We start from the raw sequence: 57,671 nt of genomic DNA, 5'->3' as shown, positions 1-57,671 counted from the left end.
AGAGGAGTTAAGACTCGACCATTTTACTTGTTAGGATAATGCCTTGACAAGGAAAAGTATTATTACTCCTATAATTTTATAGGAGGTTTTTTTATTTATGAAGTATGCTACTCAAATGGAAGCAGCAAAAAATGGATTTGTTACAGAAGAAATGAAAATTGTAGCAAAGAAGGAAAATGTCTCTTGTGAATACTTGCTAGAGAAGATGGCATGTGGTGAAATTGTAATTCCAAAAAACAAAAACCACAAATCAATTTCTCCTGAGGGTATTGGGACTGGGCTTAGGACTAAGATCAATGTTAACCTTGGAATTTCTAAGGACTTAAATGACATTGACATGGAAATGAAAAAGGTAGACATGGCACTATCTATGGGTGCAGAAGCCATAATGGATCTTTCAAACTATGGCAAGACTCAGGAGTTTAGAAAAAAGCTAATTGAAAAATCCACAGCCATGATAGGAACTGTTCCCATGTATGATGCAGTTGGATTCTTAGACAAGGGTCTTTCCTTTATTAAGGCAGAAGAATTTTTAGACGTAGTTAGAAATCATGCTGAAAATGGAGTTGACTTTGTTACAATTCACGCAGGGATAAATAGGGCCAATGCAGAAATCTTCATGAGAAATAGACGTGTTAATGAAATTGTATCTCGTGGTGGTTCTCTTCTCTTTGGTTGGATGAAGATGAATGATCAAGAGAATCCCTTTTATGAATACTATGATGAACTCTTGGATATCTGCCGTGAATATGACGTAACCCTTTCTCTAGGAGATTCATTAAGACCAGGTGGGATTCACGATGCAACTGACCCATCTCAAATAGCAGAACTTATTACACTTGGAGAACTTACAAAAAGAGCCTGGGAAAAAGATGTACAGGTAATAATTGAAGGGCCGGGTCACGTGCCAATTGGTGACATTGAGATGAATATAAAACTTCAAAAGAAGCTTTGTCACAAGGCTCCTTTCTATGTATTGGGACCTCTTGTTACAGATGTTGCACCAGGTTATGACCATATAACATCTGCAATTGGTGGTGCAATTGCAGCAGCTTATGGCGCAGATTTCCTTTGTTATGTAACACCTGCTGAACATTTAAGACTACCAGATGTCAATGATGTTCGTGAAGGTATTGTGGCTTGTAAGATTGCAGCTCATGCAGGGGACATTAATAAGTTAAAGGATGCAAGAGCTTGGGATCTTGAAATGAGTAAGAGACGACAAAAAATTGATTGGGAAGGCATGTTTGAGATTGCCCTTGATAAGGAAAAGCCAAGAGAGTACAGAAATTCATCAATGCCTGAAGAAGAAAATACATGTACAATGTGCGGATCAATGTGTTCTGCAAAGAATATGAACCTAATACTTGAAGGTAAAGATATAAAAATAGAATGCTAATGCAGGACTATTTATTCATAAGAGTTTCTTGCTAAATAAAAAATAATTTAATAAAAACAAATTAATGAAAGATAATTTAATTAGAAAATAAAAAATAAAAATAGAAATAGGGAGCTTGTTGACAGGCTGAGAGGAAATTGTTAATTTCGACCGTTACCTGATTTGGATAATGCCAACGTAGGGATATAAGGACTTTTGCTGCTCTGTCAACATTTCTCGGGAGGTTAATATGAAATCTAATACTAAGAAGTTGACTATGGCAGCTTTTTTTGTTGCCATTGCTGTTGTTTTTTCCTTTGTAAATATACCTGTGGGTCTTGCCAAATGCTATCCAATTCAACACATGGTTAATGTTTTATCAGCTGTCCTATTGGGACCACTTTACTCAGTGCTTGTTGCCTTTTGTACATCACTTATTAGGAATATGTCTGGAACAGGATCCTTAATGGCCTTTCCTGGTTCAATGATTGGGGCATTTTTTGCAGGAATTTTATTTTACAAGACAAAAAAACTTTCTCTTGCCTTTTTAGGGGAAGTAATTGGCACAGGTCTTATTGGTGCACTCTTAGCTTATCCTATTGCTAAGTTTGTGCTAGGAAAAGAAATGGCATTATTTGGAATGGTTATTCCTTTTTCTGTAAGTACCCTTGGCGGCTCAATAATTGCCATAATAATTATTTTAAGCATTAAAAACACAGAGCTTAACAAATATTTTAATTTATAAGGAAGTAGAAATGGAAATTAAAAAAATCCTCACTATAGCGGGATCTGACTCAAGTGGTGGTGCAGGCATACAGGCAGACTTAAAGACTATAAGTGCCTACAAGTATTATGGGATGAGTGCAATTACTGCAATAACAGCTCAAAACACTTTGGGGGTTCAAGATTCACTGCCTATTGATGAGGGAATGCTCAAGGCACAACTTGAATCTATTTGTGATGACATCCTTCCTGATGCTGTAAAAATTGGAATGATTGCAAGCCCGGGTCAGGTAGAAGTTATAGGGGAAGTAATTGATAGATATTTGAAGGATATTCCCATTGTCTTAGACCCAGTTATTACATCTACAAGTGGATTTACCCTTGTACCTGATGATACGGTTGAGAAGATGAGGGAAGTTCTTTTTGATAAAGTTAGCTTAATTACTCCAAATCTTATTGAAGCTGGGATTATTTTTGGGAAAGAAATTGAAAATCACGATGGTATGAAGGAAGCAGGCAAATTTTTATTTGAAAAATATGGGACAGCCTTCTTAATTAAGGGTGGACATCTTGAGGAGTCAAAAAATGACCTTCTCTGTGATGAGAATGGCATCTTTCTTATTGAAGGAAAAAATATTGAAAATAAAAATACACATGGAACTGGCTGCACTCTTTCCAGTGCAATAGCATGTGAGCTTAGCAAGGGAAAAAATCTCTTTGATGCAGTTAGGTCTGCAAAAAAATATTTAAGTGGAGCAATAGCCTTTGGCTTTGATATAGGAAAGGGCAGAGGTCCTCTCTATCATATGTACAACTTGAGTGATAAAGATGAAAATTAAATGCAATCTAAAAAAACTAAGGGACAAGGCTCCCTTGGTACATATTATTTCCAATGGGGTTACTAGGGGAAGGGTAGCTGACTTTGCCCTCTCTATAGGTGCAAGTCCAATGATGGCAGAATACTCAAAAGAAGTATCTGAAATTACAAAAAAATCTTCAGCTCTTGTTTTGAATATGGGAATGTTAAATGAAGATAAAATTGAGGCAATTAAACTTGCAGCAAAAACAGCAAAAGAAAATAATATCCCCACTGTCCTTGATCCCGTTGGAGTTGGATCTAGCAAGATAAGAAGAGATTTGGCAAAATATCTTCTAGATAATTTTAAATTTAACGTCATTAGGGGAAATTTTAATGAAATAAATTATTTATCTGGGGGCAAAGCCTCTGCTGGTATAGACTCAAGAGATAAAAATTTATCTGAAGAGGACTTTATAGAACTTGCACTAAAGGTGAATGAAAAAACTGGGGCAACACTTGTCGTAAGTGGCAAGTATGAAGTAATAGCTAACTCTCACATGCTTATATCTATACCAGGTGGTCACGATAGCTTGAGAAAAATAAGTGGGCTTGGGGATATGGAATCAGCAATGATAGGTTCACTTTTGGCTGCGCCCATGTCAAACCTAAAGGCTTGTGCTATTTCGGCAATATTTTTTAGGCAGCTTGCAAGAGAAGTCATAGTTGATGGAAGTATAAATTCTCAAGATATAATAAGTAAAATTCAAAGGCTTGAGGAAATAAGTGGAGATATTGAAGTTTTATCGCCAACTTATAAATTTGCGAGACCAAGCTTATATGGAATTTCTGATGGCAATGATTTGTTAAAAATAAAAAGTGCAACAAGAGCTGGTATGAAAATTTATCAGCTAAGGGATAAGGCATCAGACGAAGCCTTGCTTGGAGAAAAAATATTAAAGATAAAAAAAGAAATTCAAGAAACTTGTCTCTTCATCCTTAACGATAATTTAAAACTTGCCAAAGAATATGAAACGTCTCTTCACCTAGGACAAGATGATGAAGAAATTTATCTTGCAAGAAAAATTTTGGGCAGGGACCCAATAATTGGTGCTACAGCAAAAACCACTGAGCTTGCAATAGAGGCAGAAAATATGGGAGCATCTTATATTGGTTCTGGAGCTTTTTTTGAAACAGAAACCAAGAAAGATGCATCAATGATTAACTTGGAAATATACAAGGATATAAGAGATAGTATTTTAATACCAGCCTTCCCCATAGGTGGTATAAACAAGGACAACCTAGACTTATTTAAGGGAGTGGACATCCCTGGCCTTTGTATGTCTAGTGGAATTTTTTCTCTTGATGAGAATGAAGTAGAGAAAAATGTAAGGGAAATAATAAGTAAGTTGAATAGTTAAATGCATATATTAAAAAACATCTGTGAGATAAATTCTTACAGATGTTTTTCTTTGCAAAATTTTTATTTTAATTATTTCTTTCCGCTGTGTCCTTAATATTATTTACGCAAAGGGTGAGGGCAAGTAGGGCTTCAGTGTATTTTTCGTCATAAACACTTAGCTTGTAGGCATCAGCCAAGGAAATGAAGGTTTCTTCGATTTCTCCAATTACTTTCTCTCCTTTATAGATTTCAAAATTAAAAAAGGGAAATTGACCTTCCAAGCTCAGGGACTCGCCATCATAGTCTACCTGAATCCTCCTAACCAGAAAGCTAATTTTCGATTCAACTCTCATAAACTTGCCGTCAGAAAAATTAACATTAAACTTTTGGAGGAGGGAGAAGACTTCCTTTTCAATTTTTAAAATCTCATTTCCATCTATATCAGAAATTTTCACATCATAGCCAATGAGTGTAAAATCTTGGTCTACATAATAAACTTCTCTTACATCATCATCGAGGATGGGGTAGTGGTCTGTGATCTTAAAAAGATTTTCTTTAAAATAATAATTTTTCATGACTCCTCCTTTAGCAAAAGTTATATCTTAAGTTGATTTTATAAGTTTATGAAGTCAATTACAATAAAAAAACCCCACAGGGTCCTGCGGGGTTTAAATATTTTGATATTAGTCAAGATTTAGTGAATCAACAGCATTATCAATTAATTCATCCTTAACAAAGTAAGGAAGTGTAATGTGTCCGAATTCATTATCTTCGTTAAATTCTTTTGAAACTTCGATAGCGTGTTCGTTTCTAGCCCAGTTACGTCTAGCAACACCACTCATAACGTCCCAAGTAAGTGAAAGATCGATGATTTCATCAACCATTTCAGATCCGTCAAGAACTAGACCGAATCCACCGTTAATTGATTTACCAATACCAACTCCACCACCATTGTGAAGAGCAACTAGTGACATACCTCTAGCACAGTTTCCTGCGAAACATTGAGTAGCCATGTCAGCCATTACATTAGAGCCATCTTTAATGTTAGATGTTTCTCTAAATGGGGAGTCTGTACCAGATACGTCGTGGTGGTCACGTCCCATCATAACAGGACCGATTTTTCCTTCTCTAACAAGTTCGTTAAATTTATGAGCTATTGCAACTCTACCCTTAGCGTCTTGGTAAAGGATTCTAGCTTGAGTACCAACAACTAATTGGTTCTTATCAGCATCTCTAATCCAGATATAGTTATCCATATCTTGGTATCTTCTGTCTTTATCAATACATTCCATTGCAGCGTGGTCAGTTGCAATTAAGTCTTCGTGTTTACCACTTAGGCAAACCCATCTAAATGGTCCATATCCATAGTCAAATAGAAGTGGTCCCATGATGTCTTCTACATAAGAAGGCCAAATGAATCCGTCTTTGTCGTCTTTACCATTCTTAGAAACTTCTTTAACTCCAGCATCGTAGATAGCTTTTAAGAAAGAGTTACCATAGTCGAAGAAGTAAGTTCCCTTAGAAGTAAGGTTCTTAATAACGTCAAAGTGTTGTCTAAGAGTCTTGTCAGCAAGTTCGTGGAATTTCTTTTTATCAGTTCTTAATAATTCAGTTCTTTCTTCGAAAGTAATTCCTACTGGGCAGTATCCACCATCGTAAACGTTGTGGCAAGATGTTTGGTCAGAAAGTAGGTCAATATGAACATTGTTTTCGTCCATATAGTGAAGAAGATCAACGATATTACCGTGGAAGGCAATAGAAAGAGCTTCTTTCTTTTCAAGAGCGTCTTGAGCAAGTTTAACAGCTTCTTCAGGAGTTTCAGCAAGTTTCTTAATCCAGCCTTGTTCAAGTCTAGTTTCGATTCTTGAAATATCAACTTCAGCTATGATAGAAACAGCACCAGCGATATCTCCAGCCTTACCTTGAGCACCAGACATTCCACCAAGTCCAGATGAAACGAATAATTTACCTGCTAAGTTATCTTCATTTCCAAGACCAAGTTTTAATCTACCGGCATTAAGAATAGTGTTGTAAGTTCCGTGAACAATACCTTGTGGTCCAATGTACATCCAACCACCAGCAGTCATTTGTCCGTAGTTAGCAACGCCCATTTCTTCAGCAATTTCCCAATCGTCAAGATTGTCATAAAGACCAACCATTAGACCGTTAGTGATAATAACTCTTGGAGAATTTTTTCTTGATTTAAATAGTCCAAGTGGGTGACCAGATTCCATTACAAGAGTTTCATCGTCGTGCATGATTTCAAGATATTGTTTGATTAGGTTGTATTGCATCCAGTCGTGACAAACTGAACCAGTTTCTCCATAAGTTACAAGTTCATATGGATATAAAGCAACATCAAAATCTAAGTTATTGTCGATCATTACTTGGAAAGCTTTACCAGCTAAACAATTTCCCTTGTATTCGTCAATTGGCTTACCGTAAATTCTTCCTTCTGGTCTGAATCTGTATCCGTAGATTCTTCCTCTAGTAGTAAGTTCTTCTAAAAATTCAGGAATTAGTTCTTCGTGATATTCTTCTGGGATATATCTTAGAGCATTTCTAAGAGCAATCTTAGTTTGATCCTTTGAAAGTCTAAATCCTCTATCAGGAGCTCTTCTAATTCCTTGTTCAAAAGATTTTTTTTCTGGAAGGTTTGAAATTTCTACCTTCATAATCTTTTGAACTTCTGCGTTATGATTATTTATCACTTTTATCAACCTCCATTTATTAGTCATTATAAAATAAAAAAATTGAAAAGTAAATACAAAGGGAAATTAATTTCCCAAATTTTTAAAAATATCTCAAAAAAGTGATTAATTTTCTTAAATTGCCTTGAAAACTCAAGTGTCAAGGACATAATTCCCTAAAAAACCCAATTAATTTACCGTGATAAATTGAAGAAATGAATCGTTTTCAAATTTTATAGAAAGGAGTTTACAAGGACATGAAAAATTCTCTTCTATAATATCATCTATAATTGATACAAAAATTGATACAAAAAATTATGAACTTGTGAAGGATTGTAGATTGGCAAGGGATTATGAAGTCTAAAATATTTATAAACTTGCAAATAAATATAAACTTGTAAATAAATATAAACTTGTAAATCTTCATAAAGTCATGGTTTAATATTAATCTGTGACTTCTTATAGAGTCGCAGATAATTTTAAAGTCGCAAATACCTAGGAGTTAAAGAAGTCTATAAAGTCATAAAGATTTATAAAGTCATTACACTTGATGAGTTCCTAAGAAATAAAAATTAAAACTTAAAATAGTAAGAAAATATTTTTCTAAAAATATAATATTGAAATTTTTATCTATAAAATAATTAGAAAAAATACAAGTATAAAAGGCCAAAAATATTTTAAAAATCTAAATAAAAATATTTTCATATTTATTGGGTATATAATATGTGTTAAGATATTGACAGAAAAAAGGAGGAATTTATGAAAGCGGATAAAATATTAGTTAATCTTGAACAGGTTTTCTCACCAAGGGATATTGGTAGACCACTTAGGGGAGAAGAAATGAACCAAGCTGACATCTTAGAAAATGCTTACATTGCTATTAAGGATGGTAAGATTTTAGAAGTTGGCGAAGGTAATGGCTACGAAAAATTAAAAGATGACAAGACTGAAATAGTTGACCTTACAGGCAAGACTGCAACTCCAGGTCTTATTGATGCTCACACTCACCTTGTTTATGGTGGAAGTCGTGAAAATGAATTTGCCATGAAGCTTAATGGAATGGAATATCTTGAAATTCTTGAAGCTGGTGGAGGAATTCTTTCTACACTAAAGGCAACAGATGCAGCAAGCTTTGATGAACTTTATGATAAAACAAGAAACCTTCTTGAACATATGCTAGTTCATGGTGTAACTTCTGTTGAAGCAAAAAGTGGTTACGGAATCACTCTTGAAACAGAATTAAAGGAACTTGAAGTTCTTAAAAAATTAAATGAAGATTTCCCAACAGAACTTATCACAACATTTATGGCAGCTCACGTTATTCACGAAAAATATAAGGATAACCCAGACGAGTATGTTGACATCGTAATCGACATGATGCCAGAAGTTGCAAAGAGAAATCTTGCAGAATTCTGTGACGTATTCTGTGAAAAAGGAGTATTCACTGCAGAAGAATCTGAAAGAATTCTTGAAGCTGCAAAGAAACATGGCTTTAAATTAAGAATCCATTCAGATGAAATTGAAAATGTTGGTGGGGTAGATGTTGCTGCTAAGGTTGGAGCAGTTTCTGCAGAACACTTAATGGTAGTTGATGATGAGGAAATTGAAACACTTGCAAAGGCAAATGTAATTGGCAACCTTCTTCCAGGAACAACTTTCTCACTTATGCTAGACACTTATGCTCCAGCAAGAAGAATGCTTGATAAGGGAATGGCAATTACACTATGTACAGACTCTAACCCAGGATCATGTCCAACAGCAAACCTTCAATTCATCATGCAACTTGGTTGCCTAGAAATGAAACTTACACCAATTGAAGTTTATAATGCAGTAACTATTAACGCTGCTTACTCTGTTGACAGGGCAAAGACTATTGGATCCTTTGACAAGGGCAAGAGGGCAAACATTGCAATCTTTGATGCACACAACATTGATTACACACTTTACTTCTTCGCAACAAACCTATGTAAACAAGTTTATATTGATGGAGAATTAGTTGTTGAAGATAGAAAGCTTGTAAAATAATTAAGCAGGAAAACAATATAGGATTTTAAAATAAGGGAGCTTCGGCTCCTTTATTTTTTGCACAAAATAATGTTTATTTTTAAAAATAAAAAATACAATAGTTTATATTATAAAACATTATTCTGAATTTTGCATAAGAGAGAGGAAATAGAAAGATATGAGACCTCATAAAATCAAGTAAAATAGTAAAAGTTGGCAATGCTTACTTTAATAAATTAATAGAATATTTTGACTAAAGGATTGTATAATTTATCATAATAGAGAATTAGTTTATTGACAAAAGTACAATAATATGAGAAAATAAAGAAAACATTTTCAAAGGAGGAATAATATGTTATTATTTAACCCCGTAGTAGTATCGGTACTATTACTCGTAGTTTTATGTATGTTAAAGCTTAACGTACTACTTTCACTTTTAGTAGCAGGTGTTGTTGCAGGATTAACTGCAGGCATGCCACTATACGTATTTAACCCAGACTCTTGGCAAGCTAATACAGTTGGAAAGCTTCCAGGATTTGGAACTGAAGGCGATGCAATTATTGGAACAATCATTGGCGGTATGGGAACAATGGCAGAGACAGCTCTTGCTTATATCCTAATCGGTATGTTCGCATACTCAATTGGTAAATCAGGACTTATTACTATACTTGCTAAAAAGATTTCTAAGTTAGTAGGAAACAATAAATTTTATTTAATTTTCCTTATAGCATTTATATCAATCTTTTCACAAAACCTTTTACCAGTTCACATTTCCTTTATACCTATTCTAATTCCACCTCTACTAGGACTTATGAATAAGTTAAAGATTGACAGACGTGCAGTTGCATCAGCTCTTTGCTTTGGATTAAAGGCACCTTATATTTCAATTCCAGCAGGATTTGGACTTATTTTCCACAACATTATCGCATCAAACATGACAGATGCAGGTATGCCAACAACAGTTGCAGATACTCAAAAAGTAATGTGGATCGGTGGACTTTCAATGTTAATTGGTTTAATCTTTGTAGTATTTGTTCTTTACGGAAAAGACAGAGAATATGATGACGTTGAAATCCCAGGAGTTATTTCTCTTGATCAAGAAGTTCATATGACTGGACAAGCTTGGGGAGCATTAATTTCAGCTCTAGCAATGCTTATAGTTCAAATCATTACAACTAACCTTCCATTCTCAGCATTAATTGGAATTATCTTCCTACTAATTACTCGTTCAATTAAATGGAAGGAAATTGATGAAATGGTTAATGGTGGACTTGACCTAATGGCATTTATCGCATTCGTTATGTTAGTTGCAGGTGGCTATGCTAATGTTCTTAACACTTCAGGTGCAGTAGTTCACCTAGTTAATGACACAGCAGCTATGATGGAAGGCGCTTCACTTGTAGTATCAGCAATTGTTCTATTAGCAATTGGTCTTGTTATTACAATGGGTATCGGTACATCTTTCGGTACAATCCCAGTAGTAGCAGCAATCTACGTTCCACTAGCTCAACAATTAGGCTTCTCTAAATCAGCTATTATACTTTTAATTGGTATAGCAGCAGCTCTTGGAGATGCAGGATCACCAGCATCTGACTCAACAATGGGACCTACATCTGGTCTTAACGCTGACGGACAACACGATCACATAATGGATACTTGCGTACCTACATTTATCGCATTTGACGTATTCCTAGTAATCGGTGGTGTAATCGGATCAGTATTATTATCTTAATAGAATAATTTTAAATTTGACTTTAGTCATTAAGACAGGCACACTTAAGTGCCTGTTTTTTTATCTGTTATTAAATAAGTAATCCTAATTATGTCTTAGTTAAAAAAAAGTCTAAATGAAAACTTTATCCTTAAAAAGATTATACAAAACTATAGACAATCCATTAATCAATAAATAAAACATATAATACTTAAAATAGAATTAATAATAATGAAATTGTAAAACTCGAAAATACAATGATTTAATACTTTTAACTAAGAAGCTGTAAATCTTTAAAAATACTATCTTACATATATAAAGGCTAAGCTAAGTTTAATAAATTAGCATAAAAACAAGGAAAGTTATTGTATTAAATAAAATACAATAAAAAAATCTTTATAAATTATGGTTGACTTATACTTCGTGCAGGAGTAATATGAAGCTAGAAAACATTTGCAGCGATACAAAAATTTCATATACTGTATCGCAGACACACTAAATACTTTATAGCGTGCCTTACAATATGTTTTAAGGAGGTTATTTTATGAAGAACGACGGTCAAAAAACTGTTAGACTACCAAGTATTGTTGAAGCGTTCTTGCCAATCATTACAATGGTATGTTTGATGGTATATGTTTTCAACTTTTCTGATGGCGGTTACGACGCAGCTCACATGCCACTAGTAATTGCAATTTGTATTGCATGCATAGTAGGTGGAATTTGTGGACACAGTTTTTCTGACATGTTAGAAGGTATAATCGAAAGACTTACAGCTACTCTTGAAGCAATTTTAATTCTACTTACAGTAGGTCTATTAATATCATCTTTCATGATATCAGGAACTATTCCAGCAGTTATTTACTACGGTTTGAAATTACTTACACCACAATTATTCTTACCAGTAGGTTGTATGCTTATCGCAGTCGTATCTCTTGCTTGTGGTTCATCTTGGACAGCAACAGGTACAATAGGTATTGCCTTTATGACAATAGGTGTTGGTCTTGGAATCAGCCCTGCACTAACAGCAGGTATGGTAATTTCTGGTGCCTATGTTGGAGATAAATTCTCTCCACTATCTGATACTACAAACCTTGCATCAGGTGTTTCTGGAACAGGATTATTTGACCACGTAACAGCAATGGTTTCTACAACAGGTCCTGTATTTATAATTTCCCTAATCCTTTATACAATTCTTGGATCAAGAATTGATGTTGTAAATTATGATCCATCAATTGCACAAGGTATTGAAGATTCACTTGCAGCAAACTTTAACCTTAACCCACTAGTACTTTTACCTATAGCAGTTATCGTTGCAGTATGTATCTTAAGAGTTCCTGGACTTCCAGGCGTTATTATTTCTGTAGTGACTGGTGTATTATTTGCAGTTATCTTCCAAGGTCATCACAATGTAGCGGAAATTTTTAGCGTGCTACACTATGGACCATCTGTTGAAACTGGAAATGAATTTGTAGATAAGGCTCTTGCAAAAGGTGGTATGGACCATCAAATGTGGACAGTTAACTTAATTTTACTTGCAGTATCCTTTGGTGGTGCTCTTGAAAAATGTGGTTCTGTTGAAAGAATTTTTGGCAATGTTAAACATAAAATTCACACTGTTGGTGGACTTGTATTCGCAACAATGCTTACATCAATCTTCTGTGACGCAGCAATGTGTGACCAATTCCTAGGAATCGGTGTTCCAGCTCCTTTATACGACAACAAGTATGATGAACTTGGTCTTGCAAGAAATATGCTTTCAAGAACACTTGAAGATGCTGGTACACTTTGGGCATGTATGTTCCCATGGACTGCCTGTGGTGCTTACCAATCAGGTATACTAGGAATGAACCCATTTGTATATTTCCCATTTGCCTTTGTTAACTTACTAAATCCAATCTATGCTTGTTTAACTGCATTCATGGGTAGAAATATCTTCTGGGCTGATGGATCTTACACAAATGTATTTGGCAAAACTACTATGAGAAAAGTAGCTAAGGCTCCTGAAGAAGCACACAAATATGCTCTTGCTCAACTTGAAAAATTAAGAGCAGAAGGTAAGGCTCCAAAGGTTAACGCTTAATTAAATATTAAGTGCTAATAAAAAATTAAAATTTAAAATGTAAATAATAGAAAGAAGTGATTATGTGTCAGATATAAAATTACCTTGGGATGACGACAGCGAAGCAATTAAATACGTATATGTAAATCCTAGAAATAAATTTTCTGAAAAGTATGCCTACATGATCACTTCTCTTTTGATTATACTGGGCATATTCACAAAGTATAAGTTGACAGTAGTCCTTGCCCTACTCCTCTTGCTTTCCCTAATTACAAAAAGATATGTGGCAGCAAGCTCCAAAGGCCTTGAGATGTACACTGATATGAAAATCACTAAGACCTACAAGCTTTGGGAGTGGTCAGAGATCGATGCTATAACTTATGAAAAAGTGCCTAATCAAAAGGGTAAGATTCTTTTATATTTTACTAAGGGTGATGTCACAAAGAGATTCTTCTTCGACGAAAATGATCAAGATAGGGTCTTTGAAGTGGCAAAAAGCCATAACAAAAAAATAAAAATTTACGATGCCTATGAATATAAGCAAAATTTAAAGAGATTTAAAGAAAGTATGAAAAAATCTAAAAAAAAGAAATAGTAAATTAAATTTTTGAGAGACTTCAAGTGAGAGGTCTCTTTTTTGTTGTTTGAAATTATAAAGGAAGATTAGTTATGGAAAATTTGCGAAGTTATAGAAAGCTACAGACTCGTAAAAAATTTTAACTCTGCGAAAGGAAGTGACTCCATAGATTTTTATGGCTTTATAAAATGCAAGAACTTAATAAGACTTTATAAGCTCCTAGAAGTTGAATTATTTACTCTTTAATTATAGAATAAACTTTGTTAGTAGACACTTATTTAGAAAGTTAGTCATATGAATTTAAATATAAATTTATAAAAACAAATTAACTTAAATAGGTTAATATGCTTTTGTTTAAGTTTTATAGAAGATAAGCTCATGGAAATATTTTAAAGGATGATAAAATGAAATTTGATTACAACTCCTATCCCTATCCTTCAACAAGGAGGACAATTTTTGGAAAAAACGGAATGGTTGCCACATCGTCACCCTATGCAACAAGTGCTGGGGCAAAAATTCTTCTTGAAGGAGGAAATGCCGTTGATGCTGCCCTTGCGGCATCAATGACCTTGCCAGTAGTTGAACCTACAGGCAATGGACTGGGATCAGACATGTTTGCCTTGATTTATTTTGAAGGCAAGCTCTATGGAATGAATGCCAGTGGCAGAAGTCCTAAAAATATTTCTATTGAAAAGCTAAGAGAAAAGGGCTACGATAAAATGCCTTCATGTGGGGTAAATGTAATTAATACACCGGGACTTATTGGTGGAGTAATGAAAGTTTATGAAGACTTTGCCAGCCTCAGCCTGGATAAAATTTTTGAGCCTGCAATATCTTATGCAGAAGAGGGCTATCCAGTTACTCCTCAGATTGCAAAACTTTGGGGAGAGAGCGTGGAAAAATATAAAAATTTAAATAGAGATGAGTTTGAGGAATTTTTCAAATCCTTTACTATAAATGGAAGGGTTCCAAGGGCTGGAGAAGTCTTCAAGTCTCCTGACTTGGCAAGGACCCTTAGAGAAATTCGTGATACCAAGGGAGAATCCTTTTACAGAGGAGGGCTTGCAGAAAAAATTGCAAGTGAAGTTGAAAGGCTTGGAGGTTTTTTAAGTCTTAATGACTTAAGAGAATTTGAAGCAAGCTACGTTGATCCAATCTCTACCAACTACAAGGGAATTGATATTTGGGAAATTCCTCCTAATGGCCACGGCATATCTGTCTTAATGGCTCTGAACATTTTAAGTGAAATGGAAATTAAAGACCGCGATGACCCTAAGACCCTTCACAAGATTATTGAGGCCATAAAATTATCCCTTACTGATGCCAAGACCTATGTGGCTGACCCTGCTAAGATGAAAATTGAAATAGAAAGGCTCTTGTCTAAGGACTATGCTGATGACAGGAGGTCAAAAATAAGTGACAGGGCAAAAAGTCCTGAGGCTTTTAAAATTAATTCTTCTGACACAGTTTATTTTGTAACTGCTGACAAGGATGGCAACATGGTTTCCATGATTCAATCAAACTACGCTGGCTTTGGATCAGGCATTGTTGTTCCTGGAACTGGGATAAGTTTAAACAATAGGATTGAAAACTTTTATTTTGAAGAAGGACTTGCCAACTCCCTTGAGGGAGGAAAGCTTCCTTATCACACAATAATTCCTGGATTTATGACAAAAAATAAGGAGGCACTTGGAGCCTTTGGGATAATGGGAGCCTTTATGCAACCTCAAGCCCATGTCCAAGTCCTCATGAATATGATAGATTTTAATTTAAATCCACAAGCTGCCCTTGATGCGCCAAGGATTATGTGGATTTATGACAAAAAGATTCAGGTGGAAAAGGACTTTAGACCTGAAATAATAGATGAACTAAAAAATCTCGGCCACGAAGTTGAAGTTGTAAGTGACTTCAAGAACATGGGTAGGGGCCAGATTATTTTAAAAGATAAAGACGTTTATATTGGTGGAACAGAAAAGAGGACTGACTCCAATATTTTTTCTTACTAGAAGGTGATTAAATGGAATTTAAAATTCATTCTGAATACAAGCCTACAGGGGATCAACCTCAAGCAATTGACAAATTAACTGAGGGGATCAAAAAGGGCTACAAGCACCAAAATCTACTTGGGGTAACAGGTTCGGGCAAGACCTTTACCATGGCAAATGTAATAGAGAGGGTCCAAAAGCCAACTCTGGTAATTGCCCACAACAAGACTCTTGCCTACCAACTTTGCTCTGAGTTAAAGGAATTTTTCCCAGAGAATGCTGTAGAATTCTTTGTTTCTTATTACGATTACTATCAACCAGAGGCCTACGTGCCAGGGACTGATACCTTCATTGAGAAGGACTCCTCTATTAATGATGAGATAGATAAACTTCGTCACTCTGCAACTATGGCTCTTTTCGAAAGAAAGGACGTAATTATTGTTGCGTCAGTTTCCTGCATCTATGGCTTAGGGGACCCAATTGATTATGAAAAGTTGGCGATTTCTCTAAGACCTGGCATGATAAGGGACAGGAACGAAGTCATGAGTAAGCTTGTTGACATCCAATATGTTAGAAATGATTATGAATTTAAGCGTGGGACTTTTAGGGTTCGTGGGGATATTTTGGAAATCTTCCCAGCCTCATCATCAGAAAATTCTATTAGGGTCGAATTTTTTGGAGACGAGATTGATAGGATAACAGAAGTAAATGCCTTGACAGGCCAAGTCCTCCACTATCTTAACCATGCCTACATTACTCCAGCATCTCACTTTGCAACTTCGGAAGAAAAGGTAAAGCGTGCCATAGTAACAATAGAAGAAGAACTTGAGGAAAGACTTAAGGTCTTAAAGGACCAAGAAAAACTTTTAGAGGCTCAAAGGTTGGAGCAAAGGACAAGGTACGACTTGGAAATGTTGTCTGAGATGGGCTTTTGCTCTGGTATAGAAAACTATTCAAGGCACCTATCAGGTAGGGCTCCAGGCTCAAGACCCTATACATTAATAGATTATTTTCCAAAGGACTTCTTGACAATAATTGATGAGTCTCACCAAACTATTCCACAAATTAGGGGTATGTACAATGGGGACAGGGCACGTAAGGAAACCCTTGTTGAATATGGTTTTAGACTTCCTTCGGCTTTAGACAACAGGCCCTTGAGATTTAATGAGTTTGAAGAAATGATGAACCAATGTGTTTATGTTTCTGCAACTCCAGGACCCTATGAACTTGAACACACTGAGCAAGAGGTTGAACAAATTATTAGGCCAACAGGTCTTCTTGATCCAATAATAGAAGTGAGGCCAATTAAAAATCAAATTGATGACATAATAAATGAAGTGAATGGAGCCATTGAGAGGGAAGAAAGAGTCCTTATCACAACCCTAACTAAGAGGATGTCTGAAGATTTATCAAGACATTTAAAGGAAATTGGGTATAAGGTTACTTACATGCACTCTGATGTGGATACCTTGGAGAGGATGAAGATAATAAGAGACTTAAGGCTTGGCAAGGTTGACGTCCTTGTTGGGATCAACCTCTTAAGAGAGGGTCTTGACCTGCCAGAGGTTTCAAGGGTTTGTATACTTGATGCAGACAAGGAAGGTTTCCTTCGTTCTGTCACATCACTTATCCAAACTGCTGGTCGTGCAGCGAGAAATGCTGGTGGAAAAGTTATTATGTATGCAGATACTATAACTCCTTCCATGAAGGTTACTATTGATGAAACTTCTAGAAGAAGAAAAATTCAAGAAGAATACAATGAAGAACATGGAATCACTCCAAAGACCATAGTCAAGAGTGTTCGTGAAGTCATAAATACTGCCATTGCTGCAGAAGAGTCTATTGACTTTAAAGATATTAAAGATGAAGAAAATGAATTTACTAAGGATGAAATAAATGAAATGATAGATGCCCTAAAACCTGAAATGTACAGGGCAGCCGAAGAACTTGACTTTGAAAAGGCTACTGAAATTAGGGACAAGATAAAGGATTTAAGGGAGAAGAAAAAATCTGCCATCCTTTAAAGAGGTGTTATATTGAAAGACGAAATAATAGTAAAGGGAGCCAGGGTCAACAATCTAAAAAATGTTGACCTTAAAATTCCTAGAAATAAATTTGTAGTTTTCACAGGACTTTCTGGATCGGGCAAGTCATCCCTTGCTTTTGATACAATTTATGCAGAAGGTCAAAGAAGGTATGTGGAATCTCTATCTTCCTATGCAAGACAGTTCTTGGGACAAATGGACAAGCCAGAGGTTGACTACATCGAAGGCATGAGTCCATCAATTTCCATTGACCAAAAGACTACGTCAAAGAACCCAAGGTCAACAGTAGGTACAGTTACAGAAATCTACGACTACCTAAGGCTCTTGTATGCAAGGGTTGGTCATGCCTTTTGTCCAGAGTGTGGAAGAGAAATTTCTTCCTATACTATAGACCAAATGGTAGACGAAATAATGAAACTAGATGAGAGGACTAGGATTCAAATTCTTTCACCAGTTGTTAGACACAGAAAGGGTCAACACAAAAAAGTTTTTGAAAAAATTAAAAAAGAAGGCTTTTTAAGAGTTCTAGTTGACGGAGAAATGCACGATATTGGAGAAGAAATAGAACTTGAAAAAAATAAAAATCACGACATAGACATTGTCATTGATAGGATAATAATAAAGGAAAAAATTGAATCAAGACTTGCAGATTCGCTAGAAATTGCAACAAACCTAAGTGATGGCATAGCAAAGATAAATGTAATAGATGGAGATGATATGATTTTCTCCACAAAGTTTGCCTGTCCTCACTGCAACATTATAATAGAAGAAGTTACTCCAAGATCCTTCTCTTTTAACTCTCCTATGGGAGCCTGTGACGAGTGTAAGGGACTTGGATTTTCAAAAGAAGTTTCAAGAGATTTGGTTATTCCCAACAAAGACCTTTCCATAGATGAGGGGGCAATTGCTTGCTACTCTAACTCTAAGGGAACTTATTATTATGAAATAATTTCACAAATTGCTAAGAAGTTTGATTTTTCTACTAAGGAACCAATAAAAAATGCTCCAAAGGAATTTATCGAGGCAATTTTTGAAGGCTACAAGGGAAAACTTAGCTTTACTTTTAATTCCTACTTCTCTGGAGAGAAAAAATACTCTGGAGGCTTTGAGGGAATTTTAAAAAATCTAAAGAGAAGATATACTGAGTCAAGTTCTGATAGGATGCTGGATAAAATTGACGAGTTTATGGAAGAAGTCCCATGTCCTAAGTGTCATGGAACAAGATTAAAAGATTCATCTCTTGCAATAAGGGTTGGAGGTCTAAATATTCATGAACTAACAGAATTGTCCATTGATAAGTCCCTAGAATTTTTTGAAAATTTAGAGTTTACAAAAAATGAAATGATAATTGCTGAGGAGCTCTTAAAAGAAATTAAGTCAAGGCTAGAATTTTTGGTAAATGTTGGTCTTGAATATTTATCCTTATCCAGGATGGCAGGAACTCTTTCTGGTGGCGAGGCACAGAGAATTAGGTTGGCAACGCAAATTGGTTCCCAACTTGTTGGAGTAATCTATGTTCTTGACGAGCCAAGTATTGGACTCCACCAAAGGGACAATGCAAAGCTTCTTGAGTCTCTTAGGAACTTAACAGATATTGGCAACACCTTAATTGTAGTTGAGCACGATGAGGACACCATGTTTGCTGCAGATGAGATTGTAGATATTGGACCCCTTGCAGGCATTAACGGGGGAAGGATTGTTGCCCAAGGAACTGCAGAAGAAATTATGGAAGTTCAAGAGTCTATAACTGGAGCCTACCTAAGTGGGAGAAAGAAGATTGAAGTTCCCAAGAAAAGAAGGGAATACACAGGCAAGTCCATCATGGTAAAGGGTGCAGAGGAAAACAACTTAAAAAATATTGATGTTGAATTCCCACTGGGACAATTTGTCTGCGTGACAGGAGTTTCTGGATCAGGCAAGTCTTCTCTTGTAAACGAAATTCTCTACAAGAGCCTTGCCCAAAAGATAAACAAGTCTAGGATAAAACCTGGCAAGCACAAGTCCATTGAAGGTCTCGATAATATTGATAAGATTGTTGACATAGATCAGTCGCCAATTGGTAGAACACCAAGGTCAAATCCTGCCACTTATACAGGCGCTTTTGATATAATAAGAGATGTATTCGCCAATACAAACGAGGCGAAAATGCGTGGCTACAAGAAGGGAAGATTTTCCTTTAACGTCAAGGGTGGAAGATGCGAGGCCTGCAAGGGCGACGGAATTTTAAAAGTTGAGATGCACTTCTTGTCTGATGTTTATGTTCCTTGCGAAGTTTGCCATGGAAAGAGGTACAACCGTGAAACTCTTGAGGTAAAATACAAGGGCAAAAATATTTACGATGTCCTTGACATGACAGTTGAAGAGGCCATCGACTTCTTCCAAAACCACGAGAGGGTCTTGAGAAAGCTTGAAACCCTAAGAGATGTTGGACTTTCTTATATAAAATTGGGACAGTCCTCTACACTCCTATCAGGTGGTGAGGCCCAAAGGATAAAACTTGCAACAGAATTATCTAAGAGGGCAACGGGAAGAACTCTTTACATCTTGGACGAGCCAACAACTGGTCTTCACTCAGAAGACGTAAATAAATTAATTAAGGTCTTGGAAGAACTTGTGGACAGGGGCAACACCGTGATAACAATTGAGCATAATCTTGATGTTATAAAGTGCGCCGACCACATAATCGACCTTGGACCAGAAGGCGGAGAAGGTGGGGGTCAAGTTATCTTCACTGGAAGGCCTGAAGAAATTATTAAGTGCAAGGATTCTTACACAGGAGAATTCTTGAAGAATAAATTGGAGGATTAATTTGAAAAAAATTAAAAGAATGGGAGCCCTTATCTTGGCATTAAGTCTCTTGCCAAGTTTTGTTTCAGCAAAGGGATTTGTGAGACAAAATGACTTCATGAATAAGTCTGGAAGTGAGAGGACTCATTCCCTAAAGAAGTGGCAGGCAAGGATGAACCTTCCTGTAACTGGTGGGATTAATGCTAAGACAAAGCAGGCTCTTTATACAGAAAATTACGAAGTTTATGACATGGTAACTAATCCACCAACAAGTGGCAACTGGATAGTGGTTAATAAGTCTAGGAGGACTCTTACTCTTTATAAGGGTGGACAAGCTCTTGGAAAGTTCCCTGTAACTCTTGGGACAGGATCTACTCCAACGCCATCAGCAAAGGCAAGGATTCACAACATGCACAAGAACCCAGCTTGGGGTGGAATGGGAGGCAAGTACACTCCAGTTGCATCCAATGATCCAAAGAATCCACTTGGAGAAAGGTGGATGGGCTTAAGTATACCTGGTAAAAGTGGTTATGGAATTCATGGCAACATTAAACCCCTCCAAATTGGTGGCTACTATTCCAATGGTTGCATAAGGATGTTTAACTACGATATAGAAAATGAAATTTTTCCAAAGATGAAGGTCGGAGCACCAGTTTGGTTGGGAACAGATGCAGAGTTAGAATCCTGGGGAGTTTACCAATTCTCAAGACCTAAGAAGGCAGAGGCAAAACCAGTAGAAAAGCAAAAACCTATAGAAGAAAATAGGAACCCAATAGAAGAAGTGCCGGCAGGTGACCTATTAGAATTTTAATTTAATAAAGTAGTCTTAAGCCATTGAAAATCATAAGCCTTTACGTTATAATGTTTTTTAAAATTAAAGCACAAGCTTTAGAAGGCTATTTTAAATTATATTGGGAGGAAATCATGAAAAAGAAAATTTTTAATATTGCACTTGTTGCAATGACAGCCCTCTTATTATTCGGTTGTGGAAAAAAAGAGGAAGCTAAGGAAGAAGCTAAGGAAGCAGTGAAGTTTGAAATAACAACTACTGGACCAACAGTTGACGCTATTAAGAAAAAGGGAAAAATAGTTCTTGGAACTTCAGCAGACTTCCCGCCAATGGAATGGACATCCTTCCAATCTGGTAAAGAAGAATTTACAGGTGTTGACATTGCAATTGCACAGTCCATTGCAGATTCACTTGGAGTTGAGCTTGAAGTTAAGAATATGGCTTTTGAAGGACTTCTTGCTTCTCTAAACTCAGGCGATGTTGACATGGTTATAGCAGGCATGGGTGCTGACGAAGAGAGAAAGAAACAAGTTGACTTCTCTGAAGAATATTCAAAGGGACAACAAGTTTTACTTGTAACTGAAGAAAACAAAGACAAGTATAAAGCTTTTGATGACCTAAAAGGAAAAATTGTTGGTACACAACTTGGTACACTTCAACACAAGTTTGCGACAGAAAAATTTGGAAACAATTGCAAGGGATTTGATCTTAACAATGTCATCATTGAACAATTAAAGAACAAGTCCATTGATGCAGCTTTCTTATCAGAACTACCAGCTAAGCAATTTGCTTCAATCACTGACGGACTAGTTATTATAAAAGACCTAGGAATTCCAGATGACAGTGGATTTGCAGTAGCAGTTAAAAAAGGCAACGACGACTTAACAGGAGCTGTTAACGAAGTTGTTAAAGGATTAAAAGATTCAGGCCAAGTAGACAAATGGTTTGATGAGTATATTGAACTATCTAATAAAGAGGCAATGAAATAATTAAATATTCCCTACATTAAATGTGGGGAATTTTTATTTTTAAAAAAATAAGGGGATAAAATGGGAATTATGAATCAAATATCTTTCATAGAGAGGTACTTACCGACCTACTTAAATGGTGCCATAACCACTATTGAACTTTCAATAATCGGCGTCATTTTAGGTTTCACACTTGGGGTAATTCTTGCTCTAATGAAAATATCGAAATTAAAAATATTAAATATCTTATCAAGTGTTTATATAGAAATCGTAAGAGGAACACCAATGCTTGTGCAAATAATGATTGTGTACTTTGGACTTAAAAAAATTATTCCAGAACAATTTACACTTTTGACTGCGCCAATGTTCTTGTGTGCCCTTTCTATATCACTAAACTCTGCTGCCTACATAGCAGAAATTATAAGATCAGGAATTAGCTCAGTTGACTATGGTCAAATGGAAGCTGCAAGGTCTCTTGGACTTAATGAAAAGCAAGCCATGAGAAAAATCATCATGCCACAGGCAATAAAAAATATTTTGCCAGCCCTAGTCAATGAATTTATAACACTTATCAAGGAATCATCAATTACTTACACAGTTGGCGTTGGAGAGTTAATGTACGCAGGTAAAAGTATTTCATCGGGAACTTTTGAACTAGTAAGGCCCTTTATATTCACAGCCTGCATCTACTTCATTATGACCTTCAGCCTTTCAAAGGCAATGGGACGTCTAGAAAGGAGACTTGCAAATGATTAAGGTAGAAAATCTTACAAAATCCTTTGGAGAACTTGAGGTCCTAAAGGGAATAAACCAAGAGATAAAAGATGGAGAAGTTGTAGTTGTTATTGGACCATCAGGTTCAGGTAAGTCAACTTTCTTGAGATGCTTAAATCTTTTAGAAAGCCCAACAAGTGGCAAGATCTTTGTAGACAATGAAGAAATTACTTCAAAGAAGGTAGACATAAATAAGGTTCGTGAAGATATGGGAATGGTATTCCAATCCTTTAATCTTTTTAACAACTTAAACATCTTGGACAACATTACTCTTGCTCCTACACTTGTAAAGAAAATGGAAAAGACTAAGGCAGAAGAAAAGGCAAGAGAACTACTTGCGAGAGTTGGACTTCCTGACAAGGCAGAGGCCTTTCCAAAGTCTTTATCAGGCGGGCAAAAACAAAGGATTGCAATTGCAAGAGCCCTTGCAATGAATCCAAAGGTAATGCTCTTTGATGAACCAACATCAGCCCTTGACCCAGAAATGGTTGGAGAAGTTCTTGACATAATGAAGGACCTTGCAAGGGAAGGAATGACCATGGTAGTTGTTACTCACGAGATGGGCTTTGCAAGAGAAGTTGGCGACAGAATTATCTTTATGGATGGCGGCTACGTCGTAGAAGAAGGTAGTCCAGAAGAAATTTTTGGCAATCCACAAAACGATAGGACCAAAGACTTCTTAGGAAAAGTTCTTTAATAACTTTTATAAATTTAAAGCAAATGACTTAGTTGAGGCTAGGTCATTTTTTATTGCAATCTAATAAGGGAAAATATTTTTTATGATATAATTCTTTTAAGGAGCGAGTGCAATGAAGTGCTTAATGAAAAATTTAATAATTCTTTTTGCTCTTTTATTCCTAAGCTTAGTCTTTCTTGGAAGGACTATCTACAGGTCCTATACTGAAGACCCGAAAGTTCATAAGCAAGAAGAAGTAAACTTAAATCAAGACAAGGGCAATAAAAATTTTGAAATCTTAGAAGTGTCAAGTGAAAAGAAGAAGCAAATGGAAGAAAGTCTTGGCTATGAAATTGCAGAAATAAAATACATTAAACTTCTTGATAAGGATGATTACACCGAAGAAGAAGTGAAGAATAGAGAAGGCTATACAATTGAAAATATTTCAGAAGTTAAAAATGTAATAGAATTTAGTGGACGTGATCTTTACCAATCAATATGTAAAAATGAAAAGGAAGAAGATGCTGAGATTAAAATTGGAGAAAGAATTTTAAGAAATGATTATATGGTAGACTTTCCCATGGACCCAAAAATAATTTCTAATTCCCTAGGTTTTGATGTGGAGAAGAAAATTAAAATTAATTTGGATATTGAAGTAAAAGTTGAAGGAAAATCTTTTGCAAGCCTGAGTCTTTTCCCTGAGATAAATCACTATGACTTTGAAGTACATAAAAATGGAAGGGGAGTATCAAAAGGGACTGCAAAGAAAGTTGTGGGAGCCTATTTAATAGTAAGAAGGGAGCCAATAAATGAAATCTAAAGACAAGTATATAATTACAGGCGTGGTATTGACTGTTTTATTAATAGTATTTTTGCACTTCATGCCACTTTTGGACTTGAAGATGACATCGTCTTATCAAAATAATTTAATTAATTATCTTAAAGATGACCTTACATTAAAAATTGCCTTTATACTTTCCATAGGACTTATTATCTATGGACTAATAAAGAAAGATTAATATGAAATTTATGACTTAGGCGACTAAGTCATTTTTTATGTAAACTTTATTCTTGATTTTATTAATGAGAATTTAAATATAGATTAAAACTAATAACATATTTTATTTAAAGTATTTCTGAATAAAAAATATTTAAAAATAAATTTTGCAGGAAAAAGATAACAAGTTACATTATAACATGCAATCTGAGAAACATACTATTGAGAAAACGTATTAAAAGATTGTACTTTTTAAGTGAATAGAGTTTTATTTCCTCAAAAATTATTGACAATGATTTATATTTAGAATAGAATCTACTTAGAAAACATTTGCAAGGACTCACCATGCAGATGAAGAAATTTTGGCAACTACTTTTTCAAAAGATGACTTAATATTTCATCTTTAATATTTTCTTTTGAATTAGTAAGTAAGATGCAATGTATTAAAAGAAAGGGAGTACAATTATGAACAAAGTAGTATTAACAGGTAACGATCTTGATCTTGAACAATTAGTAGCCGTATGTAGAGATCACGTTAAGGTAGAAATTGATGAAAAGGCAATTGCTGATGTAAACAAATCAAGAGAATACGTTGAAGAAATTGTTGAAGAAGAAAGAGTTGTTTATGGAATCAACACAGGTTTTGGTTCTCTATCAAGAGTAAGTATCTCTAAAGAAGATTCAGTTCAACTTCAAGAAAACATTATTAGAACTCACGCTTCTGGATTTGGCAACCCACTTCCTGAAGATGAAGTAAGAGGAGTTATGCTTATTAGAATCAACTCACTTCTAAAGGGTGTTTCTGGTATCAGACTTTCTACTATCGAATTACTTCTTGAAATGTTAAATAGAAACGTAGTTCCATTTATTCCAGAAAAGGGATCTCTTGGAGCTTCTGGTGACTTAGCACCACTTGCACACATGGTTCTTCCAATGCTTGGACTAGGAAAAGCTTACTATGAAGGCGAACTTCTTCCAGGTAAAGAAGCTATGGAAAAAGCTGGCTTAAAACCAATCGCACTTGCAGCTAAAGAAGGTCTTGCACTAATTAACGGTACAACAGTTCTTACAGCAACTGGAGCACTTGCAACTTACGATGCACTTAAACTTTCTAAGATTGCTGATATCGCTGGAGCTATGGCTTGTGAATCTGCTAGAGGAATCATCGACGCATTCTGGGAAGAACTTCACACAATTAGACCACACGCAGGATCACTTAAGACTGCTGAAAACTTAAGAAATATTCTTGAAGGTTCAACTTATATCACTCACACAGCTGAACTTAGAGTACAAGATGCTTATACATTTAGATGTATGCCACAAATTCACGGTGCTTCTAAAGACACTCTTGAATATGTTAAAGAAAAAGTTGAAATCGAACTTAACTCTGCAACTGATAACCCAATCATCACTCATGATGGTAAGGTAATTTCTGGTGGTAACTTCCACGGAGAACTTATGGCACAACCATTTGACTTCTTAGCAATTGCAGTTTCTGAACTAGGTAATGTTTCTGAAAGAAGAATTGAAAGAATGGTAAACACTACACTTTCTGGAATGCCTTCATTCTTAGTAAAACACCCTGGTCTAAACTCTGGTTTCATGATCACGCAATACGCAGCAGCTGCTTTAGCATCTGAAAACAAAACTTTATCTCACCCAGCAAGTGTTGACTCAATAACATCTTGTGAAAACCAAGAAGACTTCGTTTCTATGGGTAACTGGGCATCAAGAAAAGCAAGAGAAGTTATTAAGAACACAGCTAGAATCCTTACTACTGAACTTATGATAGCTGCTCAAGCTCTTGATTTCAGAATGGAAATGGAAGACAACAAATATCAACTTGGTAAGGGAACAAAAGTTGCTCACGATGTAATTAGAAAACAAGTTGCATTAATCGAAGATGACAAGTCTATCGAAATCTATGAAGAACTTGAAAAAGCTCAAGAACTTATTAACACTGGAAAACTTCTTGAAGAAGTAGAAAAAGTAGTAAAATTTTAATAAATAGTAAGATAGTTAACTTATAATATAGAAGTAAGAAAAAAGTATTAAATAATTCAAATTAATAGGAGGAAAATTAATTGAAAAGAGTAATGTGTATTCCAAACTATTCTGAAGGTAGAGACCTTGAGAAAGTTGAAAAAATTACTGAATGTTTTAGAGCAAAGGAAAATGTAAAACTAATCGACTACCAACCAGATGCTGACCACAACAGACTTGTTGTTGAAGTAATTGGTGAACCAGAAGCTGTTATAGCTGCAGTTCTTGAATCTGTAAAGGTTGCTACTGAAATAATCGATATGTCTAAACATGAAGGTGCTCACCCAAGAATGGGCGCAGTTGATGTTATACCTTTTGTTCCAGTAACTGAATGTACAACTGAAGAATGCGTTGAATATGCTAACAAAGTTGGTAAGGCAATAGGAGAAATGGGAATTCCTGTTTACCTATATGAAGATGCTGCAACAAGTCCAGACAGAAAGAACCTTGCTAAGGTTAGAAAGGGACAATACGAAGGATTCTTCGACAAAATCAAAGAACCTGAATGGAAACCAGACTTCGGTCCACAAGAAATGAACGTTAAATCAGGAGCTACAGCTGTTGCTGCAAGATTCCACCTTATCGCATTTAACGTAAACTTAAATACAAGCGACTTAGCTATTGCTGATAAAATTGCAAAAACAGTTCGTCACATTGGTGGAGGACTTAGATTCTGTAAGGCTATCGGTCTTGAACTAGAAGAAAAGGGTCAAACACAAGTATCTATGAACCTTGTTAACTTCGAAAAAACTGCAATTTACCAAGCTCTTGAAATGGTAAAATCAGAAGCTAAGAGATACGGAGTAACTGTTGTTAACACTGAACTTATTGGACTTCTTCCTCTACAAGCTCTTGTTGATTCAGCAGCTTACTACATGCAAATTGATGGATTTAAGCAAGAACAAGTTCTTGAAACACTTTTAATAGAGGAGTAATTAAGTAAAATGGGATTTAAAACAGATATACAAATAGCTGATGAAGCAAAAATGCTTCCAATTGAAGAAGTAGCTGCAAAGATTGGATTTGAAAAAGACGATCTTGAACAATATGGTAAATATAAGACTAAGATTTCTTGGGATGCAATTAAGAGAATCGAAGAAAACAGTGAAAATGGTAAACTTATTCTAGTTTCTGCTATTTCTCCAACACCAGCAGGTGAAGGTAAATCAACAGTTTCTATTGGTCTTACTCAAGGACTTAACAGAATCGGAAAGAAATCAGCAGTAGCTCTTCGTGAACCATCTCTTGGACCTGTATTTGGTGTTAAGGGTGGAGCTGCAGGTGGTGGATACTCACAAGTAGTTCCTATGGAAGACATTAACCTTCACTTCACAGGAGATCTTCACGCAATGACAGCTGCAAATAACCTTATTTCAGCTTGTATCGATAACCACATCCACCAAGGAAATGCTCTAAGAATTGACTGTAGACAAATCACTTGGAAGAGAGTTATCGACATGAATGATAGATCTCTTAGAAATGTTGTTATATCTCTTGGTAAAAAAGCTGATGGTTTCCCTAGAGAAGACCACTTCATGATTACAGTTGCATCTGAAATCATGGCAGTTCTTTGTCTATCAGAAAACATTGAAGACTTAAAGAACAGACTAGCTAAGATGATTATTGGCTACAACCTAGACAACGAACCTGTAACAGTTGCTGATCTTGAAATCCAAGGTGCTGTTGCAATGCTTCTTAAGGATGCACTAAAACCAAATATGGTACAAACTCTTGAAAATACACCAGCATTTATTCACGGTGGACCTTTCGCTAACATTGCTCATGGATGTAACTCAATCCTAGCTACTAAACTTGCACTTGCAACAAGTGATTACGCAGTTACAGAAGCTGGATTCGGTGCTGACCTTGGTGCTGAAAAATTCATGGACATTAAATGTAGAATGGCAGGTCTTTCTCCAGATGCAGTTGTAATTGTTGCTACAATTAAGGCTCTTAAGATGCACGGTGGAGTAGATAAAAAAGAACTTAAGACTGAAAATGTTGAAGCTCTTGAAAAAGGATTTGCTAACTTAAGACGTCACGTTGAAAATATTAAGAAGTTTGGCGTTCCAGCTATTATTGCAATCAACAGATTTGCTGATGATACTGAAGCTGAAATTGCTAAATTAGAAGAACTTTGTAAAGAACTTGGAGTAAGAATTTCACTTTGTGAATGTTTCGCAAAGGGTGGCGAAGGTGCAGAAGACCTTGCTAAACAAGTTGTTGAACTAATCGACGAAGGAAAAGCTGACTTCAAACCACTTTACGATGTAAATGCATCTATCGTTGACAAGGTAAACACAATTGTTAAAGAAATCTACAGAGGTAGAGAAGCTAAATTTACTAAGGCTGCAATGAACCAAGTTAAAAAGCTTGAAGAAATTGGTCTTGACAAGCTTCCAATCTGTGTAGCTAAGACACAATTCTCATTTACAGATGATCAAAAGATAATGGGCGCACCTACAGATTTTGACATTGAAATTCAAGATGTAAGAGTATCTGCAGGAGCAGGCTTCATCGTTGTTCAAACTTCAAACATCATGGTAATGCCAGGACTTCCAAAAGTTCCAGCTGCTAACAAGATGGATATTGATAACAACGGAGTTATTACTGGATTATTCTAATTCTCGGGAGGAAAAATGCTTAAAGATTTAAATATAGTAGAATTTGCTAATGAAACAGCTTCAGATTCACCAGCACCTGGTGGTGGATCTATTGCTGCTCTAAATGCATCAATGGCTGCTTCACTTCTTGCAATGGTTGCAGGACTAACTGTTGGCAAGAAAAAATATATGGACGTTTCTGAAAGAATGGAAGAACTTCAAGCAAAACTTTTAAAATACAAGGACGAATTTGTTGATGGAATCGACAAAGACGCTAGCTCTTTTAATGGTGTTATGGACGCTATGAAACTTCCTAAGGAAACTGAAGAAGAAAAAGCTCTAAGATCAGAAAAAATTCAAGAAGGATACAGAAATGCAATTGAAGTACCTCTTGGACTTGGAATGAAAGTTACTGAATTATACGATTACGCAAGAGAACTTGCTGAAAAAGGTAATTCAAATGCAATCACTGACGTAGCAGTGGCTCTATTAAACATTGAAGCTGCAGTTCACGGAGCTTTCCTAAATGTAATCATCAACCTTAACTCACTTAAGGACCAAGATTACAGACACGAACTTGAAGAAAAAATGGCTGCTACAAGAAAGATTGTTGAAAAGAATCACGCAGAAATTATGAAAGTGGTAGATGAAAAATTAGCATGATTTATCTTTTAGTCGATGTTGGATCAACTTATACAAAGTTGCATTTAGTGGATACAAATAAAAATGTAATTTTGGCTGGAGCTTCAAGTTATACTACTGTGGAGACCGATGTTAGAGAGGGCTTTAATAAGGCTTACAAAAAGCTAAGGGAAATCTCTGATGTTAAATACGATAAAATATTAGGTTGTTCTTCGGCATCAGGAGGACTAAAGGTCATAGCTATAGGTTTTTCAAAAAGCCTTACTACTGACGCTGCAAGACTTGCGTCACTATCAAGTGGTGCCAGGATTTTGAATGTTTATTCCTACGAACTCAAGGATGAGCAAGTAGAAGAAATAAAATCTGCTGGTGCCGATATCATAGTCTTATGTGGAGGAACTGATCACGGCAACAGGGATAACATAATCTATAATGCAAAGAAACTTGCAAAGGGATTTGTTAAAACTCCTGTAGTTGTGGCAGGAAACATTGACACTCATGAAGAAATAAGGGACATCTTTAATAAAGCTGATGTCCCTTGTGACTTCACAGAAAATGTCATGCCAACAACAAACACAATAAATTATAGGCCTCTTAGGCAGACAATTGGAGATCTTTTCATAAAGACTATCGCCCATGCCAAGGGAATTGATCTACTAAGTAAAGATTTTGAAATATTATTGCCAACTCCAGTTGCAGTTCAAAAGGCCATGTCAGTTTACGCCAAATATTTGGATAAGGTTATTTTATCTGTTGATATTGGCGGGGCAACTACAGATATCCATTCCATAGGAAAAACTTATTATGGAGAAGAAAATGTCATCTCACCTCCCATTGATGAGCCCTATGAAAAGAGGACTGTGGAAGGCGATATGGGTATGAGGTATTCTGCCACTGCTCTTTACGAGTCAGTTGGTGAAGAACCCTTCCTTAAGTTTGGAATAAAAGATGCGAAGGAAAAAACTGAATTTCGCTTTAACCATACTAACTACATTCCGGACAATGATGAAGACCTATTCTTTGACAATGTCTTGTGTTATATAGCAACTCATACTTCACTAATGAGACACGTTGGCCACATAAAAAAAATTAAGACACCTACTAGAACTATTTATGAACAGTATGGAAAAGATTTGAGACCGGCAGAAATGTTTATTGGAACTGGTGGATCTCTCATCAACTCTGATGATCCAAAGAAGATCCTATCAGCCATTAGGGACTTAGATGAAAAATATCTAATTAACAGGGACGTAAAATGTTATTTAGATAAGGAGTATATCCTGTCATCAGCTGGACTAATTTCTACTGTGGATGAAGAAGCTTCATACAAATTATTAAAGAAATATCTTGAAGAACTATAAATTTTTTAGAAGTTACCATTTTTGGTAGCTTCTTTTTTTATGGAATTTTAAATTGCCTTGCCTATTAAGATAAAGAATATTTTTTATTGAGTAGAAAGAAATTATAATCTTGTCTTTGCTTATGAGCTTGTGACTTTTGAATTAAAATTAAAATTTCTGTACTTAAAAGAAAATTATAAGTTAAGAGCAAATTATAAAGTGGGATGAAATTACAAAATAAAAAATAACAAGAATCTGGGGATTATAAATTAAAAAATAAATTTAACAAGAGTATGGGAATTATAAATTAAAAAATAAATTTAACAAGAGGATGGGGATTATAAATTAAAAAATAAATTTAATAAGAGGACGGGAACTATAAATAAAAAATTGAAATCTTCTTATAAAAGTTATATGCTAAACCTATAAAGTATAAAGGAGCTGCGACATGAAATTAAAAAATTTAATTAAACTTACAATTTTATTTGTCTTACTGCCTGTTCTCGTCTTTGCAGAAGATTTTAAGTCTATAAAAATTGATGCAGACATAGATAGGAATGGAGTTGCCAAGGTAAAGGAAGTTTGGCAAATCGACGAAGACAATAAGGACTTCACAGAGAGATACAAGAGGATAGAAAACTTGCAAGGCATAAAGATTGAAAATTTTTCTGTCAATGCTCTTGGAAGGGACTTCACTGAAAAGATGCCTTGGGACATTGATGCATCTTTTGAAGACAAGGCCTACCACTATGGAAGGATTGATAAGGAGGACCAAGTTGAACTAACTTGGGGGATAAGTGAATTTAAGGACAACATCTACAACTTGTCCTACACAATAAATCCCCTTGTAGTGGGACTAAAGGACGCTGACATGGTCTTCTTTAATTTCGTTGGAGAAAACTTTAATCCAAAACCAGAAAATGTTGAGATAAACATCAAGGGCTATGAAGCCTTTAAGGATGTAGAAATGTGGGGCTTTGGTCTTAAGGGTGAAATCCATAATGTGGACGGAGTAATCCAAATGAAATCAACAGATTATGTTGACTATGCAACAGTGATGCTGAAGTTTCCAAAGGGCTACTTCAACACTGCCTACAAGATTGACAAAAACTTCGACGACTATGCCAATATGGCAGCTAAGGGTTCAGACTGGGAAAACAGAGAAGGCCAGGCCTATCAAGAGCCAATGTCAAATACAGAAAAATCAATCCTAGGTCTTGTTGGGGCTCTTGTACTTGGAGTAGTTTATTTTGTGGCAAGAGCTGCAAGCCTATCCTTTAACAAGAGAAAAATTGAAAATAAAAAATCTCTTCCAACAATTAAGGACCTAAAGGGAGAATATTATAAAAAACTACCTTATGATGGACCAATGGAAGACTTGTCTTACTTTATCGGCCAAGCCTACCTTGTTACAAGTGACTTAGTTGGAAATTATATAAACTCCTTTATCTTGAAGTGGAGCCTTGAAGGAGCTATTGAATTTATAGAAGAGGGCAAGGGCTTTGCCGACAATAAAATAAAAATTATAAAAAGGCCAGAAGACATGGGGCCTATGGAAGAAGAACTCTTTGACATGATTGATGCTGCCAATGAAGAAAGCCAAGAGGACTTCATCACAGCCAAGGCCTTTAAGAGATATGTCAAGGACCACAAGAAGGAAATGGAAAATTACTACGAAGAATTCCAAACTTCATCTATTAGAAAGCTAAGAGAGGCAGGCTACCTTGAAGATTATGTATATGAAAAGAAATTCCTCTTCTCAAGAAGGACTGGCAAGGAACTAAGGGTTACTGAAAAGGGAAAAGTTCTTTACGAAAATCTAATTAAGTTTAAAAATTATTTAAAGGACTGTCTTGATGAGGTCACAGAAGAAGTTGACTTCAAGAAGTGGGAAGAGTATTTAATCTATTCATCAATCTTCTTCTTGGACAAGGAATTTGTCAAGGGAGCCAAGGCTTACCCAGCCTATTGCAGTGAATATTCTGTTTACAACGCTCACCTTATTGCAACAAGAAACTTCTCCAGCAAGTTAAACAGGTCCTACCAATCTGGAACTGGTTTTGCCAGCCCTGGTGTGGGAGGAGCAACTTCTGTCGGTGGCGGAGGAGGATCCTTCGGTGGTGGTGGCGGTGGCGGTCGCTAAAAAATATTCATCTCTAATATAAAAAGAAAGACAGTTTCATTATGGAAGCTGTCTTTCTTTTATAGAAGTATATTTAATTGAAATATTAAAATTTTATCTAAAAATAAAGAAATACACTAAATAAAAATATTCAATATAAATTATTGATTGTAAAAATATAAATGTGTATAACTTGTTTTTTGAATAAGTTGCAATTTGTTTAAAATTATATACATTCATAACAAAGAAAATTAGGCTTGTTAGAAGAATTAAATACATATAAATGTTTGGAGAAAATAAATTTGCAAATTCCAAGTGATATTTATCTGGAATTAAAAATACTATAGGAGTTAATACAATGGAAGATATCATGTATAGAAAGATCCCCTTGTCGCTCTTTTTTTTCTCATCATAAAAATAATAAAAAATTATAATTAATATAGTTGATAAAAGCAATAAGTAGGTTTTATCAAAACAAAATGCGAAGGTAAACATTACAAAAGCTATATTTCTTAATATTTTAAATCTATAGTTGAAATCGCTTTTTTCTCCTTCTGGAAAAAAATTGAATACAATAAATCCGAGAATAAATATTAATAATGTAGTTAGTTCTGGATTCAAAAATAATCACTCCTTTATAAATATAAAGGCTAGCAAATTTGCTAGCCTATTTAATATTATCTAAATACGTTGACCGTCTGTTGTTACATATGGTTCACTTGGCCAAGCTACTACAAATGAAGTTCCACCACCTTCTTGTTTGTTTTTATAAGTTGTAACTTGTATTCCATAACCATTATCTCTGGCTCTGATGGCATTGTTTTGGTAGACACTTCCACCAAAAAAGTCAATTAGACTGTAAGCTAAACCCACAGACCCAAAATAATTTTCCATTTTTTGGGCTCCAATAATAAAGGCAATTATATCTTTATATGTCACTCTATTGTTCATAAATCTATCGATACTTTTATTAGGAACATAGGTGTCAATGGCTGACATGTATTTGTCTTCTCTTTTAAAAACAGCCCCATTAGGTACATAATATCTTCTATTTGAGTAAAATACAATAGATTCGCCTAATTTTTCTTCATACATTTTTTGTATATCACTTAGCACAGAATTATAAAAACTGTATTTTCATGACCTTTTAATTGCTCTTTTACATTTTTCAAAACCTCATTTTTCTCGATTTCTAAAAATTCTATATAATCATTGTATTCCTTAAGGTACTTATCAGAGTCTGCCTTTTGATTATCGTAATTATTAAAAGCAAAAACATTTGTTGAAAGTATTAAAATTGATAAAGAAATTATTATTAAACTATATATTTTCTTCATTTTTACATCTCCTTTTTTTTCTAAAACTATAATCTTGCTAAAATTTCATGAAATCTTATATGAACATTGTAAAAAAAAAAGGGGAGTTTTGTCAAGGAGATAAGGGAAAACATTTTTTAAAATTTATCTATACATTACAATAAAGTCTAAAATAAGTAGTTAAAATACCTAAAAGACTGCTATTTTCTATTTTTTAAAAATTTTTATTATTTTTTTGTATAATACAAATATGATTTATTAAGTTTTTATAAATTAACTGAAAAAGGTTTTCATCATTTTGAGTAGAGATATACCTTTTGGGTAGATAAAAAACACCCTCCTTACTGGTTTGTCCAGTAAAGAGGGTACATATCTCTTTAAAAAATACCCTAAATAGTGTAAAATAACTATAAGGAGTTTTGTCGTGGAATATTGGGATGTATATGATAAAAAAGGAAAATGGAAGAGGCGAGTCATAAGAAAGGGCGAGCGTCTTAAGAATAGTGATTACCACATTATTGTGGAGGGTTGGATCCTAAGAGATGATGGAAATTTTATTATCCAAAGAAGGTCTCTTAATAAAAAATCCTTTGCTGGCATGTGGTACTGCTCTGCAGGTGGGTCTGTTATATCGAGAGAGACTCCAAAGGAGGGCATGGTTCGTGAGTTCAAGGAAGAGCTTGGCATCGACATAAGGGAAGATGAGCTCAAGCTCAAGAGGATAATCACTGAAAAAAACACAATATTTTATATTTTTCTAGTGCGTAAAAATGTTTCTCTTGATGAAATAGTCATGCAGGAGGAAGAGGTTATGGATGTAGACATAGCCAGCGTGGAAAAGATTCAACAAATGATTGAAGACAAAACTTTTATTGGACTTGATTACTACGAAAAATTTTTCAGAGGTATATAATCGTCTCAATTGAGGCGTTTTTTTATAGGAGGATTTATGAAATTATACAATACTCTAACGAGGAAAAAGGAAGACTTTGTTCCCATTAAGGAAGGCGAAGTTGGAATCTACAATTGTGGGCCAACTGTTTACAACTTTATCCACGTTGGTAACGCAAGGCCTCTAGTTGTCTTTGATACCTTGAGAAGGTACTTTGACTACAAGAGGATGAAGGTTAAATTTGTAGTTAACTTTACAGATATTGACGACAAGATGATTAACAAGGCAAATGATGAAGGCGTTAAGGTTTCTGACATTGCTGAAAGATATATAAAAGAATTTAAAAAGGATGCTGGTGGCCTCCACCTTTATGACTACGAAACTATAAATCCTAGGGCAACTGAACACATTGATGAAATAATCGACTTCATCCAAACCCTAATAGACAAGGGTGCAGCTTATGTTTCCAATGGAGATGTTTACTTTGACATTAGCCATGCCAAGGACTATGGCAAGCTTTCAAAGAAAAATCTTGAAGACCTAATTTCTGGCCACAGGGTCGATGTCAATGACAACAAGAAAAACCCACAAGATTTTGCCCTTTGGAAGAATAAAAAAGAAGGAGAACCTTTCTGGCAAGCACCTTGGGGAGAAGGAAGACCTGGCTGGCACATTGAGTGTTCTGTAATGGCAAAGACTATTATTGGAGACAACATTGACATCCATACTGGTGGCGAGGACCTACAGTTCCCTCACCATGAAAATGAAATTGCCCAATCAGAAACTTGCAACGGGGTACCTTTTGCCAACTACTGGCTTCACAACGGAATGATAACTGTTGACAACGAAAAGATGTCAAAATCTAAGGGCAACTTCTTCACAGTTAGAGAAATTTCTGAGGAATTTGACCTAGAAGTTTTGAGATTTTTCCTTTTGACAACTCAATACCGTTCGCCAATTAACTTCTCAAGAGAAGTAATGGAACAAACAAAAAATTCAAGCAAGAGACTTTACAATGCAAAGTACAAGCTTGAAGATGCCATAGAAAAAACTTCTGTAGAAAAGATGACAGAAGAGGAAGAAAATTTATTAAAGGGCTATGACAAGCACATTGAAAAGTTTGAAACAGCTATGGAAGATGACTTAAACACAGCTGATGCAATTACAGCAATCTTTGATCTAGTTAAGGACATCAACTTAAATCTTGATGAAAACTCTTCAAGGGAAGTCCTAGAAAAATCACTAGAACTTCTTAAGAAACTCACTAAGGTTCTTGGAATTATGGAAGAAGAAAGAGAAGAAATCTCAGACGATATCGAAGAACTTATCAAGGAAAGAAATGAAGCTAGGAATAACAAGGACTTTGCTAGGGCAGATGAAATTCGTGATGAGTTAAAGAATATGGGAATTGAAATAGAAGATACGAGAAGTGGAACAACTTGGAAGAGAATTTAAATTTTTTAGAAGTCAAAAATTACAGTGAAGCTGAGGTAAGGGAGCTAAGTCCCCTTGCCCTAGCCTATATAGGTGATGCTTGTTTTGAAATCTTAGTTAGGAGTGAAATCTTGGATATAAGAAAGAACCCCAACAAGCTTCACAGGGAAAGTATAAGGTATGTAAGGGCCAAGGGCCAAAGAGAACTTTTTGAAAAAATAGAAGACATCTTAACAGAAGATGAAATGAGGATTTTTAAGAGGGGAAGAAATGCCAAGTCCCACACAGTACCCAAAAATGCAGACCCCATAGATTATAGGATTGCAACTGGAGTGGAGGCCCTTTACGGCTACCTCTACCTCTTAAAGAGATACGATAGGATTAGAGACTTATTTAAGGAGATGATAGGATGAAGGTAAAAATTATTTCCCACACAATTGATCCAGATAAGACAATTGCTGCGGCTGCTAAACTTTGCTATTCAAGAGTTGGTGTTGAAGAAATTACGGAAAACTTGACAGAGGAATCTACAGAAAAGTTTTTAAATAGACTTATGTCCTTTTCTCACTTATCACCACTTGAACATGTTAGCTTTACCTTTGCCATTGAAGGGGTTTCAAGGACTCTCACCCATCAACTTGTAAGACACAGACTTGCATCCTATTCACAACAATCCCAAAGGTATGTAAAACTTGATTCCTTTGAATACATTATTCCACCTCAAATTGAAAGAAATGAGGAAGCAAAAAAAGTTTTTATAGAAGCTATGAAGAGGGACCAAGAGGACTACGACAAACTAGTTGAAATCTTAGTTGAAGAAAATGCAAGACCACTAATAGCAGAGGGTATGGATGAGGCCAAGGCAAGAAAGTCTGTAGAAAAAATGTCCATAGAAGATGCTAGATATGTCTTCCCTAATGCTTGTGAAACAAAAATTGTTGTCACAATGAATGTTAGAACTCTAAGGCACTTCTTCACAGTTAGATGTTGCGAAAGAGCCCAATGGGAAATCAGAGAACTTGCAACAGAAATGCTAAGAGAAGTTAAGGAAGTAGCACCACTCCTATTTAGGGATGAAGGACCAGCTTGCGTAAGTGGACCATGCCCTGAAGGTAAGATGACTTGTGGAAAGTCTAAGGAAATGAGAGAGAAGTTTAAGAATTTAAAATGAAATATATATACGGAAGAGGCCCCGTTATGGAGGCCATAAAAAATGAAGAAGTAGAAAAAATTTATGTAGGGAAAAATGCTAGTGGGTCTATTAAAAAAATTATTGGCATGGCAAGAGATGCAAAGGTCCCTACAGTTACAAGTGACAATGAAAAGCTAGAAGAACTTGCTGGCACAAAAAACCACCAAGCAGTGGTTGCTCTTGTAAGTGACTTTGAATATATTGAGCTTGAAGACCTAATAAGAAAGTTAGAAGACAAGGAAGACGCGAGGATTTTCATCCTTGATAAGATAGAAGATCCTCACAACTTTGGGGCTATAGCAAGAAGCTGTAACTTCTTTGGAATTGATGCCATAATCTTCCCAAACAGGAGGGCTGCAACAGTAAACGACACTGTAGTAAAATCTTCTGCAGGTGCAATCTATGACATTGATGTATGCAAGGTTTCAAATATTTCTCAGTCCATTGAAAAGTTAAAGGAAGCAGGCTTTTGGATTTACGCAACAGATCTTGAGGGAGAAGACATAAGAGAATGTGACTTCTCTGGCAAGGCAGCTGTGGTTATAGGCAACGAAGGCAAGGGAGTTTCAAAAAATATTTTGAAGAACTCAGACAAGACTATAACTATTCCAAACTTTTCTGATTTTGATTCCCTTAATGCCTCAGTTGCAGCAGCAATTGTAATGTATGAGATTAGAAGATAACAGAGAATAAAAATGAGAAGGCGAGCAAGTAGGTACAAAAGAGATGTAAACTATCTCTTTGTAGACGGATACAATATAATAAATTCTTGGCAACCCCTAATAGAATTAAAAAATGTGTCCCTTGAAGATGCGAGGAATGAGTTAATCGATATTATGATTGAATTTTCTCACACAAGAAGGGAACACATAATCCTAGTCTTTGATGCCTACTTGGTGAAAAAATCTGGAGGCAAGACCTACAAGAAAGATGGGATTGATGTGATCTTTACCAAGGAGTTTGAGACAGCAGACCATTATATTGAAAGGCAGCTAGATGAAATAGGAAGGCTCACCAATGTTCGTGTAGCTACAAGTGACAATGTGGAGCAGCAAATAATTTTATCTCGTGGCGGGACTAGGATCTCTGCAAGAGAGCTTGAGGCTGAAGTAAATAATTCCAAAAACAAGGTGAATTATGTTGCCAAAAGACTAAAGGAAGAAAGGGTTACAGCCCTTGATGAAGATATAATTCATAAACTAAGAAAATTAAAGCACGATATGTCAAAGAAAAATAGTTAGGAGGTTTAATATGAAGTGCAGAAATTGTGGAAAAGAAAATAAAGAAGATGCTTTATTTTGTATGGACTGTGGTCACGACTTAAGGGAAGATAGAGATTTTTCAAAAACAGAAATAATAAATAAGGACCGCAATTATTATGAAGAAGATGATGATAACATAGTAAAGAATAATTCCTTTAAAGATGACTCCATGGGCTTAAAACAAAAGGGCCTAATCTTTGGATTAGTTGTTGTTGGATTATTAGCTTTCTCCCTAATATTTAATTTTGGATTTAGCAAATACAGGTACTCAAAACTAGAGACATCTGCAAAGGCTAATCTTGAGGCAAAAAATTATAAGGAAGCTAGAGAAAAGTTTAGCCAACTTTATGAAAAGTCCTCTAATCAAAAGTACTTAGATGAAATCAATAACATTGATAAAATTTTAGAAACAAAGGACCTTTTAACTAAGGCCAATAAAAAATATGAAGCTAGAGACTATGAAGCTTCACTTGCCAACCTAAAGGAAATTCAAGTTGAAGACGACGATGAATTGCAAGAAAAGGTTGATGGACTCATTGAGAAGAACTACGCTGGAATGAAGTCTGAAATAATGCAACTTAAGTCTAGCAGAAATTATGATGGAGCCATCAACAGGTTAAATGAATACCTTGCTCTTGATCCTGACAATGCAGACTTTAAAAAGATGCTAGAAGATATAAATCTTGAAAGGACAGACAACGAAAAGAAGGCTCAAGAAGAAAGTGAAGCTACAAAGCAAAAGGCAAGAGCTGATGAGTTAGAAGCTCAAATACAAAGACTTCAAAATCGTGAAGTATCAAGCTTAGTTGGCACTTATCAATTTGTAACTTCAGGTAAGGCAAATGTAAGAAGTGGACCAGGATTTGCCTACAGCATCTCTTACGTTCTTCACAGAGGCGATCCAGTTTACGTTTACGACACTAAAAGATCTGATGGAAGAACTTGGTGTAACGTTGGTAACGGATGGATAAGTTACAGGACATTAAACGGCGAAGCAAAATAATAAAAATTAGACAGTCGAGAGGCTGTCTTTTTTTATGCTCTTTTATAAGCTCTTTATAAATAGAAAGAATTTTATTTTAAAATATAAAATTTTTATTTAAGAAGATGTAAATAAATGTAAGTTGTGAAGTCAGAACTATTTTTTAATAAATAAGTGAGAGTTATTTTTTAATAAAGAAGCGAGAGTTATATTTTAATAAAGAAGTAAGAACTATATTTTTATTTATAAGTAAAAATCAGTTATTAATCAAACAATTAAAAAAAAGAAAAATTTTTAAAATATTAATAATATTAAGTATCTGCTCATGTTTAAAAAATCAATCGTATTAAATTGAATTTTATGTTAACTATGGTATAATGTTTAAGCAAACGATAATCAAATTCAAATATTAATTTATTTTAATAAAATAAAAACAAGAAACGAGTGGTTAAATGCTTAGCTTAGTAATGGCGCCCTTAAATGTTAATTATAAGATTTTAAGGATTAAGTCTTTAGGAGATAGTAATATAACTGAGTCTCACCTGGCTAATCTTGGTTTTGTCAAAGATGCAGTTATAAAGGTTGTTAATGAGAACGATGGAAACTTAATTGTATATGTTAAAGATTCCAGAGTTGCATTAGGTAAGGATATTGCAAAAAAAATATTGGTAGAGGAGTTGTAAGAATTGATTACACTAAAGGATGCAGTTGTAGGAAAATACTACATCGTTAAAAAAATCAATGGTTCTGGTCCTTTAAAAAGAAGGATAATGGACATGGGTATTACAAAAAATTCAGAAATTTACATAAGGAAGGTAGCGCCACTAGGCGATCCTGTGCAAATTAATATTAGGAATTATGAACTTAGCATTAGAAAAGCAGATGCTGAGTTAATTACAATTGAAGAAACAGAAAAGAAGGAGGACTAAGATGGCTATTACTATTGCACTTGCCGGAAACCCCAACAGTGGTAAGTCCACTCTTTTCAACAACTTAACTGGTTCAAATCAATATGTTGGCAACTGGCCAGGGGTAACTGTTGAAAAAAAGACTGGTAAGTATAAAAAAGATAAAGACGTAAGTTTTACAGATTTACCGGGAATTTATTCTCTTTCACCTTACACATTAGAAGAAGTTGTTTCCAGGGATTATTTATTAAATGAAAAACCTGATGTAATTATTGATGTTATTGACGCATCAAATATAGAAAGAAACTTGTATCTTGCAACACAATTAAGAGAAATAGGTATTCCACTTATTGCTGCTCTTAACATGATGGACGTTGTGGAAAAGAACAAGGACTTTATTGATGCTGATAAATTATCAGAAATTTTACAATGTAAGGTTGTAGAAATTTCTGCTTTAAAGAACAGAAACATTGATGAATTAATTACTGAAGCGAAGAGCATCGCTGGAAAGCAAAATAATGAAATAAAAACTTTTACAGATGACATAGAAGCAGCTCTTCAAGAAATTGAAAACTTCAGTCAAATTAAAGATCTTAGTTCAAAAAGATGGCTTGCTATTAAACTTTTCGAAGATGACGAAAAAGTTGTTAAGGCCTACAAGTTAAATGATCAAGAAAAAAATAGACTTGAAGAAATAAGAACTAGCCTTGAAGAAAAATACGATGATGATGCAGAAGGTATCATAACAGATGCTAGATATGAATTCGTAACTGGAGTTGTTAAAGAATCTGTTAAGAAGAATAACAGGGGACTAACTCCTTCTGATAAAATCGATAAAATTGTTACAAATAGATTTTTGGCTCTTCCAATTTTTGCAGCAATAATGATAGTGGTTTATTGGTTCGCTGTAAAGGTTGTTGGAGGACCTGTCACTGACTGGGTTAACGACACCTTCTTTAGTGATATAGTTGGCGGCAGTGTTCAAAGCTTCTTAGAAGGAGCAGGAGTAGCTGAATGGTTAACTTCACTAATAGTTGATGGTATCATAGGCGGTGTTGGTGCTGTTCTTGGTTTCTTACCAGTAATTGTTTCCCTATTCCTATGTATCGCAATCCTTGAAGACTGTGGTTATATGTCAAGAATTGCCTTTATCCTAGATAGAATCTTTAGAAGATTTGGTCTATCTGGTAAATCCTTTATCCCAATCTTAATTGGTACAGGTTGTTCAGTACCAGCAATTATGGGAACAAGAACTATTGAAAATGACAATGACAGGAAGATGACAATTATGGTTTCATCCTTCATGCCATGTGGAGCAAAGACAGCTATTATTGCACTTTTTGCAGCTTTCTTTGGTGATGTATGGTGGTACGGACCAATTTGGTACTTTGGTGGTATCTTAGCGGTAATTGTGTCAGGTGTTATGTTAAAGAAAACTAACTTATTCCGTGGAGATCCAGCACCATTCGTAATGGAACTTCCAGAATATCACGTACCTTCAGCATACAATGTATTTAGAGCAACTTATTATAGAGGAAAGGCCTTCGTTGTTAAGGCTGGTACAATAATTCTTCTAATGACAGTTTTAATTTGGTTCGCAAAGAACATTTCAGTAGAAGGACACTTCGTAAACTTTGATGAAGCATCAACAGATTCAATTCTTGCCTTCATTGGAAAGAAACTTGCCTTTATCTTTGCACCACTTGGATTTGGTAACTGGATGGCAGCTGTGTCAACTATCCTTGGTCTAGTAGCAAAGGAAGTAGTTGTAGGAACTTACGGAGTTGTTGCAGGTCTTGGAGATGTAGAAGATAACGTAGCACCACTTGTACAATTGCTACACACACAATTTAATGTTGTTACAGTATTCTCCTTTGTATTCTTCAACCAATTAACTATACCTTGCTTCGCAACAATGGGGGCAATTAAGTCTGAAATGGGATCATATAAGGGCTTCATTGTAGCAACTACCTATCAACTAGTATTCTCATACACAGTATCTCTTATGATTTATCAATTTGGTAGAGTCCTAGTATTAAAAGAAGCCTTTAACCTAGGAACAGGAGTTGCTATTGCAATCCTACTTGTTTACCTATACTTTATCTTTAGACCAGATATGGTAAAGGAAAATGAGTATGGTGCTTATAAAAAAAGTGAGTATGGAATTTAATTAATTTAAGAGGGTGAAAATATGGCTAACATAATAGTTGGAGCTGTAGTTTTAGTTTTAATTGCTTTTGCAGTTAAAAAAGTTATTAAAAGCAAGGGATCTTGTGATTGTGGTTGTGACGCTTGTCATGGATCATGCTCAACAGATCACTTACACAAATAAAATTATTAAAGGAATATCTCTTAGGAGGTATTCCTTTTTTTTAGGCTCTATGTCAAATATTGGGGAGACTTGTTAACTCGAGTCTCTTTCTTTGTGTAAAAATCAAATCTTAGACACTAATAAACTATCAAATCCAAAATAATTAAAAAACCATTAAAAATAAGCATAGCAACAAAACCCCTAAGGGTTTTGCGAATTTTCCCTTTTTCCTATCGCCACTTAAATGCAAACATATTTCTTTTTTTAAATAAATTAAAAATTTTCATACTAAAGCAATTTCTCTTTAAAGTTTTTTATCTTAGTATGTGTGCCTTCAAGAAGACCATTAGACCAAGGATAGTCAAAAGAATTGCATATTTCATCAAACCACTTATTAAAAGAAGTGACACAAGATCTAAATTCTTTTAAATATTTATTAAATATATTTCGGAAAAATCTTGTAAAAATTTGGCGGAATTACATACTATAATTAAAAATAATGATTAAGTAATATTAATTACAAATTTATATTTAATTGATGTAATTTTCAAAAAAATATAAACACGTTTTTATATTACAATGTCATCAATAAAGAGAAGTAGAAAGGATAATTAAAATGAGTAGAAAAAAGATTTTAGGATATATTTCTGCTATTATAGGTCTCTTGTTAGTGCTTGCACCAAAATTTATAATACCAGTTTGTCCTCCTATGGAAAATGGGATGTTCATGAAATGCCATTGGATGGGAAATATGACTATGGGTATTGGCGCAGTCATTTTAGTATTAGCAATCATTCTTATTGTAGTTAAAGATTCAAAAATATCTTTAGGATTATCTATTTCAATTATAGCAATTGGAATTTTAGAGATACTAAACGCTCATGTACTTATTGGTGGATGCATGAAAGCTGATATGGCTTGCAGAGCAAAAACCATTCCATTTTGCACATTGTTGTCAGGCATATTGGTTTTAGTTAATATTTATTATTGTATAAAAGAAAGAAATTCATAATGGAATCAATAATTAAAACTGAAAATTTAAGCAAGAGTTTTAAGAGAGGTTCTAATACACTTTTTGCAGTTAAAAATGTAAACTTTACCTTGGAAGAGGGAGATTTTGTCAATATAATTGGCAGAAGTGGTTCAGGGAAGTCAACTTTTTTAAATCTTTTGTCTGGTTTATTAAAACCGACTGAAGGTAAAATTTTTGCTAAGGGCAAAGATATGAGTGATTTTTCTGATAGAGAAATTAGCAAATATAGGAATGAAGTCATAGGTTTTGTGCCACAAAGTCTAGGAACACTTCCAAATTTAAATGTTTTAGAGAATGTGTCTCTTCCTTATTATCTATTTAAAAGAGATGACTCTGCTTATGAAAAAGCAGCTATGCTTCTTGATGAGATGGGAATTTTGCATTTGAAAGATGATTTTCCTAAAAATTTATCTGGAGGAGAGCTAAAAAGAGTGCTGATAGCCAGATCTATGATTAATTCGCCGGAACTTTTGATTTTAGATGAGCCTACAAGTGATTTGGATAAAAACACTACTATGGAGATAATGGATTTATTAAAAAAAATAAATTCTAAAGGTACTGCACTTATCATAGTTACTCATGAGCTTGATATTTTAAAATATGGCAATACACTTTGCCAAATGGAAGATGGAAGTTTAATAAAAAAAGAGGGATAGAGATGAATTTATTAAAGAAAAGGACTAGCATTTTTGCAATGATAGTAATCATGATTAGCCTCACTTTCATGCCTGCTTTTGCAGCAGAAACAAATTATAGTAACTGGGTTGAAGTAGCTGATGCTATGTCAGAACATTTACAAAAAGCTGTGGAAGTTTACAAGCCTGGAGATAAGGATGCTAAAAAAGCAGCCACAGATGCAATTAATGTTGCTTACTTTAAATTCTATGAAAAAATTGGATTTGAAAAAACAACTATGTCTGCAATCTCAGGCCAAAGGGGTTCAATGGTTGAACATCAATTTTACAGAGCAAAAAATTCTATCAAAGAAGATGCAGACCCAAAAGAAGTTAAAGATGAAATTGATGCACTAATAACTTATCTTCATGAAGATGCTCATACTCTTGATGGAACCTCTGGAGATTCTAAGTCCAGTGATCAAAGTCAAGAAGATGCAAACAGCCTTTCAACAGGTCAATTGTTGGGAGAGCTTCTAAAAAGATATGGCACATTTTTTGCAGTTCTTGGACTTACACTTCGTGAAGGACTTGAAGCCATTTTAGTTGTAGCTGCCATTGCTGCATATTTATCAAAGACTAATAATAGAATTTATTTAAAAGGTGTATATATTGGAGCCTTGCTAGGTATTGTTTTTTCAGCAGTCCTAGCTGGAGTATTTAATATCATCGCCAATACAGTGGGAGAAGTTGAGTCTGGAATGGGACAAGAAATATTCGAAGGAATTGCGATGTTTCTTGCTGTTATCGTACTATTCTATGTATCCAATTGGATGCTTTCTAAATCTGAAGTTGAAGTTTGGAATAGATACATTAAAAACAAAGTTGAGCAATCTGTTTCCAAGGGTAATTATTTTGCCTTATCTTTCACTTCATTCTTAGCAGTAGCAAGAGAGGGTGCAGAACTTATTTTGTTTTTCCAAGGTATGAGAACAGGTATTTCTGAAAATCCAATGCATATGTGGATTGGACTTTTAGTTGCCGCCATAATACTTGCAATTGTATATTATTTGATTGCTAAAGTTTCTGTAAGGCTACCATTAAAACCATTCTTTACATTTACTTCTTGGCTAATGTTTATACTTTGCTTGTCTTTCTTAGGAAAGGGCATAGGAGAATTACAAGAAGCAGATGTAATTGGCAGAACTGTAGTTCCTTGGATGAATGGATGGTCTGCTGAAGCTATAGGTATATACGATAGGTATGAAAATCTTATTCCACAAATTATTCTATTAGTAGTAACCATTGTTTCTGTTATCTATCAAAATAATAGAAACAAAAAAATTAGAGCTGAGCTTGAAGCCAGCCAAGAAAAAAAATAGGAGGGTATTATGTTAAAAAAGAAGAGTTTATTTCTTGTTGTTATGACGCTTGTGTGTGCATTAATGTTTACAGCTTGTGGTAAAAAAGAAGATACAAAAGCTAATAATACAGCTAAAACTTCTACAGAAGAAAAAACACCAGCTGAAGGAAACAAGAAAGAAGCAGGAGATGCAAAAGCTGCAGCTCCAGGAGAAGATGCAGGATTTGAAGAATTTCCAATTGGCGATGACCAAACTAAAGGACCTTTAGTAATCTCTGGTGTATATTTCCAACCAGTTGATATGGAACCAGCAGGAAACTCAATTCCTAAAGAAGAAGCTGACTGCCATATTGAAGCTGACATTACAGCATCACAAGAAGGTTCAACATTAGGTTATGGTGTTGGTGATTTTGTTCCATGGTTAAAAGTAAAAGCTTATTTACAAAAGAAAGGTTCAGATCATGTTCAAGAAGTAGCTTTTATGCCAATGAACGCATCTGATGGTCCACACTATGGTGCAAATGTTAAATTTGACGAAGGTGTTGGCGTTTATGACGTAAAATTCGAAGTATCTGCACCAGGCAATGACTACTTACTACACGTAGATAAAGAAACTGGTGTAACAGGTAGATTCTGGACAGAACCACTTGTTGCAGAATGGACTGACTTCGAATGGAACGGACCACAATGGTAAAATTTTGAAAGTTTTTAATATTTTGAAGGGGAATTCATGTTCCCCTTATATGCATTTATGGGGGGTGAAATTATTTTAAAAATTTTTATTAAAGTTATGGAGGCGGGAATAGCCTTTTCTCTAATGATTTCTTTAATACTTGCCTATTATACAACTAAAGAGAGCAAATATAAAAAGTATGTTATTATAATTTCTTTAGTTTTAGGGGTAATTGCAGCAATTGTTTCAATAATTATAAGAAATATACCTAATTTTATTAATAGAACAGAATTGAATTTCTGGTCTATGGTACCCATAGTTATCTCGGTATTTTTAATATTAATTTTTATGATATTTGAAGATAAGATAAATGCTAAAATTTATGATAATTTCATTTCAGCATCGGTTGTTGTTTATCTTGTAGGAATTTGTTTTTATTATTTACCGTATGTATTTAACCAATCAAACAAATTTGTATATTATGGCGAAAGTGCTGTTTCAACTATTGTACTTTTTAGGATTTTAGGCTTTGTTTTTGGGATAATCATGATGATTTTATCAGGGCTTGCCATATATAAGTCTTCAGTTAAACTTGAAGGTAAAAACTTAAAGATTATTGTTTTTTTGAGCTTGATATGTTCGGGTATCAGCCAATTTAATATCATAATTCAAAGGTTTTATTCTAAAGGGATTATTCCTAGAAATGTTAACTTTTTTAGAGTTATTGCATTTATAGCTAATCACGAAAATGTGTTTTTATTTGCAACAATGTTAATTATGATTGCTATTCCAGTAATTTTATATAAGCAAAATATTAAAGTTAATGAAGAATATAGCAATAGAGCTCAGTTAAGAAAAATAAAGTATAGAATGAAGAATAAAAGACGTTGGGCAATTTTTTTCCTTGTCGTTTTATTTATTAATACTTTTTCATTAACGGCTGGAAAGGCATATGCTAATAAGGAACAGGCTCTTTCACCACCAGAAGATTATCAAACTGAAAATGGAATGATTGTTATTCCTTTAAGCAGCTTAGAGGATATGCATTTGCACAGATATTTGTATAAGGCAAAGGATGGTGCACAAATGAGATTTTTCTGTATTAAAAAATCAGAAGGTTCTTATGGAGTTGTACTTGATGCTTGCGAGATATGTGGTCCATCTGGATATTTTGAAAGAGGCGATGATGTTATTTGTAAGTTGTGCGACGTTGTAATGAATAGGGGTACAATAGGTTTTAAGGGTGGATGTAACCCGATACCTTTCCCATACATTGTCCATGATGAAAAGATAAAGATTGCGCCAAAAGATCTTGACGCATTGTCTTATGTATTTAAGTAGGAGGGCTTATGTTTTGGAGAATAGTTAAAGGAGCACTTTTTAGACAAAAAGGAAAGATGGCTCTTATAGCATTTACAGTTGCCCTTGGAGCTTCTCTTGCCACTTCAATGTTAAATACCATGCTCGGTGTTGGAGATAAAGTTAATCAAGAATTAAAGACCTATGGAGCAAATATTAATGTATTGCCTAAGGAAGCTTCCCTTCTTGATGATTTGTATGGCATGCAAGAAAAAGAGGGGCAGGTTCAAAAATATTTAAAGGAATCAGAACTTCCTAACATTAAAACTATTTTTTGGGCTTACAATATTGTAGACTATACGCCATATCTTAACACTTGGGTTTCTTGTAATAATGATTCTAAACATACTAAGATGGTAGGAACATGGTTTAATAATCATATGGATTTGCCTACTGGAGAATCAATTGATACTGGTATGATTAGACTTAAAAACTGGTGGGAAGTTCAAGGCGAGTGGTTATCAGAAAATGATAGCGATTCAGTTATGCTTGGAAAGATTTTTGCAGACAGAAATGGATTTAAAGTTGGTGATGAAATCCAACTAAAAAGCAATAATTTAGACAAAAAATTAAAAGTTAAGGGTATTTTCTCATCAGGTTCTGATGAAGATGCATTTATATATGCTACTTTAAAAACAGCACAAGAATTTGCTGGAGTTACTGGAGTTGTAAATAAAGTTGAAGTATCAGCTCTTACTACACCGGACAATGACTTAGCAAGAAAGGCTGCCAAAAACCCACTATCTTTAACTATTAAGGAACGGGAAGTATGGTATTGTACAGCTTATGTTTCTGCTATTTGTTATCAAATAACAGAAGTAATGACTGATTCTGTAGCTAAGCCAATTCGCCAAGTTGCAGAAAGTGAAGGAGATATTTTAAATAAGACTACTCTTCTTATGGTTTTAATTACAGTATTAACTTTGATTGGTTCAGGCTTTGGTATTTCTAATCTTATTACAGCATCTGTAATGGAAAGATCTAATGAAATTGGACTTCAAAAAGCTATAGGGGCGTCAAATGGAAGAATAATTGGTGTAATTCTTGTGGAAATAATTTTGACAGCGATATTTGGAACAGTTATAGGTTACGGTGTTGGTCTGCTACTTACTCAGATTATTGGTCTAACAGTTTTTGGCTCAGCAATAGCTCCAACAGCTATGGTAGTTCCTATTGTAGCAATACTTATTATTCTTGTTACAATATTGGGTTCAATACCAGCTATAAGATACCTTTTGAATTTAAATCCAACGGAGGTACTACATGGCAGATAAACAAAGTAAAAATAAATTTTACTTAAAAATGATAATGACTTCCTTGGCAAGGAGACGTGCAAGAATGTTAACAGCACTACTTGCTATAGCTATGGGAGCAACAATTATTTCAGGACTTGTTACTATTTACTATGATATTCCTAGACAAATGGGTAAGGAGTTTAGGTCTTATGGTGCAAATATGTTGGTAATTCCCACTAACCCTGATAAAAAAATTACCAATGAACAGTTAGATGAAATTAAATCGTTAATTCCATCGGGAAAGCTTGTCGGTCAGGCACCCTATATTTATACAAATGCAAAAATTAATGAACAACCTTATATGCTTGCAGGTACAGATTTAAAGGGAGCGAAAAAAAATTCTCCATACTGGCTTATTGATGGTTCATGGCCTGAAAAACCAAGAGAAGTTTTAATAGGTAATGAAGTTTCAAAGGCTTTGGGATTAAAAGAGGGAGATAAAATTATTATAAATACTCCCAAAGTTAATGGAGAAGGTTCTATAGATACTAATTTTGTTGTTTCAGGAGTTGTAACAACAGGCGGTAAAGAAGAAGAACTTATTTTTATGGGTATTGATGATATTTCACAGCTTGTTAAAGACAAAAATTATGATGTCGTAGAATATTCAGTAGAAGCTGAACAAAATGAACTTTCAAAAATAGTATCAAATATTTCACAAAAGGATGGATCTCTAACTCCACAAATGGTAAAAAGAGTTACCGCCTCACAAGATATAGTTTTGAATAAATTACAAGCTCTTGTCTTCATTGTAACGATAATAGTATTATTCATAATGATGATATGTGTATCCACAACAATGATGGCTGTTGTAACTGAAAGGCGTAAAGAAATAGGTCTTAAGAAAGCTTTGGGCGCCACAAATTCGTCAGTAATTGTTGACTTTTTAGGTGAAGGAGCATTTTTGGGGGTTTTTGGTGGACTTTTAGGTGTTGCATTAGGATATATATTTGCCAATAGAGTAAGTATTTCGGTATTTGCTAGAAAGGTAAGTTTCTTGCCTCTTTTAGTACCTATGACAATTATTGTCTGTATAGTAATAACTATAGTTGCATCTTTAATACCAGTATCTAAAACTGTTGATATTGATCCAGCTTTAGTGCTTCGTGGAGAATAGAAAGGAATTTTATGGATATATTAAAACTCGTAGATGTTTCAAAAATTTATGGTGAACTTAAAGCCCTTGACAAAATCAATTTAAGTGTAGAAAAGGGCGAATGGATTTCTATAATGGGTCCATCAGGTTCTGGTAAAACAACAATGATGAATATTATTGGTGCCATGGATAAACCTTCACTTGGCGAAGTTATTTTGGATGGTGAAGATATAGCAAAAAAATCACCCAAGGAACTAACAGTTATTAGAAGGGATAAGATAGGACTTATTTTCCAACAATTTCATTTAGTTAATTATTTAAGTGCTTTGGAAAATGTAATGATGTCACAATATTATCATTCTATGCCAGATGCACAAGAAGCAATGGAAGCTTTGGCTGCAGTAGGTCTTGCTGATAGAGCAAAGCACTTACCTAACCAATTATCAGGTGGGGAACAACAAAGAGTATGTATAGCTAGAGCTCTTATCAATCATCCTGCTATACTTTTAGCTGATGAACCCACAGGAAATTTGGATGAAAAGAATGAATATATAGTTCTTGACATATTTGAAAAACTTCACAATGCAGGTTCAACAATTATTGTTGTAACTCACGACCCTGAAGTCGGTGAAGAATCTGAAAGAATGATAACTCTTGAACATGGTAAGATTACAAAAGAAGAAAAAATGAAAAGAAAAAGACCTGTTCTTGATTCTACAATAAAAGATGAAAAACTTAAGGAGTTTATATGAGAAAAATTTTAAATGTATTAATAATTTTTTCTTTGGGGCTTGTCCTAGTTGCTTGTGGAGGAGATAAAAAAGAAGAAGCTCCAAGCGTAAGCTATAAAGACGGCACATATCATGGAGAATCTGCCAAAGATGAAAGAGGCGGACTTGTAAAGGTGGATATAACTGTTAAAGACAATAAGATTGAATCTTGCACAATGCAAAACATTGATGGAGATGGAAAAGAAAAGGATGAATCTTATGGTCAAAGCCAAAATGAAGGACTATATAAGATTGCCCAACAAGCTATAAATCTTGCAAAGTCATACCCAGATAGATTAGTGGAAAAAGGAAGTCCTGAAGGAGTGGACGTTATTTCGGGGGCAACACAAACCTACAAGCAATTTATTGAAGCTTGTAATAATGCTCTTGCTGATGCAAAATAATGAAAGATTTATACACAGTTAATTTAGCAAAAAAGAATATAGAAAATAAAAAGGCAAGGTCAATTACCTTGATTTTACTTGTAGGAATTTTAACTTTTATATTATTCATGTCATCATTTATAATTTTTTCTCTTAAAAACGGCATGAATTCTCTATCAGATAGAATGGGAGCAGACATTATAGTAGTCCCAGAAGGTTATGATTCCAAAATTACAGGTGCAATATTAAGGGGAGAACCTAATACATTCTTTTTTGACAAGGATATATTAAATAGAGTAAAAAAAATACCAGGAGTTGAAAAAGCCTGTGGTCAAGTTTATCTAGCTACACTTTCTGCTGGATGCTGTTCTTTTCCCATTCAAGTTATAGGAATTGACTTTTCTGATGACTTTAGCGTTAAACCTTGGCTTGAAAAACAGATTAAAACTCCAATTAAAGCTGGGCAAGTTGTTGTAGGTGCTAACATTGTGGGGACTATTAATCATAAGGTTAAATTTTTTAATCAAGAATTTGAGATAAGAGGTAGGCTTGCAAAAACTGGCATGGGTTTTGATAATTCAGTTTTTATGACAATAGAAGAAACTCATAGATTAGCCAAGGAATATGAAAAGATAATTAATCATCCGGTGGCAAAAAAAGATGATATATCTTCTATTTTAGTAAAAGTTGAAAAAAACAAAGATCCAAAAACAATTCAAAAACTTATTAAAGAAGAATTTAAAAAAGAAAAAGTGTATCCTTTATTGCCAAGAAAAATAATGACACAAGTTTCAGATTCAGCAAAAAACATGCTTGTATATGTGTATATTTTGATAGCTTTGATTTGGATACTAGCTTTCTTTATTTTAAGTCTTGTAAATACCTTATCAGTTAAGGAAAGAAAAAGAGAATTTGCAACCATAAGGATATTAGGAGCAACAAAGAAAAAACTCAGTGAAGTAGTTCTTATTGAATCTATGCTAATTAATGGTACAGGTGCAGTCATAGGTTCTGTGCTTTCCTTTGTTTTAAGTATAACTTTCAATAATGTATTTTCATCACTTTTGAATATGCCTTTTTTAAGACCGAATATATTCCTTATGATTTTAATGTTAATAATAGTAATAATTTTGGGAACCTTGTTAGGACCAATATCTTCAATTATTGCTATTAATAAAATAAATAAAGTAGAATTATTATTGATGCAAAGGGATAATGATTAAAATAGGCTCTATGTCAAATATTGGGGAGACTCGTTAATTCGAGTCTCTCTTTTCATTTAAAAATAAATACTTAGGCGCTAATAGAATATCAAAACTAAAATAAGTAAAAACTATTAAAAATAAACATAGCAAATAAAACCACTAGGGGTTTTACGGAATTTTTCTGTTTTCCTATCACTACTTACAAGCAAACATAATTCTTTTTCTAAACAAATTGAAATTTTTCATACCAAAACAATTTCTCTTTAAAGTCTTTATCTTAGTATGAGTAACTTCAAGGGGATCATTAGACCAAGGATAATCAAAAGAGTTACATATTTCATCAAACCATTTATTAAAAGCAGTGGTACAAGATTTAAATTCTTTTAAATTAGATTCTTCTGCTCTTCTTATCCATTCCCTTAAAGATTTAGTTGCTCTAACTCTATTGGGCTGAGTAAGAACATATTGGTACCCACAGGGGATACAGTAAAATAATTCTTTTAACCTATATGCTAATTTTAAATCTTCACAAAACCAAGCATTAAAGAAACATCTTTAGCTTGGTCAGTTGTTAGCTTAGAAGCAGGTTTTATAAATAGGCTCCTACTTTTCTTAAAATACTTTCTTAGCTTAGAAGAAATATCCTTTTGAATTCTATTTCTAACATTCTCTAAAGCTCAAGAAACTTGCCTTATGAAATGATACCTATCAACTATATGAATAGAAGTTTTAAAGAACCTATTCTTGACAGACTTAAAGGTATTGGACATATCACTTACAAAAAACTTAACACCTTGTCTCTCCTTGTTGGGAACTTTTTTTAAATAGTTAAATAAAAAGTTCTTATCTCTAGTAGGCAAAATATCAATTATAGAGTGCTTGGAACCATCTAGAGATTTTACTTTCCAACAGATATTATAGAGCCTTTTTATTTAATTCTAATACTTATGAGAATAAGATTAAAAAATTTGCTAGTTTGTAACTTATTATTAAGGAGTAGTCTATAGAATAAGGATTGAAGTTTTGTAAATAAAAAATAAAAATAATCTCCCAAGACTTTAGTAAAAAATATTTTCGAAAATCTAAACAAAATTATTTGATGTAAAATATTTTCAATTAGTTACTAATAATTAAAAAAATAAAATAATAAATTCATTTTTTTATAAAAGTTTTAACAATAGTATTATTAGAAAAAACTTATGAAAAAAATTTTTGTATATGAAATTACAAATCATTATATGGAATGTGAAAAGAATGTGAAATTTTTAAAGCAAGCGTAAATCCCTTGAATTAGAAATTGAAAGTAATATAATGAAAGTTACGCAAGGAATAAAAGAAGAGTGGTGATATTTTTGAAAGAAAGCATAGATAGTATTTTGGCAATAGATCGAAAGACTAGAGAACTTGTCGAAAATACTGATAAAGAAATTGAACAAATAAAAAAAGATTTGAGAGAAAAGTTAACAGATCTTGAAAATGAATCAATAGAAAAGTCAAAGCTACTTGGTAAAGAGAAAAGCGATGAAATCTTATCAGACTTTGAAAATAAGGCTGATGACTTAAGAAAAGAAAATCAAAAGAACCTAGAAGAAATTGAAGCTTATTATGAAAAAACTTCTGAGGACTTAATTAAAGTTGTCTTCGACAAATTGATTGGAAGGGACTCCAATGTTTGAAGGTCTAAAGGCTTTAAATGCTAAGATTTTAAAAATGCATTCGGACTTTTTAGTCTACGATGACTTTGTGAATATGGCAGAGGGAGACAGCGTAAGATTTTGTCTTAACTATTTAAAGGAAAAGAAGTTCCCGACCATTGATTCCTTTTCAGATATATATGAGATTGAAGAATTTTTAGAAGACTACAGAAGAAGACAGATAAAAAAGCTTCAGGCCTTCTTGCCAGGAAAGTATTCAGACTTTATTAAGGCCTACGTGCAAAGAGAAAAGATAGAAAAAATTGTAAAAATTCTTAGGGCTCTTAGGATGAATAAGGAGCCAAGGGTTGACAAGCTAATTATTGGGCCTAAGTCAATTCCCTTTAAGGAAGAAAGCTTTGAATCCTTCATAGATAATTTGAGGGACACTCCCTATTACGAATATATGAAAAACTACAAGTCATCCACAGATGAGGAGGCTCTCTTCTCCATTGAGATGAATCTTGACAAGTTTTATTATAGGAACTTAACTGAATCTGTGAAGTCCCTATCTAAGAAGGACCATGCTGAGTTCAAAAATATTTTCGGGGTCAAGATAGACTTATTAAATATCATTTGGATTTATAGGGCAAAAAAATATTATGACATTTCTCCCGAAGAAATTTTTAACTTTACAATCTTTGGTGGAAATTATAATTCTGAAAAGCTCCTCCACCTATCCTACTTAGAGGAAGAAGAATTTGAAGAGGAAATTAAAAATTCAAAATATTCTATTCTCTTTGCGGATGGCAGAGTTATAAGAACTGGAAGGACTTCCAAAAAGCTCCTCTACTCCATAGCAAATAGGAACTTTAGGAAGACTGATGGCATAGGAAAATTCATGAGTTTTCTAATTCTTCTGGATTCAGAAATTGCAAATATAGAAAGAATCTTAGAGGCTACTAGGTTTGGCCTAAGTAAAGAAGAAAAATTGAGATACATGATCGTTGATAGAAAGGAAAGTGAAGAAGTTGGCCGTTGAAAGAATGAAGGTCGCTAATATAATGGGCGAGATTCAAGATATGGATTCCATCATTTTGGATATTTTAAATTTAAAATGTATGCAATTTATGTCTGCTGAAACAAACATTGCAGAAAACAAGTTTGTTTTCAGCCTAGATGATGAAAAGAATCTAGATAAGAACCTAGAAAGAAATCTTGAACTTAATTATATTGAACCTATTGAAGAAGATGAGTCTCACAAGGTCAGTGCAAAAAAGGCTGAAGAAATTATGAAGTTCTTGGGCATTGACAAGATTGAGGACAAGTACTTCGAAAGAATAGATATAAATGAAGATGTGGATTCCTTTGTCAAAAATATTAGCGAAAAGATGAATGAATATGAAAACACAAAGGAAAGTCTAAAGATTTTAGATACCCTAAAGGAAAATTATGAACTTTTCAAAAATGTTGATATAGACCTAAAGGATATTGCTGACTTAAAATACTTTAACACTAGGTTTGGTTTCTTGGACAAGGATGCAAGGCTTAGGTTAAAGAAAAATTATGGAAATATCCTTGCTATGATTTATCACACAGGCACAGTGGACAATAGGGAACTCTTCCTCGTTATCTATCCAAAGGAAACAGAAAAGGATATTGATAGGGTTTTAAATAGTCTGAACTTTACAGAAGTTGACCTTCTTGGCGAAAATGTCGAAGGTACAGCAGGTTTAATTTTTAAAAATCTTGAAGAAGAGGAAGAAAATATAAAGAGAAAGATTTTTGAAATCGAAGAGTATAAGAAAAATCTTTTGGAATCAATGAATGAAGAGCTAAGGATAAGCCTTGCCCATATGCTTTCCTATGAAGAAATTGAAAAGGCAAAGAAATATATGCTTAGGTCAAATAAGTATTTTTATCTTTCTGGTTGGATTGGTCTTAGCGATACAAAAAAACTAGAAGAAAAGCTCTCCAAGTACAAAGATATTGATATTGAATATTTTGACCCTAAGAAGGGAAGTAAGAAGACACCTACAAAGCTTAAAAACGCAAATTTTTTCAAGCCCTTTGAACTATTAATTAACATGTATGGCACTCCTAGTTACGGTGAGTTTGACCCAACAGTGATTTTTGGAATTACCTACATGATTCTTTTTGGTGCAATGTTTGGCGACTTAGGTCAAGGGGCAGTATTTGCAGTTGCTGGACTAATGTTAGCTAAGAAGAACAAGGACTTTGGAGGCCTCCTCTTGAGAATGGGAGCATCCTCAATGTTCTTTGGTTTAATGTACGGGTCAGTCTTTGGGATAGAAGAAATTATTCCTGCCCTTTGGTTTAGGCCCTTTGAAGACATCAATGGCACACTTGTAACAGCCATTTACTTCGGCATTATTTTACTTGCCATAGCCTATGGCATTGGTATTTACAATAGATTAAAAAGTGGCAGACCTGATGAAGCCTTCTTCGCAAAGGAAGGATTCTTGGGAGTTCTAATTTTTATAGCCATGATTAACATAGGTATTTCCGTAATGGGGGGTTCATCTCCTCTTCCTAAGAATATTTCTATGGGAATTTTATTTGGATCTCTTGTGATCATGCTATTAAAGAGGCCTATTCTTAAGATTTTATTTAAGAAGGAGCCAGAAGAATCTGCCGCAGATTATTATATTGAGTCCTCCTTTGGACTCTTGGAAGCCCTTCTTTCAACTATGTCTTCAATTATTTCTTTTATAAGGGTTGGGGCCTTTGCTATTAACCACGTTGGTTTATTCTTGGCTTTTAAAACTCTTGGAGAAATGCTTGGATCAAGGGGAGGAAATATTGCAGTCTTAATT

The 57,671-nt window shown here is 34.5% G+C and carries 52 protein-coding genes, 2 pseudogenes and 1 riboswitch (1 of these 55 running past the window's edge); of the genes and pseudogenes, 47 read left to right on the top strand and 7 right to left on the bottom strand.

What is annotated here, in order from left to right; genetic code table 11:
* Positions 1–97: 97 nt before the first annotated feature.
* The 4 genes from thiC (at position 98) to thiM (ending at position 4,318) form a co-directional block, all read left to right on the top strand.
* Complete coding sequence (gene thiC / locus M9426_RS03235; RefSeq protein WP_250342426.1) at positions 98–1,399, top strand: phosphomethylpyrimidine synthase ThiC; 1,302 nt, start codon at positions 98–100, stop codon at positions 1,397–1,399.
* A gap of 97 nt (positions 1,400–1,496) precedes the next feature.
* Positions 1,497–1,600, top strand: a riboswitch (TPP riboswitch).
* Between the two features lie 28 nt (positions 1,601–1,628).
* Positions 1,629–2,123, top strand: coding sequence for an energy coupling factor transporter S component ThiW (gene thiW / locus M9426_RS03230; RefSeq protein WP_005956912.1), 495 nt, complete (start codon positions 1,629–1,631; stop codon positions 2,121–2,123).
* 10 nt (positions 2,124–2,133) lie between these two features.
* Positions 2,134–2,940, top strand: a complete 807-nt coding sequence (gene thiD / locus M9426_RS03225; RefSeq protein ID WP_250342425.1) for a bifunctional hydroxymethylpyrimidine kinase/phosphomethylpyrimidine kinase — start codon at positions 2,134–2,136, stop codon at positions 2,938–2,940.
* Positions 2,930–4,318: a hydroxyethylthiazole kinase gene (thiM, locus tag M9426_RS03220; protein ID WP_250342424.1), complete on the top strand. Its 1,389-nt coding sequence runs from the start codon at positions 2,930–2,932 to the stop codon at positions 4,316–4,318. Before thiD ends, thiM begins: the two co-directional genes overlap by 11 nt.
* Positions 4,319–4,385: 67 nt before the next feature.
* Here thiM and M9426_RS03215 read toward each other — a convergent pair whose 3' ends face one another.
* Together M9426_RS03215 and hutU are read right to left on the bottom strand one after the other, a co-directional pair.
* Entirely contained in the window at positions 4,386–4,874 is a 489-nt protein-coding gene (locus tag M9426_RS03215) for an LURP-one-related/scramblase family protein (protein WP_060800772.1), read from the bottom strand.
* A gap of 108 nt (positions 4,875–4,982) precedes the next feature.
* Positions 4,983–6,974: a urocanate hydratase gene (gene hutU / locus M9426_RS03210; RefSeq protein ID WP_187360329.1), complete on the bottom strand. Its 1,992-nt coding sequence runs from the start codon at positions 6,972–6,974 to the stop codon at positions 4,983–4,985.
* 774 nt (positions 6,975–7,748) lie between these two features.
* On the opposite strand from hutU, the gene hutI reads away from it, so the two are divergent.
* The 19 genes from hutI (at position 7,749) to M9426_RS03115 (ending at position 33,133) form a co-directional block, all read left to right on the top strand.
* Positions 7,749–9,014, top strand: a complete 1,266-nt coding sequence (hutI, locus tag M9426_RS03205; protein ID WP_148466307.1) for an imidazolonepropionase — start codon at positions 7,749–7,751, stop codon at positions 9,012–9,014.
* Between the two features lie 331 nt (positions 9,015–9,345).
* Entirely contained in the window at positions 9,346–10,725 is a 1,380-nt protein-coding gene (locus tag M9426_RS03200; protein ID WP_005956907.1) for a Na+/H+ antiporter NhaC family protein, read from the top strand.
* Between the two features lie 523 nt (positions 10,726–11,248).
* Positions 11,249–12,784, top strand: a complete 1,536-nt coding sequence (nhaC, locus tag M9426_RS03195) for a Na+/H+ antiporter NhaC (RefSeq protein WP_195444935.1) — start codon at positions 11,249–11,251, stop codon at positions 12,782–12,784.
* A gap of 64 nt (positions 12,785–12,848) precedes the next feature.
* Entirely contained in the window at positions 12,849–13,358 is a 510-nt protein-coding gene (locus tag M9426_RS03190; protein WP_250342423.1) for a PH domain-containing protein, read from the top strand.
* Between the two features lie 386 nt (positions 13,359–13,744).
* Positions 13,745–15,346, top strand: a complete 1,602-nt coding sequence (locus tag M9426_RS03185) for a gamma-glutamyltransferase family protein (protein WP_250342422.1) — start codon at positions 13,745–13,747, stop codon at positions 15,344–15,346.
* Between the two features lie 11 nt (positions 15,347–15,357).
* Positions 15,358–17,349, top strand: coding sequence for an excinuclease ABC subunit UvrB (uvrB, locus tag M9426_RS03180; RefSeq protein WP_250342421.1), 1,992 nt, complete (start codon positions 15,358–15,360; stop codon positions 17,347–17,349).
* 12 nt (positions 17,350–17,361) lie between these two features.
* Positions 17,362–20,178 carry an excinuclease ABC subunit UvrA gene (gene uvrA, locus M9426_RS03175; RefSeq protein ID WP_435405877.1) on the top strand — a complete coding sequence of 939 codons (2,817 nt, stop codon included), beginning with the start codon at positions 17,362–17,364 and terminating at the stop codon, positions 20,176–20,178.
* Position 20,179: 1 nt separating this feature from the next.
* Positions 20,180–20,968, top strand: coding sequence for a L,D-transpeptidase (locus tag M9426_RS03170; protein ID WP_250342420.1), 789 nt, complete (start codon positions 20,180–20,182; stop codon positions 20,966–20,968).
* A gap of 113 nt (positions 20,969–21,081) precedes the next feature.
* Positions 21,082–21,936 carry a transporter substrate-binding domain-containing protein gene (locus tag M9426_RS03165; protein WP_250342419.1) on the top strand — a complete coding sequence of 285 codons (855 nt, stop codon included), beginning with the start codon at positions 21,082–21,084 and terminating at the stop codon, positions 21,934–21,936.
* Positions 21,937–21,996: 60 nt separating this feature from the next.
* A complete protein-coding gene (locus tag M9426_RS03160) occupies positions 21,997–22,671 on the top strand; it encodes an amino acid ABC transporter permease (RefSeq protein ID WP_250342418.1) in 675 nt (224 codons plus the stop codon).
* Positions 22,664–23,386 (top strand): amino acid ABC transporter ATP-binding protein, encoded by a 723-nt coding sequence (locus tag M9426_RS03155; RefSeq protein ID WP_250342417.1) that lies wholly within the window; start codon positions 22,664–22,666, stop codon positions 23,384–23,386. The genes M9426_RS03160 and M9426_RS03155 overlap by 8 nt, the downstream gene beginning before the upstream one ends.
* Before the next feature lie 112 nt (positions 23,387–23,498).
* Entirely contained in the window at positions 23,499–24,185 is a 687-nt protein-coding gene (locus M9426_RS03150) for a hypothetical protein (protein WP_250342416.1), read from the top strand.
* On the top strand, positions 24,175–24,384 hold the full coding sequence (locus M9426_RS03145) for a hypothetical protein (protein WP_195444924.1): 210 nt from the start codon (positions 24,175–24,177) through the stop codon (positions 24,382–24,384). Before M9426_RS03150 ends, M9426_RS03145 begins: the two co-directional genes overlap by 11 nt.
* Before the next feature lie 443 nt (positions 24,385–24,827).
* The gene (gene hutH / locus M9426_RS03140; protein ID WP_005953765.1) at positions 24,828–26,366 is read left to right on the top strand and encodes a histidine ammonia-lyase; all 1,539 of its coding nucleotides are present in this window, start codon (positions 24,828–24,830) and stop codon (positions 26,364–26,366) included.
* A gap of 80 nt (positions 26,367–26,446) precedes the next feature.
* The gene (gene ftcD, locus M9426_RS03135) at positions 26,447–27,340 is read left to right on the top strand and encodes a glutamate formimidoyltransferase (protein WP_250342415.1); all 894 of its coding nucleotides are present in this window, start codon (positions 26,447–26,449) and stop codon (positions 27,338–27,340) included.
* Between the two features lie 9 nt (positions 27,341–27,349).
* Positions 27,350–29,029: a formate--tetrahydrofolate ligase gene (locus M9426_RS03130; protein ID WP_005953807.1), complete on the top strand. Its 1,680-nt coding sequence runs from the start codon at positions 27,350–27,352 to the stop codon at positions 29,027–29,029.
* Between the two features lie 15 nt (positions 29,030–29,044).
* Complete coding sequence (locus M9426_RS03125) at positions 29,045–29,671, top strand: cyclodeaminase/cyclohydrolase family protein (protein ID WP_060800759.1); 627 nt, start codon at positions 29,045–29,047, stop codon at positions 29,669–29,671.
* Entirely contained in the window at positions 29,668–31,011 is a 1,344-nt protein-coding gene (locus M9426_RS03120; RefSeq protein WP_250342414.1) for a glutamate mutase L, read from the top strand. Before M9426_RS03125 ends, M9426_RS03120 begins: the two co-directional genes overlap by 4 nt.
* 427 nt (positions 31,012–31,438) lie before the next feature.
* Positions 31,439–33,133 (top strand): DUF2207 domain-containing protein, encoded by a 1,695-nt coding sequence (locus M9426_RS03115; RefSeq protein ID WP_250342413.1) that lies wholly within the window; start codon positions 31,439–31,441, stop codon positions 33,131–33,133.
* A 660-nt stretch (positions 33,134–33,793) separates the two neighbouring features.
* Here M9426_RS03115 and M9426_RS03110 read toward each other — a convergent pair.
* Complete coding sequence (locus M9426_RS03110; protein WP_250342412.1) at positions 33,794–34,207, bottom strand: hypothetical protein; 414 nt, start codon at positions 34,205–34,207, stop codon at positions 33,794–33,796.
* Positions 34,208–34,221: 14 nt separating this feature from the next.
* Positions 34,222–34,449 carry a hypothetical protein gene (locus M9426_RS03105; RefSeq protein ID WP_250342411.1) on the bottom strand — a complete coding sequence of 76 codons (228 nt, stop codon included), beginning with the start codon at positions 34,447–34,449 and terminating at the stop codon, positions 34,222–34,224.
* A 403-nt stretch (positions 34,450–34,852) separates the two neighbouring features.
* Between M9426_RS03105 and M9426_RS03100 the strand changes: the two genes are divergently transcribed.
* From M9426_RS03100 to M9426_RS03050, 11 genes are all read left to right on the top strand, one after another.
* Complete coding sequence (locus tag M9426_RS03100; protein WP_195444915.1) at positions 34,853–35,341, top strand: NUDIX hydrolase; 489 nt, start codon at positions 34,853–34,855, stop codon at positions 35,339–35,341.
* A 36-nt stretch (positions 35,342–35,377) separates the two neighbouring features.
* On the top strand, positions 35,378–36,775 hold the full coding sequence (gene cysS, locus M9426_RS03095) for a cysteine--tRNA ligase (protein ID WP_250342410.1): 1,398 nt from the start codon (positions 35,378–35,380) through the stop codon (positions 36,773–36,775).
* Positions 36,760–37,167 (top strand): Mini-ribonuclease 3, encoded by a 408-nt coding sequence (locus tag M9426_RS03090; RefSeq protein ID WP_250342409.1) that lies wholly within the window; start codon positions 36,760–36,762, stop codon positions 37,165–37,167. Before cysS ends, M9426_RS03090 begins: the two co-directional genes overlap by 16 nt.
* Positions 37,164–37,925, top strand: coding sequence for an FAD-dependent thymidylate synthase (thyX, locus tag M9426_RS03085; RefSeq protein WP_250342408.1), 762 nt, complete (start codon positions 37,164–37,166; stop codon positions 37,923–37,925). Before M9426_RS03090 ends, thyX begins: the two co-directional genes overlap by 4 nt.
* Positions 37,922–38,629, top strand: a complete 708-nt coding sequence (gene rlmB, locus M9426_RS03080) for a 23S rRNA (guanosine(2251)-2'-O)-methyltransferase RlmB (RefSeq protein ID WP_256466637.1) — start codon at positions 37,922–37,924, stop codon at positions 38,627–38,629. The genes thyX and rlmB overlap by 4 nt, the downstream gene beginning before the upstream one ends.
* Positions 38,630–38,641: 12 nt before the next feature.
* Positions 38,642–39,187, top strand: a complete 546-nt coding sequence (locus M9426_RS03075) for an NYN domain-containing protein (RefSeq protein WP_005953837.1) — start codon at positions 38,642–38,644, stop codon at positions 39,185–39,187.
* Between the two features lie 10 nt (positions 39,188–39,197).
* Positions 39,198–40,211, top strand: coding sequence for a zinc-ribbon domain-containing protein (locus M9426_RS03070; RefSeq protein WP_250342406.1), 1,014 nt, complete (start codon positions 39,198–39,200; stop codon positions 40,209–40,211).
* A 431-nt stretch (positions 40,212–40,642) separates the two neighbouring features.
* Positions 40,643–40,873, top strand: a complete 231-nt coding sequence (locus tag M9426_RS03065) for a FeoA family protein (RefSeq protein WP_005953854.1) — start codon at positions 40,643–40,645, stop codon at positions 40,871–40,873.
* Positions 40,874–40,876: 3 nt separating this feature from the next.
* A complete protein-coding gene (locus M9426_RS03060) occupies positions 40,877–41,119 on the top strand; it encodes a FeoA family protein (protein ID WP_005953898.1) in 243 nt (80 codons plus the stop codon).
* A 1-nt stretch (position 41,120) separates the two neighbouring features.
* On the top strand, positions 41,121–43,268 hold the full coding sequence (gene feoB, locus M9426_RS03055) for a ferrous iron transport protein B (protein WP_250342405.1): 2,148 nt from the start codon (positions 41,121–41,123) through the stop codon (positions 43,266–43,268).
* Between the two features lie 21 nt (positions 43,269–43,289).
* On the top strand, positions 43,290–43,430 hold the full coding sequence (locus tag M9426_RS03050; RefSeq protein WP_250342404.1) for a FeoB-associated Cys-rich membrane protein: 141 nt from the start codon (positions 43,290–43,292) through the stop codon (positions 43,428–43,430).
* Between the two features lie 267 nt (positions 43,431–43,697).
* Here M9426_RS03050 and M9426_RS09325 read toward each other — a convergent pair whose 3' ends face one another.
* Positions 43,698–43,877: a transposase gene (locus M9426_RS09325; protein WP_082705814.1), complete on the bottom strand. Its 180-nt coding sequence runs from the start codon at positions 43,875–43,877 to the stop codon at positions 43,698–43,700.
* Between the two features lie 148 nt (positions 43,878–44,025).
* Here M9426_RS09325 and M9426_RS03045 point away from each other — a divergent pair, with 148 nt between their 5' ends.
* From M9426_RS03045 to M9426_RS03000, 10 genes are read left to right on the top strand one after another with little or no spacing between them, the layout of a single operon-like run.
* A complete protein-coding gene (locus tag M9426_RS03045; RefSeq protein ID WP_250342403.1) occupies positions 44,026–44,421 on the top strand; it encodes a DUF4418 family protein in 396 nt (131 codons plus the stop codon).
* Positions 44,421–45,098 carry an ABC transporter ATP-binding protein gene (locus M9426_RS03040; RefSeq protein ID WP_005953819.1) on the top strand — a complete coding sequence of 226 codons (678 nt, stop codon included), beginning with the start codon at positions 44,421–44,423 and terminating at the stop codon, positions 45,096–45,098. Before M9426_RS03045 ends, M9426_RS03040 begins: the two co-directional genes overlap by 1 nt.
* Positions 45,099–45,100: 2 nt before the next feature.
* Positions 45,101–46,438, top strand: a complete 1,338-nt coding sequence (locus M9426_RS03035) for an FTR1 family iron permease (RefSeq protein WP_250342402.1) — start codon at positions 45,101–45,103, stop codon at positions 46,436–46,438.
* Between the two features lie 9 nt (positions 46,439–46,447).
* The gene (locus M9426_RS03030; protein ID WP_005953869.1) at positions 46,448–47,113 is read left to right on the top strand and encodes an iron transporter; all 666 of its coding nucleotides are present in this window, start codon (positions 46,448–46,450) and stop codon (positions 47,111–47,113) included.
* A 57-nt stretch (positions 47,114–47,170) separates the two neighbouring features.
* A complete protein-coding gene (locus tag M9426_RS03025; protein WP_285044433.1) occupies positions 47,171–48,433 on the top strand; it encodes a DUF2318 domain-containing protein in 1,263 nt (420 codons plus the stop codon).
* An 8-nt stretch (positions 48,434–48,441) separates the two neighbouring features.
* Positions 48,442–49,725 carry an ABC transporter permease gene (locus M9426_RS03020; RefSeq protein ID WP_005953865.1) on the top strand — a complete coding sequence of 428 codons (1,284 nt, stop codon included), beginning with the start codon at positions 48,442–48,444 and terminating at the stop codon, positions 49,723–49,725.
* Positions 49,715–50,863: an ABC transporter permease gene (locus M9426_RS03015; RefSeq protein WP_005953770.1), complete on the top strand. Its 1,149-nt coding sequence runs from the start codon at positions 49,715–49,717 to the stop codon at positions 50,861–50,863. The genes M9426_RS03020 and M9426_RS03015 overlap by 11 nt, the downstream gene beginning before the upstream one ends.
* An 11-nt stretch (positions 50,864–50,874) precedes the next feature.
* Entirely contained in the window at positions 50,875–51,594 is a 720-nt protein-coding gene (locus tag M9426_RS03010) for an ABC transporter ATP-binding protein (RefSeq protein WP_005953892.1), read from the top strand.
* Complete coding sequence (locus M9426_RS03005; protein ID WP_005953904.1) at positions 51,591–52,016, top strand: FMN-binding protein; 426 nt, start codon at positions 51,591–51,593, stop codon at positions 52,014–52,016. Before M9426_RS03010 ends, M9426_RS03005 begins: the two co-directional genes overlap by 4 nt.
* Positions 52,016–53,218, top strand: a complete 1,203-nt coding sequence (locus tag M9426_RS03000; RefSeq protein WP_005953785.1) for an ABC transporter permease — start codon at positions 52,016–52,018, stop codon at positions 53,216–53,218. Before M9426_RS03005 ends, M9426_RS03000 begins: the two co-directional genes overlap by 1 nt.
* Before the next feature lie 177 nt (positions 53,219–53,395).
* Here the strand turns inward: M9426_RS03000 and M9426_RS09320 are convergent.
* Positions 53,396–53,716: pseudogene (locus tag M9426_RS09320) on the bottom strand (ISL3 family transposase); the annotation flags it as partial.
* 2 nt (positions 53,717–53,718) lie between these two features.
* Positions 53,719–54,114 (bottom strand): annotated as a pseudogene (locus M9426_RS09315) (transposase).
* Between the two features lie 438 nt (positions 54,115–54,552).
* Between M9426_RS09315 and M9426_RS02995 the strand changes: the two are divergent.
* The 3 genes in view from M9426_RS02995 to M9426_RS02985 are tightly spaced (at most 22 nt apart) and all read left to right on the top strand, a layout consistent with a single transcriptional unit that may run on beyond the window.
* Positions 54,553–54,876, top strand: coding sequence for a hypothetical protein (locus M9426_RS02995; protein WP_250342400.1), 324 nt, complete (start codon positions 54,553–54,555; stop codon positions 54,874–54,876).
* Positions 54,869–55,876: a V0D/AC39 family V-type ATPase subunit gene (locus tag M9426_RS02990; protein ID WP_250342399.1), complete on the top strand. Its 1,008-nt coding sequence runs from the start codon at positions 54,869–54,871 to the stop codon at positions 55,874–55,876. Before M9426_RS02995 ends, M9426_RS02990 begins: the two co-directional genes overlap by 8 nt.
* Positions 55,877–55,898: 22 nt before the next feature.
* A protein-coding gene (locus M9426_RS02985) for a V-type ATP synthase subunit I (RefSeq protein ID WP_082705813.1) crosses the window boundary here: on the top strand, positions 55,899–57,671 show its 5' portion. 135 nt of this gene lie beyond the right edge of the window; the window shows 1,773 of its 1,908 coding nt (coding positions 1–1,773); the start codon lies at positions 55,899–55,901; the stop codon falls past the right edge of the window.

The sequence above is a fragment of the Peptoniphilus genitalis genome (genome assembly GCF_023614525.1).
In the GTDB taxonomy this organism is placed as follows: domain Bacteria; phylum Bacillota; class Clostridia; order Tissierellales; family Peptoniphilaceae; genus Peptoniphilus_A; species Peptoniphilus_A genitalis.
Note: the sequence above shows the minus strand (reverse complement) of the source record. Positions and strands in the feature narration are given on the sequence as shown.

Bases quoted from the DNA above. Each gene is read 5' to 3' on its own strand.
- thiC (WP_250342426.1), top strand. From the start codon at position 98: ATGAAGTATGCTACTCAAATGGAAGCAGCAAAAAATGGATTTGTTACA.
- thiW (WP_005956912.1), top strand. From the start codon at position 1,629: ATGAAATCTAATACTAAGAAGTTGACTATGGCAGCTTTTTTTGTTGCC.
- thiD (WP_250342425.1), top strand. From the start codon at position 2,134: ATGGAAATTAAAAAAATCCTCACTATAGCGGGATCTGACTCAAGTGGT.
- thiM (WP_250342424.1), top strand. From the start codon at position 2,930: ATGAAAATTAAATGCAATCTAAAAAAACTAAGGGACAAGGCTCCCTTG.
- M9426_RS03215 (WP_060800772.1), bottom strand. From the start codon at position 4,874: ATGAAAAATTATTATTTTAAAGAAAATCTTTTTAAGATCACAGACCAC.
- hutU (WP_187360329.1), bottom strand. From the start codon at position 6,974: ATGAAGGTAGAAATTTCAAACCTTCCAGAAAAAAAATCTTTTGAACAA.
- hutI (WP_148466307.1), top strand. From the start codon at position 7,749: ATGAAAGCGGATAAAATATTAGTTAATCTTGAACAGGTTTTCTCACCA.
- M9426_RS03200 (WP_005956907.1), top strand. From the start codon at position 9,346: ATGTTATTATTTAACCCCGTAGTAGTATCGGTACTATTACTCGTAGTT.
- nhaC (WP_195444935.1), top strand. From the start codon at position 11,249: ATGAAGAACGACGGTCAAAAAACTGTTAGACTACCAAGTATTGTTGAA.
- M9426_RS03185 (WP_250342422.1), top strand. From the start codon at position 13,745: ATGAAATTTGATTACAACTCCTATCCCTATCCTTCAACAAGGAGGACA.
- uvrB (WP_250342421.1), top strand. From the start codon at position 15,358: ATGGAATTTAAAATTCATTCTGAATACAAGCCTACAGGGGATCAACCT.
- M9426_RS03165 (WP_250342419.1), top strand. From the start codon at position 21,082: ATGAAAAAGAAAATTTTTAATATTGCACTTGTTGCAATGACAGCCCTC.
- M9426_RS03160 (WP_250342418.1), top strand. From the start codon at position 21,997: ATGGGAATTATGAATCAAATATCTTTCATAGAGAGGTACTTACCGACC.
- M9426_RS03155 (WP_250342417.1), top strand. From the start codon at position 22,664: ATGATTAAGGTAGAAAATCTTACAAAATCCTTTGGAGAACTTGAGGTC.
- M9426_RS03150 (WP_250342416.1), top strand. From the start codon at position 23,499: ATGAAGTGCTTAATGAAAAATTTAATAATTCTTTTTGCTCTTTTATTC.
- M9426_RS03145 (WP_195444924.1), top strand. From the start codon at position 24,175: ATGAAATCTAAAGACAAGTATATAATTACAGGCGTGGTATTGACTGTT.
- hutH (WP_005953765.1), top strand. From the start codon at position 24,828: ATGAACAAAGTAGTATTAACAGGTAACGATCTTGATCTTGAACAATTA.
- M9426_RS03130 (WP_005953807.1), top strand. From the start codon at position 27,350: ATGGGATTTAAAACAGATATACAAATAGCTGATGAAGCAAAAATGCTT.
- M9426_RS03125 (WP_060800759.1), top strand. From the start codon at position 29,045: ATGCTTAAAGATTTAAATATAGTAGAATTTGCTAATGAAACAGCTTCA.
- M9426_RS03120 (WP_250342414.1), top strand. From the start codon at position 29,668: ATGATTTATCTTTTAGTCGATGTTGGATCAACTTATACAAAGTTGCAT.
- M9426_RS03115 (WP_250342413.1), top strand. From the start codon at position 31,439: ATGAAATTAAAAAATTTAATTAAACTTACAATTTTATTTGTCTTACTG.
- M9426_RS03110 (WP_250342412.1), bottom strand. From the start codon at position 34,207: ATGTATGAAGAAAAATTAGGCGAATCTATTGTATTTTACTCAAATAGA.
- M9426_RS03105 (WP_250342411.1), bottom strand. From the start codon at position 34,449: ATGAAGAAAATATATAGTTTAATAATAATTTCTTTATCAATTTTAATA.
- cysS (WP_250342410.1), top strand. From the start codon at position 35,378: ATGAAATTATACAATACTCTAACGAGGAAAAAGGAAGACTTTGTTCCC.
- thyX (WP_250342408.1), top strand. From the start codon at position 37,164: ATGAAGGTAAAAATTATTTCCCACACAATTGATCCAGATAAGACAATT.
- rlmB (WP_256466637.1), top strand. From the start codon at position 37,922: ATGAAATATATATACGGAAGAGGCCCCGTTATGGAGGCCATAAAAAAT.
- M9426_RS03075 (WP_005953837.1), top strand. From the start codon at position 38,642: ATGAGAAGGCGAGCAAGTAGGTACAAAAGAGATGTAAACTATCTCTTT.
- M9426_RS03070 (WP_250342406.1), top strand. From the start codon at position 39,198: ATGAAGTGCAGAAATTGTGGAAAAGAAAATAAAGAAGATGCTTTATTT.
- M9426_RS03065 (WP_005953854.1), top strand. From the start codon at position 40,643: ATGCTTAGCTTAGTAATGGCGCCCTTAAATGTTAATTATAAGATTTTA.
- feoB (WP_250342405.1), top strand. From the start codon at position 41,121: ATGGCTATTACTATTGCACTTGCCGGAAACCCCAACAGTGGTAAGTCC.
- M9426_RS03050 (WP_250342404.1), top strand. From the start codon at position 43,290: ATGGCTAACATAATAGTTGGAGCTGTAGTTTTAGTTTTAATTGCTTTT.
- M9426_RS03045 (WP_250342403.1), top strand. From the start codon at position 44,026: ATGAGTAGAAAAAAGATTTTAGGATATATTTCTGCTATTATAGGTCTC.
- M9426_RS03040 (WP_005953819.1), top strand. From the start codon at position 44,421: ATGGAATCAATAATTAAAACTGAAAATTTAAGCAAGAGTTTTAAGAGA.
- M9426_RS03035 (WP_250342402.1), top strand. From the start codon at position 45,101: ATGAATTTATTAAAGAAAAGGACTAGCATTTTTGCAATGATAGTAATC.
- M9426_RS03030 (WP_005953869.1), top strand. From the start codon at position 46,448: ATGTTAAAAAAGAAGAGTTTATTTCTTGTTGTTATGACGCTTGTGTGT.
- M9426_RS03025 (WP_285044433.1), top strand. From the start codon at position 47,171: ATGGGGGGTGAAATTATTTTAAAAATTTTTATTAAAGTTATGGAGGCG.
- M9426_RS03020 (WP_005953865.1), top strand. From the start codon at position 48,442: ATGTTTTGGAGAATAGTTAAAGGAGCACTTTTTAGACAAAAAGGAAAG.
- M9426_RS03015 (WP_005953770.1), top strand. From the start codon at position 49,715: ATGGCAGATAAACAAAGTAAAAATAAATTTTACTTAAAAATGATAATG.
- M9426_RS03010 (WP_005953892.1), top strand. From the start codon at position 50,875: ATGGATATATTAAAACTCGTAGATGTTTCAAAAATTTATGGTGAACTT.
- M9426_RS03005 (WP_005953904.1), top strand. From the start codon at position 51,591: ATGAGAAAAATTTTAAATGTATTAATAATTTTTTCTTTGGGGCTTGTC.
- M9426_RS03000 (WP_005953785.1), top strand. From the start codon at position 52,016: ATGAAAGATTTATACACAGTTAATTTAGCAAAAAAGAATATAGAAAAT.
- M9426_RS02990 (WP_250342399.1), top strand. From the start codon at position 54,869: ATGTTTGAAGGTCTAAAGGCTTTAAATGCTAAGATTTTAAAAATGCAT.